The 57671-nt window shown below is 34.0% G+C and carries 39 protein-coding genes and 1 pseudogene (1 of these 40 running past the window's edge); 11 read left to right on the forward strand and 29 right to left on the reverse strand.

Going from position 1 to position 57671, the window contains the following annotated elements; translation table 11 throughout:
• From ABJF52_RS16470 to ABJF52_RS16505, 8 genes and pseudogenes are all read right to left on the reverse strand, one after another.
• Window positions 1-190: pseudogene (locus ABJF52_RS16470) on the reverse strand (carboxymuconolactone decarboxylase family protein); the annotation flags it as partial.
• A gap of 91 nt (window positions 191-281) precedes the next feature.
• Complete coding sequence (locus ABJF52_RS16475) at window positions 282-437, reverse strand: hypothetical protein (RefSeq protein WP_348152749.1); 156 nt, start codon at window positions 435-437, stop codon at window positions 282-284.
• Between the two features lie 97 nt (window positions 438-534).
• Window positions 535-1377: a helix-turn-helix domain-containing protein gene (locus tag ABJF52_RS16480; protein WP_348152752.1), complete on the reverse strand. Its 843-nt coding sequence runs from the start codon at window positions 1375-1377 to the stop codon at window positions 535-537.
• A gap of 141 nt (window positions 1378-1518) precedes the next feature.
• A complete protein-coding gene (pyk, locus tag ABJF52_RS16485) occupies window positions 1519-2961 on the reverse strand; it encodes a pyruvate kinase (protein ID WP_348152755.1) in 1443 nt (480 codons plus the stop codon).
• 2 nt (window positions 2962-2963) lie between these two features.
• Entirely contained in the window at window positions 2964-3419 is a 456-nt protein-coding gene (locus ABJF52_RS16490; RefSeq protein ID WP_348152756.1) for an IPExxxVDY family protein, read from the reverse strand.
• A gap of 116 nt (window positions 3420-3535) precedes the next feature.
• Window positions 3536-4273 carry a ribonuclease III gene (gene rnc / locus ABJF52_RS16495; RefSeq protein ID WP_348152759.1) on the reverse strand — a complete coding sequence of 246 codons (738 nt, stop codon included), beginning with the start codon at window positions 4271-4273 and terminating at the stop codon, window positions 3536-3538.
• Window positions 4274-4281: 8 nt separating this feature from the next.
• Window positions 4282-5532 carry a beta-ketoacyl-ACP synthase II gene (gene fabF, locus ABJF52_RS16500; protein WP_348152761.1) on the reverse strand — a complete coding sequence of 417 codons (1251 nt, stop codon included), beginning with the start codon at window positions 5530-5532 and terminating at the stop codon, window positions 4282-4284.
• Window positions 5533-5631: 99 nt separating this feature from the next.
• Window positions 5632-5865 (reverse strand): acyl carrier protein, encoded by a 234-nt coding sequence (locus ABJF52_RS16505; protein WP_153756429.1) that lies wholly within the window; start codon window positions 5863-5865, stop codon window positions 5632-5634.
• A 156-nt stretch (window positions 5866-6021) separates the two neighbouring features.
• Here ABJF52_RS16505 and ABJF52_RS16510 point away from each other — a divergent pair, with 156 nt between their 5' ends.
• The 4 genes from ABJF52_RS16510 to ABJF52_RS16525 all read left to right on the forward strand — a co-directional run bounded on the left by ABJF52_RS16510 (window position 6022) and on the right by ABJF52_RS16525 (window position 10187).
• Window positions 6022-6594 (forward strand): phosphoribosylglycinamide formyltransferase, encoded by a 573-nt coding sequence (locus ABJF52_RS16510; RefSeq protein ID WP_348152764.1) that lies wholly within the window; start codon window positions 6022-6024, stop codon window positions 6592-6594.
• Complete coding sequence (locus ABJF52_RS16515; RefSeq protein ID WP_348152767.1) at window positions 6594-7229, forward strand: ribonuclease H family protein; 636 nt, start codon at window positions 6594-6596, stop codon at window positions 7227-7229. The genes ABJF52_RS16510 and ABJF52_RS16515 overlap by 1 nt, the downstream gene beginning before the upstream one ends.
• A gap of 88 nt (window positions 7230-7317) precedes the next feature.
• The gene (locus ABJF52_RS16520; protein WP_348152770.1) at window positions 7318-8244 is read left to right on the forward strand and encodes a PfkB family carbohydrate kinase; all 927 of its coding nucleotides are present in this window, start codon (window positions 7318-7320) and stop codon (window positions 8242-8244) included.
• 44 nt (window positions 8245-8288) lie between these two features.
• Window positions 8289-10187, forward strand: coding sequence for an amidophosphoribosyltransferase (locus tag ABJF52_RS16525; RefSeq protein ID WP_348152772.1), 1899 nt, complete (start codon window positions 8289-8291; stop codon window positions 10185-10187).
• A gap of 1087 nt (window positions 10188-11274) precedes the next feature.
• Here the strand turns inward: ABJF52_RS16525 and ABJF52_RS16530 are convergent.
• Window positions 11275-11883 carry a superoxide dismutase gene (locus ABJF52_RS16530; protein WP_348152774.1) on the reverse strand — a complete coding sequence of 203 codons (609 nt, stop codon included), beginning with the start codon at window positions 11881-11883 and terminating at the stop codon, window positions 11275-11277.
• 118 nt (window positions 11884-12001) lie between these two features.
• Between ABJF52_RS16530 and ABJF52_RS16535 the strand changes: the two genes are divergently transcribed.
• The 3 genes from ABJF52_RS16535 (at window position 12002) to ABJF52_RS16545 (ending at window position 19630) form a co-directional block, all read left to right on the forward strand.
• Entirely contained in the window at window positions 12002-15094 is a 3093-nt protein-coding gene (locus ABJF52_RS16535; protein WP_348152776.1) for a UvrD-helicase domain-containing protein, read from the forward strand.
• Between the two features lie 455 nt (window positions 15095-15549).
• Window positions 15550-16809 carry an OmpA family protein gene (locus ABJF52_RS16540; protein ID WP_348152779.1) on the forward strand — a complete coding sequence of 420 codons (1260 nt, stop codon included), beginning with the start codon at window positions 15550-15552 and terminating at the stop codon, window positions 16807-16809.
• 76 nt (window positions 16810-16885) lie between these two features.
• On the forward strand, window positions 16886-19630 hold the full coding sequence (locus tag ABJF52_RS16545; RefSeq protein WP_348152781.1) for a PD-(D/E)XK nuclease family protein: 2745 nt from the start codon (window positions 16886-16888) through the stop codon (window positions 19628-19630).
• Window positions 19631-19637: 7 nt separating this feature from the next.
• Here ABJF52_RS16545 and ABJF52_RS16550 read toward each other — a convergent pair whose 3' ends face one another.
• A complete protein-coding gene (locus ABJF52_RS16550) occupies window positions 19638-20351 on the reverse strand; it encodes an SDR family oxidoreductase (protein WP_348152784.1) in 714 nt (237 codons plus the stop codon).
• A 127-nt stretch (window positions 20352-20478) separates the two neighbouring features.
• Here ABJF52_RS16550 and ABJF52_RS16555 point away from each other — a divergent pair, with 127 nt between their 5' ends.
• On the forward strand, window positions 20479-21357 hold the full coding sequence (locus ABJF52_RS16555) for a GNAT family N-acetyltransferase (RefSeq protein WP_348152787.1): 879 nt from the start codon (window positions 20479-20481) through the stop codon (window positions 21355-21357).
• Window positions 21358-21363: 6 nt separating this feature from the next.
• Here ABJF52_RS16555 and ABJF52_RS16560 read toward each other — a convergent pair whose 3' ends face one another.
• From ABJF52_RS16560 to ABJF52_RS16650, 19 genes are all read right to left on the reverse strand, one after another.
• Window positions 21364-24816, reverse strand: a complete 3453-nt coding sequence (locus ABJF52_RS16560) for a pyruvate carboxylase (RefSeq protein ID WP_348152790.1) — start codon at window positions 24814-24816, stop codon at window positions 21364-21366.
• A gap of 26 nt (window positions 24817-24842) precedes the next feature.
• The gene (locus tag ABJF52_RS16565) at window positions 24843-25997 is read right to left on the reverse strand and encodes an alpha-hydroxy acid oxidase (protein ID WP_348152792.1); all 1155 of its coding nucleotides are present in this window, start codon (window positions 25995-25997) and stop codon (window positions 24843-24845) included.
• 66 nt (window positions 25998-26063) lie between these two features.
• Entirely contained in the window at window positions 26064-27395 is a 1332-nt protein-coding gene (fucP, locus tag ABJF52_RS16570; protein ID WP_348152795.1) for an L-fucose:H+ symporter permease, read from the reverse strand.
• Between the two features lie 9 nt (window positions 27396-27404).
• Window positions 27405-28184, reverse strand: coding sequence for an SDR family oxidoreductase (locus ABJF52_RS16575; protein WP_348152798.1), 780 nt, complete (start codon window positions 28182-28184; stop codon window positions 27405-27407).
• Between the two features lie 16 nt (window positions 28185-28200).
• Entirely contained in the window at window positions 28201-29055 is an 855-nt protein-coding gene (locus ABJF52_RS16580) for a fumarylacetoacetate hydrolase family protein (RefSeq protein ID WP_348152801.1), read from the reverse strand.
• 47 nt (window positions 29056-29102) lie between these two features.
• Window positions 29103-29879, reverse strand: coding sequence for an SDR family oxidoreductase (locus ABJF52_RS16585; RefSeq protein WP_348152804.1), 777 nt, complete (start codon window positions 29877-29879; stop codon window positions 29103-29105).
• Entirely contained in the window at window positions 29869-31212 is a 1344-nt protein-coding gene (locus ABJF52_RS16590; RefSeq protein ID WP_348152807.1) for an L-fuconate dehydratase, read from the reverse strand. The genes ABJF52_RS16585 and ABJF52_RS16590 overlap by 11 nt, the downstream gene beginning before the upstream one ends.
• Window positions 31213-31370: 158 nt before the next feature.
• A complete protein-coding gene (locus ABJF52_RS16595) occupies window positions 31371-34670 on the reverse strand; it encodes a VCBS repeat-containing protein (RefSeq protein WP_348152809.1) in 3300 nt (1099 codons plus the stop codon).
• Between the two features lie 223 nt (window positions 34671-34893).
• Window positions 34894-36426, reverse strand: coding sequence for a RagB/SusD family nutrient uptake outer membrane protein (locus tag ABJF52_RS16600; RefSeq protein WP_348152812.1), 1533 nt, complete (start codon window positions 36424-36426; stop codon window positions 34894-34896).
• A 20-nt stretch (window positions 36427-36446) separates the two neighbouring features.
• The gene (locus ABJF52_RS16605; protein ID WP_348152815.1) at window positions 36447-39560 is read right to left on the reverse strand and encodes a TonB-dependent receptor; all 3114 of its coding nucleotides are present in this window, start codon (window positions 39558-39560) and stop codon (window positions 36447-36449) included.
• A 331-nt stretch (window positions 39561-39891) separates the two neighbouring features.
• A complete protein-coding gene (locus tag ABJF52_RS16610) occupies window positions 39892-41685 on the reverse strand; it encodes an arylsulfatase (protein WP_348152817.1) in 1794 nt (597 codons plus the stop codon).
• A 28-nt stretch (window positions 41686-41713) separates the two neighbouring features.
• Entirely contained in the window at window positions 41714-42580 is an 867-nt protein-coding gene (locus ABJF52_RS16615; RefSeq protein WP_348152820.1) for an AraC family transcriptional regulator, read from the reverse strand.
• 30 nt (window positions 42581-42610) lie between these two features.
• Window positions 42611-45430 (reverse strand): chitobiase/beta-hexosaminidase C-terminal domain-containing protein, encoded by a 2820-nt coding sequence (locus ABJF52_RS16620; RefSeq protein WP_348152823.1) that lies wholly within the window; start codon window positions 45428-45430, stop codon window positions 42611-42613.
• A gap of 16 nt (window positions 45431-45446) precedes the next feature.
• The gene (locus ABJF52_RS16625) at window positions 45447-46919 is read right to left on the reverse strand and encodes a sulfatase-like hydrolase/transferase (RefSeq protein WP_348152826.1); all 1473 of its coding nucleotides are present in this window, start codon (window positions 46917-46919) and stop codon (window positions 45447-45449) included.
• Between the two features lie 54 nt (window positions 46920-46973).
• Window positions 46974-48398 carry a sulfatase-like hydrolase/transferase gene (locus ABJF52_RS16630; protein WP_348152829.1) on the reverse strand — a complete coding sequence of 475 codons (1425 nt, stop codon included), beginning with the start codon at window positions 48396-48398 and terminating at the stop codon, window positions 46974-46976.
• 32 nt (window positions 48399-48430) lie between these two features.
• Complete coding sequence (locus ABJF52_RS16635; RefSeq protein ID WP_348152832.1) at window positions 48431-50221, reverse strand: alpha-L-fucosidase; 1791 nt, start codon at window positions 50219-50221, stop codon at window positions 48431-48433.
• Between the two features lie 336 nt (window positions 50222-50557).
• Window positions 50558-52039: a sialate O-acetylesterase gene (locus tag ABJF52_RS16640; protein WP_348152835.1), complete on the reverse strand. Its 1482-nt coding sequence runs from the start codon at window positions 52037-52039 to the stop codon at window positions 50558-50560.
• A 19-nt stretch (window positions 52040-52058) separates the two neighbouring features.
• A complete protein-coding gene (locus ABJF52_RS16645) occupies window positions 52059-53540 on the reverse strand; it encodes an arylsulfatase (RefSeq protein WP_348152838.1) in 1482 nt (493 codons plus the stop codon).
• A 163-nt stretch (window positions 53541-53703) separates the two neighbouring features.
• The gene (locus ABJF52_RS16650) at window positions 53704-54648 is read right to left on the reverse strand and encodes a hypothetical protein (protein WP_348152841.1); all 945 of its coding nucleotides are present in this window, start codon (window positions 54646-54648) and stop codon (window positions 53704-53706) included.
• Window positions 54649-54925: 277 nt separating this feature from the next.
• On the opposite strand from ABJF52_RS16650, the gene ABJF52_RS16655 reads away from it, so the two are divergent.
• The 3 genes from ABJF52_RS16655 to ABJF52_RS16665 all read left to right on the forward strand — a co-directional run.
• Entirely contained in the window at window positions 54926-55672 is a 747-nt protein-coding gene (locus ABJF52_RS16655; RefSeq protein ID WP_348152844.1) for an NAD(P)H-hydrate epimerase, read from the forward strand.
• Window positions 55673-55811: 139 nt separating this feature from the next.
• Complete coding sequence (locus ABJF52_RS16660) at window positions 55812-57428, forward strand: glutamate synthase-related protein (protein WP_348152847.1); 1617 nt, start codon at window positions 55812-55814, stop codon at window positions 57426-57428.
• An 18-nt stretch (window positions 57429-57446) separates the two neighbouring features.
• Window positions 57447-57671, forward strand: partial view of a hypothetical protein gene (locus ABJF52_RS16665; protein ID WP_348152850.1) — the 5' end (the start) only. It continues 522 nt past the right edge of the window; 225 of the gene's 747 nt are visible here — the first part of the coding sequence; it begins with the start codon at window positions 57447-57449; its stop codon lies beyond the right edge, outside the window.

Raw genomic sequence — 57671 nt, forward strand, 5'->3', positions numbered from 1 at the left:
CTTCTTTTTGCTTTGCGTTTAATGAAGTTTTAGCATTACTTAAGTTTAGGTAATTAGCCAAGGCATTCTCAGAATGCGCATAAGCGGCATAAAGGTTTGGCACAAAACCAACTGCTTTTTCTAAATTGTCGAAAATTGCTTGATTACTCGTACTTACTTCTTCTCTTTTTGGAACATTAATATTGCTCATAATAAATTCATTTAGTGGACATTTCTATAATTATAGAAATATCATGTTTATAAAATATTTAGTTGTGGACAGTATTTAAAAGCTGTCCGTTTTAAAATTGTAAAAATGATTTTTCGCCATCACAATAAAAATCATGATGATACATTTGATCACAATGAACTTCTACATTAATTGATTTTAATGGAGCTTTCTTACCTTTTCTGAAGATTTCAATTAAATTGAAAATGGATTTTATTGGTGTATTCATCTTGCTTTGTTTTTTATTACATTGCAAAGATGCGACTGAAATGGAGGTATTTTTTAGGAAGTATTGCCCGTTGGCATGTAGAAATTTCCCTTTATACTTATACAGTCTCTAATTCTCGGAATTGTGAAGGAGAATAACCCGTCATTTTTTTAAAAAAACGGCTAAAATGTGCAGGATCATTAAACCCTAATTCATGTGCTATTTCCTGATTTTGCTTATCTGAAAATGTTATGAGTCTCTTAGCTTCAAGCGCTATTCGATTCAAAATTATCTGTTGAGGCGAATTTTGATTATAAAGGGCAAAAAGGTTGGAAAGCGTTTTCGGGCTTTTAAAAAGTAAATCAGCATAATCGCTAACTTTCCTTTTAGTCTTAAAATGTGTGTCGACCAAAACATTAAATTTTCGAACAACATCTATTTGCTCATTATCTAGCGTTTTAACTATAAGCTGTTCTTTTGCTAATCTAGTACACATAATAATTAGGCGTTTTAATAGCATTTGCAACATATCGCCTTGAATTCTATCGGGTGTAGAAAATTCATCTAAAAACACTTCATAAAAAGTATTAAACTTTCGAAATTGGTTTTCAGGAATAGTAATAATTGGCAGGTCTTGAGTTCCAAAGAATAATATACCATTGCAAGAAACTTCAGCATCGTGATCATTAATACAGTAAAATTCTCTATTGAAAAGAAAAGCAGTTAAAGGTTGTTGTGTAGGTTTATACGAAACATGTTGTAAATAAGTAGTGGTTATTAATTGGTTTGGTAATAACTGAATTGATAAACCATCTATTTCAACGAATACCGTTTCTATATTTCTATTCCAAAGAATACTAATAGTACTAGAACGATTTGAGAAAAGATTCTCATTTTTTTTAATATCATCTGTAAATCCAAGAATAGATCCAATTTTGGCATCGTGAAATTCATATTTCATTTTTCTACAGGCTTATTAGTTGATTTTAAAGATAGCTTTAGTCTCAATTAAACCGCATAGCTTACAAATTATTCAAAAACCAAAAATCCTGATTTAAAAAAATCAGGATTCTCGAATTATTTAATTGATATGTATATTCTCTTAAAAACTACAACTTTCTATTTCTGTAACTCTTAGGGTATTTACCATACCCTTATCTTTAATAGGCATAGCTGCAAGACTAATTAGCATATCCCCAACATCTAAAAAGCCTTTCTTACAAGCAATAGCGTTAACATCCTCAATAGTTTCATCAGTAGAAACATATCTATCATAATAAAAAGCTTTTACTCCCCAAAGTAGATTTAATTGGGTTAAAATTCTTCTATTTGATGTAAAAACAAGAATATGGGCACTTGGTCTCCACGCAGAAATTTGAAAAGCAGTATATCCACTATTTGTTAATGTTGAAATAGCTTTAGCCTTAATTTCATTTGCCATAAAAGCAGCGTGATAACAAACTGATTTTGTTATATATCTTTTTGTTCTAATATGTGGAGGATCATGTGGCACATGAATTAAATCAGACCCTTCAACACTTTGTAAGATACTAGCCATTTTTTCAATTACTTGCACCGGATAATTACCTACAGAGGTTTCACCAGAAAGCATAACTGCATCAGCACCGTCCATAACTGAGTTAGCAACATCATTTACTTCTGCCCGTGTTGGAGTAAGGCTAGTAATCATAGTTTCCATCATTTGCGTAGCAATAATCACAGGTATTCTTGCTTTTTTAGCACGTAATACTAATTGCTTTTGAATTAATGGGACTTCTTGTGCAGGAACCTCAACACCTAAATCACCCCTTGCAACCATTAAACCATCGCAATGAGCAACAATCTTGTCTATATTCTCTACAGCTTCTGGTTTTTCAATTTTTGCGATAATTGGAATTTTATGATCAGAATGTTCCTCAATAATCTTTCTAAGGTCAATACAATCTTGTTCAAAGCGCACGAAAGATAATGCTATCCAATCTACCTGTTGTCCAATAGCAAATATGGCATCGTTCACGTCTTTCTCTGTAAGTGCAGGTAGCGATATATTAGTATTCGGAAGGTTTACACCCTTTTTAGATTTTAGCGGTCCACCTTGTATAACTTTTGCCTTAACAGTATCTGTTCCGTTCGTTTTTACTACCTCAAATATTAGCTTACCATCATCAAGTAAAACACGTTCACCTGCTTTCACATCTTTTGGAAAAGCGGCATAATTCATATAAACTCTTTCGGCAGTACCTTCGAATGGCGTACCAGTAACAAAATCGATTTCATCACCTGGTGCTACAACAATTTCGCCACCCATAACGCCAACTCGTAATTTAGGTCCTTGTAAATCTCCAAGAATAGAAACATTCGTACCTAGTTCTTCATTAAGTTCTCGGATTATCTTTATACGTTCTTTAACTCCATCGTAATCTGCATGTGAAAAATTAATACGAAAGACATCGGTACCGGCCAATATCATTTCTTTCAGCACCTCTTTCTTAGATGTTGCTGGCCCAAGGGTTGCAACTATTTTGGTTTTTTTCTGTACAGGCATTCCTAAAATATTAAATTGTTTTTTGAATTTAGTTTATCACAATCCACCATATATACGGCCATTATGCTTGGTATTTCTTGGATATTTTTCAACGAAATATCTCCTATTTCTTGGTCTATTTTAATAAAATAATCAACTTCTTTGTGCTCTGGCACTAAAAGATGTTTTGCAGTCGAAGGCATGTCTTTAAAAAGACCTGTCATATTTACGACACCTTGACTGTTAGAACTATTTGGAAAAAGCGACCAATAACTATCCGTTTTTTCATTGAACCACTCAAACATGGCAAATGAAAGATTTTGACCTAATTCTAAATCCTTTTTAGTTCTTTTAAATTGAGCTTTCAAAGTTGAGTTAAGGGCATATACCAAAGCATGATCATCTAAATTGCTATGAATGGCGATGAGCATGAACCATTCATCATAAAAATCTTCTAAGATCTTATGCTTTGTCCCCATAATGATGTAAAAGCGAAATGTAAATATAGGCTTATTACCTAAAACCACCATAAAATTTTACTACGCTATTTAAATATGTGCAAAGGATAACGTTATAGTAATATTCTAATACGGTTTTAAGACTTGTTCATCTTGTCCTGTAATGCAAAAAAAGCTCTTTTAGAAGCTCGTTCTTCTGCCTTTTTTTTAGAGGTTGCCCTTGCTTTAGCTATTACTTGATCATCAATGGATAGTTTTACAGCGAAATGCTTTAAAGCATCATTTCCACTATCTTCATAAACATTAAAATCAAAAGTTTTCTTTTGTTTTTGACACCATTCAATCACCAAACTCTTATAACTTATTACGCGGCCTTCTAATTGTTCTATATCTACATATGGATCTATTACTCGCTGATGAATAAATTTCTCGCAATAATTATAACCTCTATCCAAATAAATAGCACCCACCAAAGCTTCAAAGACGTTGCCATGTATATTATCACCAAAATGCGTTTTTGGAATCCTACTATGAACAAACTGTATTAAATTTAAGTCTTTCCCTAACTCATTTAAGTGCTTTCTACTAACTATTTTGGACCTCATTTTGGTTAAGTATCCTTCATCCCCTTCAGGAACTTCATCGTACAAATATTTTGAAATTATAGTACCCAACATAGAATCGCCTAAAAACTCTAGACGTTCATAATTCATAGGATTACCTTCTTCATCTTTTTTATTTGCAGATCGATGTAAAAAGGCTTTTTTATATATATCAAGCGACTTTGGCTTAAAACCAAGAATATTAGTCATTCCCAAAAAAAAATCCCCATCCTCTTTAGAATGGGAATTGAATAAATTGGAAGCAAAATTCATTTCTTAGCTTAACTTATTTTTTTAAAAACAACGCATGCATTGTGTCCACCAAAACCAAAAGTATTACTCATAGCAACATTTACCTCTCTTTCTTGAGCTTCGTTCAAGGTTAAATTTAGGTTTGGGTCAATATTTTCATCCACAGTTGTATGATTAATTGTCGGAGGAACTAAATTATGTTTCATAGCCAAAATTGATGCAATTGCCTCAATAGCACCTGCAGCACCAAGTAAATGCCCAGTCATCGATTTTGTTGAATTAATATTAATGTTAGCCGCATGTTTACCAAAAACTGTTGATATAGCTTTTAATTCGGCAACATCTCCTAAGGGAGTAGAAGTACCATGCGTATTTATGGCATCAACTTCATCGAGGCCAATTCCAGCATCCCTTAAGCAGTTCTCCATTACTTTAACCACTCCTATTCCATCAGGATGTGGAGCTGTCATATGGTACGCATCACTAGAAAGACCACCACCAGCTACTTCTGCATAAATTTTTGCACCTCTCGCTTTAGCGTGTTCGTATTCTTCTAATATTAGTGCGCCTGCACCTTCTCCTAAAACAAAACCATCTCTGGTAGCATCAAAAGGTCTGGATGCTGTTTCGGGACTTTCGTTTCTTTTAGACAAGGCATGCATTGCACTAAAACCACCCATACCAGCAATTGTAACGGCAGCTTCACTACCACCAGTAACAACTACATCGCAATGTCCAAGTCTAATATAATTTAGAGCATCTATCATTGCATTAGCCGCAGAAGCACAAGCCGAAACAGTTGTGTAATTTGGCCCCATAAAACCATGTTTAATAGAGATATGACCAGGTGCAATATCTGCAATCATTTTTGGTATAAAGAATGGATTAAAACGAGGTGTTCCATCTCCTTCTGCAAAGTTCATAACTTCATCTTGAAAGGTTTGAATTCCTCCAATACCCGCACCCCAGATTACACCAACACGAAATTTATCAACAGCTTCAAGATCCAAATTAGAATCTTTTATAGCCTCATCTGAAGATATTAGTGCAAATTGCGCAAATCTATCAAGCTTACGAGCTTCTTTTCTATCAAAATAATCCTCAGGATTATAATTTTTGATTTCACAAGCAAACTTTGTTTTGAACTTATCGGTTTCGAAATGGGTAACCGTGGCGGAACCACTTTTTCCGCTTTTTAAACCTTCCCAATATTCCTCTACGTTATTTCCTATAGGTGTTAAAGCACCCAATCCTGTAACTACAACTCTTTTTAATTGCATGAACCGCTTTTTTATTGAGCAAAGTGAAATTAAAAAAAAATATCCATGCAGCATCGTACCACATGGATAATTTTTAAATCTTATCAAGTAAGCATAAAATTATTTCGCTTCTTCTATATAACTGATGGCTTGACCTACAGTAGCGATATTTTCTGCTTGGTCATCCGGAATTTGAATATCGAATTCTTTTTCGAATTCCATGATCAACTCGACGGTGTCCAATGAATCGGCCCCTAGGTCGTTCGTAAAGCTAGCTTCTGATACTACTTCGTTTTCATCAACACCCAATTTATCAATGATGATAGCTTTTACTCTTGATGCAATGTCTGACATAATAATTTGGTTTTATAATTTTAACTGATGGCAAAAATAAAAAACTTTAGATTAATAACACTATTTACGGTTAAAATGTACTCTATTTTAAAAAATTTACCACAAGTGTGTTAATTTCGTCCTGTATTTATTTAAACAATAATCGATGTTTTACTCATGAAAAAAATAGTACTATTTGCCTCTGGTTCTGGATCTAATGTTGAAAACATCGTACGTTACTTTCAAGAGAATAACAGTTCAGTTATTGCCTCCGTCGTACTAACTAACAAAAGCGATGCCAAAGTTATTGATAGATGTAATAGATTAAATATCAGTTGTTTATACTTCAACAAAAATGCCTTCTATAAAACCAATGTCATTAGAGACCTTTTAATAAACACAAAACCAGACTTAATAATTCTCGCAGGGTTTCTTTGGAAAATGCCTGAAAATATTATTCAAGATTTTCCTACAAAAATTATAAACATTCATCCCGCTTTATTACCAAAATATGGCGGCAAAGGAATGTATGGAAATAATGTTCATAAAGCTGTAAAAGAGAATAATGAACCCGAAACTGGCATAACAATACATTATGTAAATGAAAATTATGATGAAGGTGCCATTATTTTTCAAGCCAAAACTCCGGTTTTTGAAAATGATAGTGTAGCTGAAATAGCAGTAAAGGTTCATAAATTAGAATATGAACATTTTCCACGTACAATTAAAAAATTATTATTTGACAACTAATGGCCAAAAAAAAGAAATTTTATGTGGTGTGGAAGGGCAAAAATACAGGCATTTTCGAGACTTGGAATGATTGCAAAGCTCAAATATCTGGTTACAAAGGCGCTCAATACAAGTCCTTTTCAACATTTACAGAGGCAAAAAAGGCATTTAACGGAAATTATAGCGATTACAGTAAAAAAAGCAAAGTACCCACTAAAATTTCACAAGAAGATTTATTAAAGTTTGGCACACCAAATTATCATTCTATTGCTGTTGACGCAGCATCTAGTGGTAATCCAGGTATAATGGAGTACCAAGGCGTAGACACCAAAACCAAAAAACTATTATTTAAACAAGGTCCTTTTAAACAAGGAACTAATAATATAGGTGAATTTTTAGCCTTAGTACATGGATTAGCTTATTTAAAAGAACGCAAGAGTAACCGCATACTTTACACTGATTCCAGAATAGCAATGAGTTGGATTCGCAAAAAAACCTGCAATACCAAGCTTGAAGAAACTGCTAAAAACAAAGAACTTTTCAATTTAATAAGAAGAGCCCTTAAATGGCTTAAAGAAAATGATTATAATACGCCAATAGTAAAATGGGAAACCAAAGTTTGGGGGGAAATTCCTGCAGATTTTGGCCGTAAATAAATCGGTTACAAATATTGATAACTTGATTTCTTCTAATCTCATTTTTAGCAATACAAAACGTATATTTGCAGCTTAATTTTTTACATAAATGAGCAAACTTCTGATTGTAGGCACGGTAGCTTTTGACGAAATTGAAACTCCTTTCGGAAAGACTGATAAAATATTAGGAGGTGCAGGCACTTTTATTGGTTTGTCAGCTTCTCAGTTTGAGGTGTCTTCAGCAATAGTTTCGGTAGTTGGCGAAGATTTACCTCAAGAATATCTCGATTTACTTAAGAGTAAGAACATTGATATTTCAGGAATTGAAATTGTAAAAGGAGGAAAAACTTTTTATTGGAAAGGAAAATACCACAACGATTTAAATTCTCGTGACACTTTAGTTACGGAATTAAATACATTGGCTGATTTTAATCCAATTGTTCCTGAAAATTTCAAGAATGCAGAAGTAGTTATGTTAGGCAATCTTCATCCAAGCATTCAAATGGATGTAATAAATCAAATGACTGAACGACCAAAACTCATCATATTAGATACGATGAATTTTTGGATGGATAATGCACTTGACGAATTATTAGCTGTAATTAAAAAGGTAGACGTTATAACCATTAACGACGAGGAAGCACGACAACTTACCAATGAGTATTCTCTTATTAAGGCGGCCAAAGCGATTCATAAAATGGGTCCAAAATATGTGGTTATCAAAAAAGGTGAGCACGGAGCATTATTATTTAATAATGGCAATATATTCTTTGCCCCCGCACTACCTTTAGAAGAGGTATTTGACCCAACAGGAGCAGGAGATACTTTTGCAGGTGGTTTTTCTGGTTACTTAGCAGCTACAGAAGACACTAGTTTTGAAAATTTAAAAAAGGCAGTTATCCATGGTTCTAATCTGGCATCGTTTTGCGTTGAACGATTCGGTACAGAACGTATGGAAAACTTAAAACGCGACGAAGTAAGTAAAAGGCTTCATCAGTTTAAGGCCCTTACACAATTTGACATAGAAATAGAATAAATACATGCCCTGAAAAAACAGGGCTTTTTTAATACCTATATATAATGAGCGATGCTATAAAGCACGAATGCGGAATTTCCCTGATACGCCTTTTAAAGCCATTGGAGTATTACAAAGAAAAGTATGGTTCAGCCTTTTATGGCGTGAACAAGATGTACTTAATGATGGAAAAACAACACAACCGTGGCCAAGATGGTGCAGGTTTTGCCAGTATTAAACTCGATGTACCCGTAGGCTCTCGCTTTATGAGTAGAGTGCGTTCCATAGAACAACGACCTATACAAGATATCTTTGACAAGATAAATCATAGAATAAATACGGAGCTTTTAGAGCATCCGGAGTATAAAGAAGATGTAGCACTTCAAAAGGCAAACATACCTTATATCGGAGAATTACTTTTAGGCCATGTTCGGTATGGTACGTTTGGTCGTAATAGTATGGAAAGCGTACATCCATTTTTACGTCAAAACAACTGGATGCACAGAAATCTGATTGTTGCGGGTAATTTTAATATGACCAATGTTCATGAGTTATTTGACAATTTAGTCCAATTAGGGCAACACCCAAAAGACATGGTAGACACAGTTACGGTTATGGAAAAAATCGGACATTTCTTAGATGATGCTGTGGCTAAATTATACAAGCAAATTAAAAAAGAAGGATATACAAAACGAGAAGCATCAGCACTGATAGCAGATCGTTTGAAAGTATCCAAAATATTAAAAAGAGCAGCTAAAAATTTTGATGGTGGTTTTACTATGGCCGGACTATTAGGCCATGGCGATGCATTTGTGCTAAGAGATCCAGGCGGAATACGGCCAGCGTATTATTATCAAGATGACGAGGTTGTAGTGGTAGCATCAGAAAGGCCAGCTATACAAACCGTTTTTAATGTTAATTATGATGAGGTAAAAGAGCTCGACCCTGGACATGCAATTATCATTAAAAAAAGTGGTCGCGTAGCCATAAACCAAATTCTTGAACCTAAAGAAAGATTAGCCTGTTCTTTTGAACGAATATATTTTTCTAGAGGTAGTGATAAAGAAATATATCAGGAAAGAAAAGAGTTAGGAAAACTACTATTCCCTCAGATTTTAAAATCGATAAATAACGATATTAAGAATACTGTTTTCTCTTACATTCCCAACACCGCAGAAACATCTTTCTATGGTATGGTGAAAGAGGCTCAAAATTATTTAAACAAAAATAAAGAAGAGGAAATCTTAGCGATAGGACCTTCAATTTCAAGAGAAAAATTACACGACATACTTAAAGTAAGACCACGTATTGAAAAGGTCGCCATTAAAGATGCCAAACTAAGAACCTTTATTACACAAGATAGTAGTAGAGATGATTTAGTAACGCATGTTTATGATATTACCTATGGTTCAGTTAAAAAGAACGACAACCTGGTTATTATTGACGATAGTATTGTTCGTGGTACAACTTTAAAGAAAAGTATAATTCGAATATTGGATAGATTGTCTCCTAAAAAAATAATTGTAGTTTCATCTGCTCCTCAAATAAGATTCCCAGATTGTTATGGTATTGATATGGCTAAGTTAGAAGACTTTATTGCATTTAGGGCTGCCTTAGCTTTGCATAAAGAACGCAATACCATGCACCTCGTAGATGATATCTATAAAAAGTCTATTCAACAAGTGAATGAAAAGGATAAAAACATTGTAAACTATGTAAAGGAATTCTACGAACCTTTTACGCCTGATGATATATCAGTAAAAATTGGAGAGTTATTGACTTCTGAAAATATAAAAGCCGAAGTTGAGATAATTTATCAAACTATAGATAACCTACATATCGCATGTCCGAAAAATCTTGGGGACTGGTATTTTACCGGTAATTATCCTACACATGGTGGTAACAGAGTAGTAAATAGAGCTTTTATAAATTTCTACGAAGGCAAAAACCAAAGAGCTTATTAACTTAATCCAGATTAGACCCTTATCGATGAAATACATCAAAAAGTGTATTTCATCGATAATTCAGGTCATTAGTCGGGTTTATAACAATTTTGACATATAGCAAAGCTATTTTTAGACTTGCCATAGCATAAGTAGGTTAAGTTCATGGTAAGATTTGGGGCAAAAAGGTGGAGTTCTCTCCACCTTTTTATTTGCATAATATTTACACATTACATTTACGAAAAGACTAATACTTGTTATAAGAATTATCTTATGATTCACTAACTATCCAATTGTTATTCTCACTACTTCATATTTCCTTTAGATTTTATATACTTTTTAGTTTCGAAAATACAGTTTAACAGAAAAGTGGGGAGTTCAACAAAGATGTTTTAATACAGCAAAGTCACGCTATATATTTGAAGAACCATAGCATAAGTAGGTTAAGTTCATGGTAAGATTTGGGGAAAAAGGCGGAACATTGTTCCGCCTTTTTATTTTTATTAGTCACCTTCATTTGCATTATCCCTTCACTTTAATTTCAGCAAATTATTAGCTTTCTAAGTAGTCCTATAAAATGATATTCTGGAATTAAAAGGTGAACTCGAAAAACTTCAAAAAAATCCTTTTATCACAAAATTTTGTATTCCTTTTCTTCTAAAAAAATAAGACAAAAACCAAATTTTCACCTTTTAACCAAACAACTCACCATTCATCTAAAACCTTTTATTATCGAGTTTATTCACTCTATTTTTGGAGAACCATAGCATAAGTAGGTTAAGTTCATGGTAAGATTTGGGGAAAAAGGCGGAACATTGTTCCGCCTTTTTATTTGTCATAAACCTACTAATTGGCAAGGTTATAGCAAATATTAGCAACTTTTTCTTCCAAAATTTGTAATTTAAATAACTTAAAAAGTCGTAAAATTCCTTTTTTATTTCCCCCAATACCAGTAATTTAGTTTCGCCATAGCATAAGTAGGTTAAGTTTATGGTAAGATTTGGGACGAAAAGGGTAGAGATTTCTCTACCCTTTTCTATTTAAAAAAAGACATAAAAAAAGCTTCTAAGAAACTAATCTTAGAAGCTTTTATTTACTTAGCGTATTTCTATTTGTTTGCAGCGTATAACTCAGCTACTTTGTCCCAATTAATTACATTAAAAAATGCACCTACATAATCAGGTCTTCTATTTTGGTAATTTAAGTAATAAGCGTGTTCCCAAACATCTAGTCCTAGAACTGGGTAACCTCCACATCCAGTATTTGGCATTAAAGGATTGTCTTGATTTGGTGTAGAACAAACTTCTACTTTACCTCCTGGCTGTACGCATAACCATGCCCAACCTGACCCAAATCTAGTTCCTGCGGCAGCACTAAATTTTTCTTTAAAAGATTCAAAAGAACCAAAAGCGTCATTAATTGCATCCGCTAATTCACCAGAAGGTTCTCCACCTCCATCAGGTGACATTACACTCCAAAACACTGAGTGATTAAAAAAACCACCTCCATTATTTCGAACTGCCGAATTCGACATATCTAAATTTGTTAAAATATCTTCTATAGATTTTCCTTCTAGATCTGTTCCTTCAATAGCAGCATTCAATTTTGTTGTATAGCCATTATGATGTTTTGTATGGTGAATTTCCATAGTACGTGCATCAATATGTGGTTCTAATGCATCATATGCATAAGGCAATTTAGGTAGTTCAAAAGCCATTTTATATTGTTTTTAAATTAATATTCATTTCCGTCAAATTTACATTTTTTAACAAACATAATGCACTAATAATTTGTTAAGAACTCTTTTAGAATTAGTAATTTGCATTAAAAAGCACTTGCAAACAACTAGTTTTAAAATTTACAATGCTTCTGCCGGTTCTGGCAAAACCCATACTTTAGTTAAAGAGTATTTAAAAATTGCCTTAAGCGAAAACAATAGTTTTAAAAACATACTAGCCATAACATTTACAAACAAGGCGGTAAATGAAATGAAAGAGCGCGTTTTATCCAGCTTGTTCGATTTTAGTCTTCAAGAGCTCCCTGATAAAAGCAAAAGTCTATTTTTAGATGTAATGAAAGAATTAGATGTTTCTGCAGAACAGCTAAGAAAAAAAAGTGATTATACTTTAAAATATATACTTCACAACTACGCTTTTTTTGATGTTTCTACAATAGATAAGTTTACACATCGTGTTATTCGAACTTTTGCCAAGGATTTAAAACTACCTCAGAATTTCGAACCTATTGTGGAAACAGATTTATTACTTGACGAAGCAATATCTAGAGTGGTTCAAAAAGCTGGTAGCGATAAACAGTTAACAAGAACTCTTATTGAGTTTGCTTTGGAAAAAATTGATGATAATCGAAGTTGGGATATATCATTCGATTTAAATAAAATCGGTCAATTAATATTTCAAGAAAACCATGCTAATCATTTAGAAAAATTGGCATTAAAAAAGATGCCAGATTTTATTCAATTAAAAAAAATAATCACGCAAAGAATAAATGATTTAGAAAATGAATTAATAGGGTTAGCCACAGATAGTTTAGAGGAAATAACCAAAAGTGGTCTACAATTGGAAGATTTCCCGAGACAAACCCTACCAAATCATTTCAAAAAGTTTCTAAGTAAAGAATTTAATCCTTCAACCTTATATAATAATAAATTACAAGAGAATTTAGAAAAAGGAACTATCTTAAAAAAAGGTGTAGAACCGCCGTCAAATGAGTTTCTTGAAACGATGCTCAATAATTACATTAAATTAAAGGCTACGGTTTACAATCGTTCTTTCCTAAACAATATATATAGAAACCTCGTTCCTTTAACTGTGTTAAGTGTAATTCAGCAAGAAGTAATTGCGATTGAAAAAGAACGCGATCAGATTCCAATTTTCAAATTCAATCAAATAATCTCTAAAGAAATTAAGAATCAGCCAGCACCATTTATTTATGAGCGGCTAGGAGAAAAATACCGACACTACTTCATTGATGAATTTCAGGACACATCAGCTGCTCAATGGGGTAATCTTGTACCGTTAATTGATAATGCATTGGCTAGCGAAGGTGGATCCCTATTTTTAGTGGGTGATGCCAAACAAGCAATTTATAGGTGGCGAGGTGGCAAAGCAGAACAATTTATTGACTTAGCTGGTGATTTTAAAAATCCGTTTGTAATTCAGCCAGAAGTAAATAATCTACCTGTTAACTATAGAAGTTTTGATGAAGTTATACAGTTTAATAATGATTTTTTCTCCTGGTCGAGTGATTTTTTAAACAAAAAAACCTATCAAAGTTTATTTGTAGAGGGTAACCAACAACAAACCAATGCTAAAAAGGGTGGCTATGTTAAATTAGACTTTATTTCAAAAGAAACAGAGGTAGACACAACCGAAAGCTATTGCCAACAAGTTCTGTCTACTATAAATGAAATAAAAGAAAAGAATTATCCTTATAAAGACATAACCATTTTAGTTAGAAGTAATACTAAAGGTGCCGTATTAGCCGATTATCTATCCGAAAATGATATACCTATAATATCATCAGATAGTCTTTTACTTAAAAGTAGTTCAAAAGTTCGTTTTTTAATAAATCTATTAAGTTATGCAACCGGATTTCAAGAAAGAGCTTTAGCCTATGATATTTTAGAATTTTTAGCTCCGACAAATAGTTTAAAACATGAGTTCATTTATATGCACTTAGAAAAACTAGATAGCTTCCTTAATACGGAATATAATTTTTTATTATCTAGAACTGAAAGACTATCGGCCTTCGATAGTTTGGAATATGCTATTAGACAATTTAATCTTGCACCAACTTCAGATGCATATCTTATCTTTTTAATGGATACATTATTGGATATTGAAAAACGAGATGGGGGAAGTATCCAGTATTTTTTAAACTATTGGGAAAAGAAGAAAGACAAATTGGCAATCGCGAGTCCAGAAAATCTTGATGCGATTCGTATTATGACAATTCACAAATCAAAAGGTTTAGAGTTTCCAATAGTTATTTTTCCATTTGCTGATGCAAATATCTACAATAGAACAAATAAAATGCTCTGGTCACCTACTGATCCAAAATTATTTAATGGTTTTGATGAAATGCTTTTAACTGAAAAAAGTGAATTGGAAGACTATCCAAATGAAGCAGCTACACTTTTTGAAGACGAAGAACAGATGATGGAATTAGATGCCATGAATGTACTTTACGTTGCACAAACTAGAGCAGAGAAAGCACTCTATATTATTAGCGAAAAAAAGTCCACTAAATCAAAAAACAATAAAACAGGTAGTTATTCAGAAATGTACATGAATTACTTAATCACCAAAAATCTTTGGCAAGATGATTTATTTAGTTATGAATTTGGTAGTTTAGAAAAGTCTGAAAACAATACATCAAGCATGGAAGTTTCAGAAACACTCCCTTATCAATATTCTTTTAGAGATCGGCCAGATTTCAATATTGTTACTTCAGGAGGCATGTTGTGGAACACAAATAGAGAAGAAGCACTTTCTCATGGCACATTAATACATCATATATTAGGATTAATAGAAACTGAAAATAATTTAGAAAAAGCATTAGAGGCTGTTCTTAAAAATGGTGATATAACTAAGGATGAAATTGTATCTATTACAAACATTTTAAAAAAAATAGTAGAACACGATAAGCTTAAGGAGTACTTTTCAGATAAATACACTATTTTAAATGAACGTGATATATTAACCGCGGAAGGCAAACTACTACGTCCCGACCGTATCGCTATATTTAACAACGAAGCCACAGTTATCGATTATAAAACTGGAATGAAAAACCCAAAACACAAAGAGCAAATCTATTCTTATGCTGATGCCCTATTAGAAATTGGTTATGTTGTTAAGAACAAAATTATTGTTTATATAAATACGGATATAAGATTAGATTTTGTGTAAGTAGAACCAACACGTCATTTTTTCTCTTAACACTACATTTAACTTGCAAGATTCTAGTTAAAGTCGCTTAAAACCTTCAATTTGTAACTAATACAAGTAATTTTCAACCGCAATAAAGGATATTAATCACCAATAATACGTTAAAATTAGGACCGAAATCAATTTTTAAAAAACCAAAAGATTAATAAAAAGAAGAATAATTCATATAAGTTTTTTCTTTCTTATAATACTGAAAGGTATGTCAGGCAGTAAAGTAATTAGCCCATAAACCCATATAGCAGAGACTCTAGAACGAAACCAACCATTAAATTTTACCGTTAGGAGGGCCATTAATATCGTTTAAATGCATCATTCTACAAAAAAAATGCATTAAAAAAATAAGAAATTGATTTTGTTAATAATATTTAACAACTTACATTTGCGGCTAATAAACACTTAAACTTAAAAATTTGAACATGAAACATCTTAGCAAATTATTAGTTGTTGCTCTACTTGTTGTAGGTTTTAACAACATACAAGCGCAAGACGAGAACAATCCTTGGGCAGTGAGCTTTGGGGTAAATGCCATTGACGTATACCCAACTAGTGACGTTAGTTCTTTTGGTAATGAGTTCTTTAATGCGACAGACCACTGGAATATTCTTCCTTCAATATCAACTGTTGCGGTATCGAAGTCAATAGGCGATGGATTTTCTATTGGAGCTAGAGGTTCATTAAATAAAATAAGTAAATGGGGAGATGAAGACGTAGCTGATCTTTCTTATTACGGTCTTGATGGTACCATCAAGTATAATTTCTTAAAAGAAACAGTAATCGATCCTTTCGTTGAAGTTGGTGGTGGTTATACTTGGATTGATGAAGTTGGTGCTGGTACAGTTAACGGATCTATTGGTCTTAACTTTTGGTTTACTGACAATATTGGTCTTTCTGTACAAACAGTTTACAAACATGCATTTGAAGATTATTTATCTACTCATTTTCAGCATTTAGCTGGTATCAAAGTTAAATTTGGTGGTACTGATACTGATGGTGACGGTATATATGACAAAGATGATGCTTGTCCAGAGGTTGCTGGTTTAGAAGCATTCAATGGTTGTCCAGATGCTGACGGTGATGGTATTGAAGATAGCAAAGATAGCTGTCCTAATGAAGCTGGTTCTAAAGAAATGAACGGTTGTCCTGATGCTGATGGTGATGGTGTTGCTGATAAGGATGATGAGTGTCCTAATGAAGCAGGTCCTGCTGAAAACAAAGGATGTCCTTGGGCTGATAAAGATGGTGATAGCGTATTAGATAAAGATGATCAATGTCCAGATGTTGCTGGTACAGTTGCTAACGCTGGTTGTCCTGAAGTTACTGAAGAAGTTCAGAAACAATTAAATGACTATGCTAAAACAATCTTATTTGCTACAGGTAAATCAAGCTTGAGTCCAGAAACTACTTCTGTATTTGTTGATATCATCAGAATCTTAGGTGAATATCCAAATTCTAAATTTACAGTTGAAGGTCACACTGATAGTGTAGGTGGTGAAAAAACTAACCAAGCTTTATCTGAAAAACGTGCTAATGCAGTAAGAGATTTCTTAATCGCTGAAGGTATAGCATCAGATAGATTAACTGCAATTGGTTATGGTGAGTCTAAGCCAATCGCTTCTAACAACACAAGAAGCGGAAGAAAAGAAAACAGAAGAACAGAAATCAACTTAGTAAAATAAGACTTTAGGTTTCCGTTTAAGTAAATATTTATATGAAAGCCCTGACTTAATTGTCAGGGCTTTTTTATTTTAGCATATGCAAAGTTTTCTAGAAGAGGTCGCTGAAAAGGTATGTCAAGAATACGACAAACTAGAAAACGTCATTTTTATTCTACCCAGTAAACGTAGTGGTACATTTTTGCGCAAAGCACTAGCAAAAGCTTCAAAAAAAACTCTTTTTGCCCCCCAAATAGTCAGTATAGAAAACTTTGTAGAAAACATTTCTAAGTTAACTACTGCAACCCATACACAACAATTATTTGAACTATATAAAATCCATCTAATTAATTCAAATGATGATAAAACGGATTTTTATTCTTTTTCGAAATGGGCCAGCACATTATTACAAGATTTCAATGAAATCGACCGCTATTTAGTTGATGCGAACAAATTATTTTCGAACCTAACTGATATTCAAGAAATTTCACATTGGTCGCCAGATTTCGAAAAAACAAAAATGATGGAAGACTATTTTCAATTCTGGAAACAGTTAAAACCATTATATCATGCATTTAATAAAAGCTTAACCAGTCAAAATATTGGTCATCAAGGTTTAATTTATAGAAAAGCTTATGAAAAATTAGATGATTACATACAAGAAACAATTGACAAGACTCATATATTCATTGGTTTTAATGCACTAAATAAATCTGAAACTTTAATTATTCAAAAATTAATAGCTAATCCTAAAAACAAAATATTTTGGGATATAGATCAATACTTTTTAGACGACCCAGTACATGACGCAAGTTTTTTCTTAAGAGGGTATCTTAAAACTTGGGATTATTTCGAAAACTCAGAAATGATTGGTATCAGCAATCATTATCAATCATCTAAGAATATTGATATTATAGGCTTACCTAAAAATGTTTCTCAGGCTAAATATGTTGGTAATTTACTTAGCGCTCAAGTAAGTAATAATCTTAAAAATACTGCCGTAATTTTAGGAGATGAAACTATTTTAAATCCAGTACTTAATTCTATACCAAATGAAATAAATAGTATTAATATTACTATGGGATACCCGTTAAGCGGAACCCCAGTAGCTAGTCTTTTTGAACAATTAATGCAATTGTATATAAATAAAGAAAGTAAAGGTTGGTATCATCGTACAATTCAAGATTTTTTGTCTCACCCATACCTTCAAATATTATTAAGCGATAAAGAAACAAATTATGCGCATTTAATATCGAAGAAAATAGCAGAACAAAACTGGTCATTTATACAAAATGCACAACTTATAAAAACTTGCCCTCAACAAATACAGATTTTAAAATTACTATTTACCAATGATGTTCCTGATACAAAAACATTCTTAGAAAATTGTTTAAACATTATTGATTCAATTCGAATAAAACTTTTAACAGGAACTAATAATCTTGAACTAGAATATCTTTATCGGTTTCACAAATTATTCAATCAACTACACGACTTAATCGAAAAATACCCTTTTGTTAATGACTTAAAATCACTCAATAGTTTATACAAAGAATTATTATCAAAAGAAACTCTAGATTTTCAAGGAGAACCACTCCAAGGACTTCAGGTTATGGGAATGCTTGAAAGTAGAAATCTAGATTTTGAAACAATCATAATTACTTCGGTAAACGAGGGTATATTACCATCAGGGAAAACAAACAATTCATTTATTCCGATGGATCTAAAGCATAGTTTTGGCTTACCCTCATATAAAGAAAAAGATGCGGTTTACACATACCATTTCTATCGTATTCTCCAACGTGCAAAAAACATATTTCTACTATATAATACGGATTCTGACGTATTAGAAGGAGGCGAAAAAAGTAGGTTGCTATTACAACTATTAACAGATAAAAATAAGAAAAGTGATATACGAGAAGCTATTGTTTCTCCAGAAATTACGCCTATTAAAAATGAACTAATAACTATAACTAAAGATATAAGCCTAATCGAATTAATTAAAAAACATGCGGCTTCTGGTTTCTCACCTACTTCTTTAAGTAATTATATTCGAAATCCTATAGATTTCTATAAACGTAACCTCTTAAAAATTGAGGATCTAACAGAAGTTGAAGAGACTGTAGCTGCTAATACATTTGGAACAATTGTACACGATACACTTGAAATAATGTATACCGAGTTTTTAGGAAAAGAATTAGAGACAAAAACTCTTATATCACTAAAATCTAAAATCCCTGAACTGGTCAACTTTCAATTTGAAAAAACCTATGCCGGAGGAGATTTTAGTACTGGTAAAAACTTAATCGCATTTAATGTAATCGTAAAGTATATTGAGAATTATATTGACAATGAAATTGAAGAGGTAAAACAACATAACATTAAAATAATAGGACTTGAACAACAGTTTAAAATTACCTTAGCTATTCCAGAACTTGATTTTCCAGTGGTTTTAAAAGGTAAACTAGACCGAATAGATGAGAAAGATGGTATAATTCGAATAATTGATTATAAAACCGGAAAAGTAGAATCTAAAAATGTAGAAATTGTGGATTGGCAGGAAATTACTGCTGATTATGATTACAGTAAAGCCTTTCAATTATTATGTTATTCATTAATGTTTAATAAACAAAAATTTATTGAAAATTTTGAATCCGGTATTGTTTCATTTAAAAACCTACCGGCAGGAGTTTTAAAATTTGCCCTTAAAGATAAAAGAACTAGAGGAGCAAAAAAGATTACTATGATAACAGAAGACACTCTCGTAGATTTCCAAAATCAACTAAAAAAATTAATTTTAGAAATCTGCGACCCTAAAACACCTATAATTGAAAAAGAAGTTTAACAAAGCTCTATTTTTTATCAGGTCTTGTAGGCCTAACTTCAATTTTACTAGGCAAAGTTCTTGGATGCATTTTTAATAAATCTAATACCAATTTTCCTATATCTTCAGGCTGAATTTTCCAAGCATCTTTTTCATCAGGTTCGTTATTGTTAAAATTGGAAGCTACAGAGCCTGGCATAATTGTGGAGACCTTTATATCATATTTTCTAAGATCAAGCATTACTGCTTGTGTAAAACCTACTACTCCAAACTTAGTTGCATTGTAGCCTGCACCGGCTGCAAAGAAATTAGTTCCAGCCAAACTAGCTAAAGTCATATAATACCCTTTAGAATGTTTTAATGCCTCAACAGAGGCTTTTAAGGTGTAAAATACCCCGGTTAAGTTTGTATCAATCATATTGTTCCAAAACTCTATAGACATCTCGTCTACAGGCATAAAATGACCCACACCGGCATTTGCAAGAACAACATCAAGCTGACCCCATTTCTCAATTATGGCAGCAACAGCAGTCTTTTCATCATCAAGATTACTAACATCGGAAGCTAGTGCTAAAACAGTATCAGAATCACCAAGGTAATCAGCCGCCTGTTGTACTGTTTTTAAGGTACGTCCACTAATAGCCACCTTCATTCCGGCAGCAATTAATTTTTGTGCTACTCCGTATCCTATTCCTTTAGAACCTCCTGTTATATAAGCTACTTTATTCTTTAAATCCTGCATAACATATTTTTTTTACAAATTACCACTACAATTACACTTGCTAAAATCGCTGTCGTTATTTTTTTCTTAAAAGCCAAATATCTAACTAATCCTAATCTTTATAATAAATGGTATTTTAGTCTTCTATATGTCAAATTCTTTACAAAAAAATGAGATTACTATACGACCAATGCTCATTGAGGATATGGACAGCATCATGCAATTAAAAAATGCCGAACAGTGGAATCAAACTGAATTGGATTGGAGCTTATTGATTAATCTAAATCCTAAACATTGCTTTGTTGCCTGCTACAAAAATAAAATCCTAGGCACAGTAACCGCAATGATATATGGGAATAAGTTAGCTTGGATAGGCATGATGCTTGTTTCAAAAGACTATCGCGGTTTAGGCATAGGTAAGTTATTGATGAATACGATTATTGAAAGTCTGAAATCTATTACATCTATAAAACTTGACGCCACTCTAGCCGGAATACCCGTTTATAAAAAATTAGGTTTTAAAACAACACAAGAGGTTTTAAGAATGACATCAACTTTGTTATTAAGTTTAAAAGAAGCTCCATTATACGACACCACACTACAACCAATTACAAAAAATAACATAAACGAGATAGCTGAATTTGACAAAAAAGCTTACGGTGTAAACCGCCTTGCCCTATTCATGCAATTATTAAAACAAGAAAACACTAACAATTGGTGTCTGAGAAAAAAAGGTGAAATTACAGGTTTTATTTTAGGTCGCAACGGAAGCAAATATTATCAAATTGGTCCATTAATCGCCCAATCTACATCTGACAGTAAAATTTTACTTGGTAAAACACTAATCAATCTTTCAGGAAAACCAATTTTAGTAGATGTGTTTCAGGAAGAAACCGAATTTGTAGAATGGCTCATAACTATTGGTTTTGAAATACAACGGAGCTTTACGAGAATGTATTTAAAAAGCAACATAAATCACACTTCTCAAAAAACACAGTACTTAATTGCTGGTCCCGAATTAAGTTAATCTAACTTATCTCAACACCACAACTAAATCTTCAGAATTTACTAATGAGCCTCCTTCCAATAATACCTTATCTACAATACCATCAGTAATAGCTACAACCGTACTTTCCATTTTCATAGCTTCTATTACAAACAATGGCTGATTCTTTTTAACCTCCTGTCCTTTCTTTACTAACACATTAGACAACAAACCTTGTAACGGTGAACCAACATGTTTTGTATTAGAACTATCAGCTTTTTGATTCTCTACTTTGCTCACTTTTACAGTAGTATCTTTAATAAGCACATTTCTTATTTGCCCATTAATTTTAAAGAAGATACTCACGTTTCCATCAAGGTCAGGCTCACCTCTTTGCATTAAAGAAATCAAAACATTTTTACCACGATCTAATTCTACCATTATTTCTTCACCTACTTCCATTCCATAAAAGAAATTCTTGGTAGGAATATTCATCACATTACCATACTTAACGTGGTTGTTATAAGCATTCGTGAAGACCTTTGGATACAACTTATAAGATAAAAAATCTGTTATCTCTAAATCACGACCCATTCCTTTTTTAAATTTTCTTTTAAAAGCTTTAAACTCCTTATCAAAATCTATTGAATCAAGATGAGCGTTTGGCCTATTCGTAAAAGGCTTTTCACCTTTTAAAACTAACTTCTGAATCTTTTTCGGAAAGCCTCCAACAGGCTGACCTAATTCACCTCTAAAAAAACTTTTAACAGATTCTGGAAATGAAATTTCATCACCACGCTCCATTACTTCTTCAATAGTTAGGTCATTACTAATCATATATTGAGCCATATCACCAACCACTTTTGAACTTGGTGTAACTTTTACAATATCGCCAAACAGTTTATTGACCTCACCATACATTTTAGTAACCTGGTTAAACTTATCTTCTAAGCCAAGTGCAATAGCCTGACCTTTTAAATTAGAATATTGTCCGCCAGGTATTTCATGATTATATACATCACCTGTACCTGATTTTAATCCAGATTCAAAAGTGTAATAATATTTACGAACAGTTTCCCAGTAGTTAGAATATTCTGCCAACTTTTCCGTATTCATTTCATTTTCACGCTTATGAAAGCGTAACATTTCGAGTACAGAATTAAAATTAGGTTGTGATGTAAGGCCAGAAAGTCCACCCAATGCAACATCAACCACATCTACTCCCGCATCAATTGCTCTTAAATATGTTGCAGTTTGTACGGAAGAAGTATCATGTGTATGTAAATGAATAGGAATATTAATTTCAGATTTCAACTCTTTAATTAAAGTAAAGGCAGCATCAGGTTTAAGTAGGCCTGCCATATCTTTAACACCCAAAATATGCGCTCCAGCATTTTCAATGTCTTTAGCTAACTGCATATAATATTTTAAATCATATTTAGTCTTAGAAGGATTTAAAATATCTCCAGTATAGCAAATAGAACCTTCTGCTAAACCACCTGTTCTTTTTCTAACATGCTCTATACACGGAGCAATAGACTTCATCCAATTTAAAGAATCGAAAATTCGAAAAACATCAACACCAGTATTCCATGATTCTTCTACAAATTTTTCAATTAGATTATCAGGATATGCTGTATAACCAACACCATTTGAACCTCTAATTAACATCTGCAATAGTACATTTGGCATGGCTTTTCGCAATAAAGCTAAGCGCTCCCAAGGATTTTCTTGTAAAAATCGGAGACAAACATCAAAAGTTGCACCGCCCCAAACTTCCATAGAAAAAATCTCAGGATGATTTTTACTGTAGCCTTCAGCCACTTTTAGCATATCATTCGTTCGCATTCTTGTTGCCAAAAGGCTCTGATGCGCATCGCGCATAGTGGTGTCTGTGAAATGAATCTTTTTCTCTTTCTTCAACCATTGCGAAAATTTATCTGGTCCAAGTTCCGTTAACAAATCCTTGGTACCTTTTGGGTAATTATCCATTTTTGGAACTGAAGGAACTATAGGTTTAGAAAATACAAGTGTTGGGTCTATTTTCTTTACATCTGGGTTTCCATTAACAATCGTATCTCCTAAAAATTGAATTAATTTATTTGCTCTATTTCTTGGTTCTACAAATTCAAAAAGTTTAGGCTCATTTTTTATAAAATTCACGGTCACCTTACCTTCTCTAAAAGTAGGATGTTTTAATATATTATCTAAAAAGGCCATGTTTGTATTCACACCACGAATACGAAATTCTGCCAAAGCCCTACGCATTTTTCTACAAGACCCATCTAATGTTCGGCTTCTTGCCGACACCTTTACTAGCATAGAATCGAAGAATGGAGAAATCGAAACACCCTGGTATATACTACCTGCATCCAAGCGTATTCCAAAGCCCGAGGCACTTCTATAGGTAGTTACTACACCATAATCTGGTTTAAAATCATTTGCAGGGTCTTCAGTTGTAATTCTACACTGCAATGCTAAACCAGTAATTTGAACAGCATCTTGGTTGGCTATTTTAATTTGCTGATCCGATAATTTATAACCACCAGCAATAAATAACTGCGCTTTTATCAAATCTATATTAGTAATCATTTCGGTAACCGTATGTTCAACTTGAACACGTGGATTCACCTCTATGAAATAAATACTGCCGTCATCATCAACCAAAAATTCAACCGTACCAATATTATTATAGTTAACCGCTTTACAAATGGCTATAGCATATTGGTAGAGCTTATCTTTAGTTTCTTGGGGCAAACCCAATGAAGGCGCAAATTCAATTACTTTTTGATATCGGCGTTGTACCGAACAATCCCTTTCATACAAATGCACCATGTTGCCATGGGTATCTGCCATAATTTGTATCTCAATATGTTTGGGATTTTCAACGAATTTTTCAAGGAATACAGTGTCATCACCAAAAGCATTTAAAGATTCTCTTCTAGCTTCAGGAAATCCTTTTCGCAACTCTTCCTCAGTTCGTATAACACGCATTCCACGTCCACCTCCACCAGAAGCTGCTTTTAGCATTACAGGATATCCTATTTTTTTTGCTTCGGATACAGCAATTTTAATATTTACTAAATCTTTATCACTACTTAAAATAACTGGAATATCGTTGGCAACAGCAACTTCTTTAGCGGTTATTTTATCTCCCAAGGCCTTAAGCACAGAAACCTTAGGGCCGACAAAAATTATTCCGTTTGCTTCACATTCCGCAGCAAACTTTGCATTTTCAGATAGAAAACCGTACCCGGGATGTATGGCATCCACGTTATTTTCTTTTGCTACTTTTATAATAGCGTCAATATCTAAATATGGTTTTAAGGGCTCGTTATCTGCTCCTATTTGATAGCATTCATCGGCTTTATATCTATGTAAAGAATATCGATCTTCATATGTATATATACCAACTGTTCTTACCCCAATTTCAACACAAGCTCTAAATATTCGTATGGCAATTTCTCCTCTATTCGCTACAAGAACTTTTTTAATTTCCATACTTCTATTTCTGTTTAGATATTATTTTATTTAATCAAATGATGCGGAAAATCTTTAACTTCTTCGCAACATATTTGCTCCATTACTTGTTGAAGTTCAGTTTTTAATAGTGAAATAGTATGGTTTCCGCCTTCATTTCCTAATGCGGCAACCCCGTACATAAATGATCTTCCCATAAACGTAAACTTTGCTCCACTCGCTAAAGTACGTGCAACATCCGGACCTGATCTTAGACCACTATCCATCATTACGGTCATTTTATCCCCATATTTCTCAGCAATTCTAGTTAAAGGTTTTATGGTTGATTCTCCAGCATCGAGTTGTCTACCTCCATGGTTAGAAACAATTACACCATCAATTCCTAAATTTAATGCTTTTTCTGCATCTGCCTCATTAGCAACTCCTTTCAAAACCAATTTACCTTTCCACATATCGCGAATTGGCTTAATTTTTTCTTCATTCAATCTTCCGGAAAAGGTGGCATCCATAAATTTACCCAATTGTTTAAGATCTAAACCTTTTGGCATGTATGGTTTTAGGGTTTCAAAATTTGGCTGCCCATGAATAAGTGTTTTCATCGCCCATTCAGGTTTTCCTAAAATTTGAAGAATATTTTTTACAGACATTTTAGGTGGCATCGCTAAGCCATTTCTAATATCTCTTGGTCTAAATCCAAAAGTCGGTACATCACACAAGATAACCAATACTGGACATTCAGCAGCTGCAGCTCGCTTTATAATATCATCTCGTAATCTATTCTCTGTAGGATGATATAATTGAAACCATGCCTGCCCTTCTGTAAGTTCTGAAATACGTTCAATACTACTTGTAGAAACTGTACTTAGCACAAATGGAATATTATGATTGAAAGCCGCTTTCGCTAATATTTCAGGTGCATTTGGCCACATTAATCCTTGTAATCCAACTGGGGCAATGCCGAATGGGGCGTCGTAGGTATGTCCAAATAATTCTGTTTTAAGTTCAGAACCAGTATGCTTACTTAAGTAATAAGGTAACAATTCTACTTCTCGTATTTCAGAAGTGTTCTTATGCAAGTTTACATCTTCATTACAACCACCGTCTAAATATTCAAAGGCAAACTTTGGAATCTTACGTTTAGCTTTATTTCGTAAATCTGTAACTGACGGATAGCTGTTGTTTATTTTTATTCCTTCTGGCATGGTAATTCAATTAGTAACTAATGATGATATTTTATTGATATGAATATTTAAAACTAGAAAGTATAGCTACTCAATTTTAAAGACTTTGTAAGCACGGTAACCATAAAAGGCAACAACCATAAAACAAACAAGCGGAAGTATAAATGAAAAATTTACTTCTGGTACGCCCATAATTTTCACGTCATCATAAGCACTTCCTCCAATATCCATAATTAAACCTTGTAAAACAGGCATAAAAGCCCCCCCAACAATGGCCATTACTAAAAATGCAGATGCAGGTTTTGCATCGTCTCCTAAACCGGTTAATGCTATTCCGTAAATAGTTGGAAACATTAAGGACATACAAAATGAAACCATTACCAAAGAATACAAACCACCGATACCTTGAATAAAAATAGTACCCAAACAGAAGATAACAGCTAACATTGCTAAAAGCATTAATAATTTACCGGATTGAATAAATTTCATTAAATAAGTAAACAAGAATCTACTTACTAAAAATATTACTAGGGCTGCATAAGCATAGTTTACGGCTTCTTGATTACTAATTCCTAAATTCTCAGCATACTGATAAATATAAGTCCAACACATTATTTGCGCGCCTACGTAAAATAATTGAGCGATTACACCTCCTACAAAACGCTCTTTTTTGAAGATTCTCTGTATAGCATCCCACATACTAGAATTTGGCTCTTCTAAATCTTCTTTTTTAACCTCGGGCATTTTCACAAAAGCAATCACGATGAACATGAAAATTACAAATAGGCCCAAGGCAACATATGGGTTCCGAATAACCAAAAGATCGGAAGTTTTAATTGCCGCTTTAGCTGTCTCAGATAAAGTATCATAAACACTATTTCCAGCTGCATCTAAATCGTCTGATTGTAGAGCTCCTAAAATAAAAACTTGTGCAACAAACAAACCAGACAATGCACCTAAAGGATTAAAAGCTTGAGCAAGATTCAGTCTTTGAGTAGCAGTTTCTTTAGCACCCATTGACAAAATAAAAGGGTTTGCTGTGGTTTCTAAAAAAGCTAGGCCAAATGTTAGAATATAAAGCGCCAATAAAAAGAATAGGTAATTTTCCATTGCTGCTGCTGGGTAAAATAACAGGGCACCTACCGCATACAAAACAAGACCTACTAAAATACCTACTTTATAGGAATACTTTTTCACAACAAAAGCAGCTGGCAAAGCCATAGTAAAATAACCACCATAAAAAGCAGCTTGCACCCAGGACGCTTGAGTATTATTTAATTCTAGTATTTTTTTAAAAGCGGATACCATTGGATTGGTTATATCATTAGCAAAACCCCAAAGGGCAAACAATGAAGTTATCAACACAAAGGGCACTAATAGTTTTTTAGAAACTATAGGAATTCTTTCAGCGTTTTTCATTTTTAAATTTTAAAGTGCTCTATCTAAATGTGTATATCCACCATCAACATAAACTAATTGACCAGTGGTGTGACTTGAAGCTTCTGACAATAAAAAGGCAACAGAATTTCCTATTTCACGTGCAGTCGTCATTCTGTTTTCTAATGGAATTTTTTCGGTTATACCTTTTAACTTTTTCTCAGGTTCGTCAAAAGTTTTAATCCATCTTTCATATAGCGGCGTAAAACATTCGGCAACCATTACGGCGTTTACACGAATACTATATGGAAGTAACTCCACCGCCCATTCTCTTGTTAAAGCATTTCGCCCACCGTTAGCGGCAGCATATCCTGAAGTTCCACCTTGACCGGTAACTGACGTTTTGGAACCAATATTTACGATAGCACCTTTACTTTTTTTAAGTTCGGGTAAGGCATGATGCGCCATTAAATAATAGTGAACTAAGTTTTTTTGAAGAGAAGACATAAAATCTTCATAATTACCATTTTCTAAACTAACCCCATCATTTACTCCTGCATTATTTACAAGTCCGTCTATTTTACCAAAACGCTCAACGGCACTTTTAATAGCATTTTCACATTGTTTGGGATCCGTGAGCTCAGCAAAAGCAAAAGCCACTGTTGCACCAGATGCTTCTAGGTCTTCGGCAGCTTTAATAATAGTTGGTTGATTTCTGCCTATGATAAAGATAATTGCTCCTTCCGCAGCAAGTACCTCACAAATACCGAAACCAATGCCTTTTGACCCTCCAGTAACAACAATGACCTTATCCTTTAACTTTAAATCCATTTATTTTTTTCTAATTTTATTGGTAAGCTTTAATATCTTGTTTTGAACTACCTAATCCTTCGATTCCCAATTCTACAACATCGCCAGCCTTTAAATATTTATTTGGGCTAAAACCAAAACCAACTCCAGAAGGCGTACCTGTTGAAATAATATCACCTGGTAATAAAGTCATATACTGACTAATATAACTCACTACTTGTTCTATATTAAAAATAAAATCAGAGGTGTTACTATCTTGAAGTTTCTCACCGTTTAATGATAGCCAAAGATCCAAATTGTTTGGGTCTTTAATTTCATCAGATGTAGCTATAAAAGGCCCTAATGGAGCGAAAGTATCACAACCTTTCCCCTTACACCATTGACCTTCCTTTTCAATTTGAAAAGCACGCTCGCTATAATCGTTATGTAAAACATATCCTGCAATATGGTCATAGGCATCTGCTTCTGATACATAAGATGCTTTTTTACCGATTACAATGGCTAGTTCCACTTCCCAGTCAGTTTTTTCACTATTCTTTGGAATGATTACATCATCATTTGGACCAACAATTGCAGAAGTAGCTTTAAAGAATAATACGGGTTCTTTAGGAATTGTCATACCACTTTCTGCAGCATGTTTAGCATAATTTAACCCAACACATACTATTTTCGAAGGTCTCACCAAAGGCGACCCTAATCTTTCGCCTTCAGCAACTACAGGGCAACTATCTAGGTTACTTTGCAACCATTTCTCTAACCGCTCTATTCCATCTCCACCAAAGAAGTTTTCATCAAAATCTTGACCAAATGCTGAAACATCTATACGTGATCCGTTATCTAATTGAACTCCTGGTTTTTCACCACCTACTTTACCAAATCTTATTAATTTCATTTAATCTTACTTAATATATTATAAATTTAATTTTATCACCTTTTAACCTATGAGCCGTTGAGGGTTGTAAAACCTCCATCTATTGAAAAATTAGTTCCTGTGATAAATGAGGCTTCATCGGAACATAAATATAAGGCCATATTTGCAATCTCCTCTGGTTTTCCCATACGACCTATAGGTTGAGTTTTCGAAAGCTTTTCGAACATCTCTTTTTCTTTTCCAGGATAATTCTTTTTAATAAAGCCATCTACAAACGGTGTGTGAACTCTACCAGGAGAAATACAATTACAGCGAATACCATAATTCAAATAATCTTTTGCTACTGAGTAGGTCATTGTTAATACTGCTCCCTTTGTCATAGAATAAGCAAATCGGTCATTTATTCCAACAGAAGAAGCTATTGATGCCATGTTTATTATAACACCACCTTTATCTTTTAAACTACTAATACCAGCATGCATACAATTATAAACACCCTTAATATTTACCTCGTATAAACGATCTAAATCTTCTTCATTAGTATTTTCCAAATTGCCAATATGTGCTATTCCGGCGTTGTTTATTAGAATATCTATTGGGCCTTCAACCATAATAGACTCAAAGGCTTTTTTTACCTCGCCACCCTTGGCAACATTACAACTATAGACATTGGCTTTACCACCAATGTTCTCAATAGACTTTATTGTATCTACCGCACTAGAAGCCTGTAACTCAAGAATATGTACGATAGCGCCTTGCGCTGCAAGTGCTATACAGATTGCTTGACCAATACCACTACCTCCACCTGTTACTACAGCACTTTTATTTTCTAAACTAAATTTCATTTGCAACTGAATTCATTATGTTTAATTCTTCTTTCCAAAAACTCCCATTAGGAAACCTAAATTCTGCAATAGATTCTGGCTTCATAGTTATACTATAACCCGCCATTTCTGGTGGCGTATATGCTCCATTTTTTATAACTACCGGGTCATAAAAATGTTCATGTAAATGATCTACAAATTCAATAATTCTATTTTCAAGTGAACCGCTTATTGCAATATAATCAATCATAGAGAGATGTTGCACATATTCACAAAGTCCAACTCCACCGGCATGTGGACATACAGGAATTTTAAATTTAGCTGCCATTAATAAAATGGCCAAAATTTCATTTACACCACCTACTCTACAACTATCAATTTGGCAAATTCCAATAGCTTCCGCTTGCAACAACTGCTTGAACATCACCCTATTTTGACAATGCTCACCAGTAGCCACTTTAATTGGGGAAACTGCCTTTGCTATTTTAGCATGACCTAAAATATCATCGGGACTAGTTGGTTCTTCTATCCAATATGGATTGAACTTTTTAAGTTCAGCCATATTATCGATAGCCTCATCAACATCCCATTTTTGGTTAGCATCCATCATAAGTCTTAAATCTGGACCTATTTCTTCACGAATGATAGCAGCTCTTCGCATATCATCTTTTAAATCTGAACCTACTTTAATTTTCATATGATCAAAACCAGCAGCTTTTGCTTCTTGACATAAGCGTCTCATTTTCTCATCAGAATATCCTAACCAACCTGCAGAAGTTGTATAAGCAGGATATCCATTTTCTATTAAATGATTAACTCTATCTTGTTTAGTAGCTGCTTTTCCCTTAAGCATTTCGAGCGCTTCATCAGGAGTAATAGCATCTGTTATATAGGTGAAATCAACACATTTTACCAGATCTTCAGGTGACATGTCTGCCAGTAATTTCCATAAAGGTTTACCTTCAGCTTTAGCATATAAATCCCATACTGCATTCACCACCGCCCCAGTCGCTAAATGAATTACACCTTTTTCGGGGCCCAACCAACGTAACTGGCTATCACCAGTAATCATTTTCCAAAAAGCACCCATATTCGTTGTAAAACTTTCAAGCGTTTTACCCACGATTAATGGAGCTAATGAATTTATTGCTGCTGCACATAATTCATTTCCTCTTCCAATTGTAAATGTAAGCCCATGCCCTTCTATGCCTGCTTCTGAATCTGTTTTAAGAATAACATAAGCAGCAGAATAATCTGGATCGGGGTTCATAGCATCTGAGCCATCCAAAGATTTGCTGGTCGGAAAACGCACATCTTCTATTACTACTTCTGTTATTGTAATTGGTTTTGTCATGAATTTAGTTTTAAAGCAAACGTAATATTTCAAACTAGGGCTAACCACTATTTTAGTTGCAGCATTTGATACTTTTTTTGCTATATTTTGTATTTTATTATTCTTTATTTACATTTTACCATTAACATTGTCTACCCTACTCAACTATTAGACAGTTATTATTTAAATTCAACAAATTGAATACTGTCATTATTTACAGCAAACAGAAACCCTTTTTTCTCTGTTCGTTCTCTTATAATTGGCACTATACTTTTAACTTCCTTATCCATTAAAAGTCCACTCTCAGTCATAGGAATTGAAGTAAAACTTTTGTCTTTATTATTTTTAAGTACTAGTCCAATTCCGGCATCAGACCTCGGTGTTTCGACTTCCGCATCATATAGGTTCCCAGCAATTAATAGATCTTGAAAACCGTCCTGGTTATAATCGAAAACGGCGATGTCGTTTATAGACGAAATTTGTGCTTCAATAGGGAGTTCATGAGTTTGAAATTCCCCATTTCCTTTATTTTCAAACCATTGATGTGCAAAGGTATTTATAGTTTTATGCATTGAATTCTCCAACATTTTTTCACCATAAATATCATCTAGTTTGGCAGATGCAAAAGAAGCATAGGTCTCAAAATTCTTTTTTATCATAGGTATTTGTTGGGAAGAACATTCTCTACCTCTCACAGGAAGTTTAACTCCTTTTTTGGTAACACTTAATACAATGTCTTGCCTATTATTTTCGTCGAAATCATTCACATAAATCTCAAAAGGTGACTTCTCTGAACTTTTATACTTACTATTCAATCCTAGGTTTCCTGCAAAAATATCGAGATCACCATCATTATCTAGATCTGCTGTTTCAATAGTATTCCACCAACCAACAGTATTCTGAAAATTTAATTCCTCCGTTACATTCTTCAACTGATTACCTTCATTTTTAAAAAAAGTAATTGGCATCCACTCGCCACTAACAATAAGATCATTTCTCCCATCATTATTATAGTCGAACCATAAAGCATCAGTAATCATTCCTAAATTTCGTAGTTCTGGAGCAACTTTTTCAATTACATTTTCAAATTTTAAGGCCCCATCTTTCCCACCTTTATTTTCTAACAAATAACTAACCGGAGGTTGTAGGTAATAACCTGGAACAATTCTCCCACCCACAAAAATATCGAGGTCTCCATCACCGTCGAAATCTAATGGCAAGACCTTAAGACCACTTGAATTAATTTTAGGCAAAGCACTTACCGATTTAACAAATCCATTCGCAGTATTAATATAAATTCGATCTTGGTATTCTTCTTTGTTCAGTGCTACATTATTACCACCACTTACAACATATAAATCTTGATCACCATCATTATCAAAATCTGAAAAAACTGCACCAACATCTTCAAAGCCATAATCATTAACCCATGGGCCATTTATCTCAGTAAATTTTCCTTTATCATCTTGAGTAAATAATGCGCCTTTTTTGTTCTTAGCATTACCAATAAAAAAATCATCAAGACCATCATTATTTACATCGCCAACAGCTAAAGCTGGTCCTAATTGAGAATTCTGGTGTGGCAATAATGGTTCAACTAAAAAATCATCGTAATAATCTTCTTGGTGTTTAAAAATTATTTTCGACTCTTTGGTTATATTGGTAAAATGTTTTTGATTGATACTATTATCCTTCTTGTTTAAAAAGGCATTGTCGTAATCGATATTCAATATCTGATTCGCCTTTATATTAGTAAGTAATTGTTTTTTATTATTTGGCCAGAAAACTTCAACTTCATCAACAGTTTCCGATTGGCCCAAACCAAAATGTAGGATTGGCTCAACACTAGATTGAAAACCTCTAGTTGGGCTTTGTTCCATCCATTGTGTTACTCCTTGAGTTACAATTTTTAATTTAGCCCCTAAACCCATAGGGTTTTGCTTAGATCCTTTTAACGTAAATCTTAAAAAATTAGCAGCATCATTTTTGTTCTCTAATAAAGTAGCTTGAGCATCAATATTATTTAGAACCATATCTAAATCACCATCATTATCAAGATCACCATAAGCAACTCCATTGGAAAAACCTTTTACATTTCCTTGCCATTCTTTAGACACGTCTTCAAATTTATAGTTCCCTTTATTCTGAAATATATAATTCTCAATAGGTGTGGACGGTGCTTTTTGCATGTCTATTTTATCAGCCACCAATTTAGTTTGCTTATCACTATTCTGTAAGTCATTATTATTTACATCTAATCGCATGCCATTAGTAATGATGATATCTTTTAAACCATCATTATCAAAATCAGCAAAAAGTGGAGCCCAACTCCAATCTGTTGTAGCGATACCCGTGAGCCTAGCTACATTACTTAGAATTGGCAATCCATCTTCATCAACACCATTATTTACTTGTAGGCTATTCTGCATGTACTGATAATGAAAGCCTAAATCAACCATGGAATAAAAAGATGCAGGGTTCATACTCGCCATATTCGTTTTTGAACGAAAATGATCATTTGGTGTCATATCGACTTGAACCAAATCCATAAAACCATCATTGTTAAAATCTGCTGCATCTACACCCATTCCAAACATAGAGGTTTGACGTGTAGTTTGTTTTAGCTTTTCCGAAAAAGTACCATCACCATTGTTTATATAGAAATAATCCGGCACGTTAAAATCATTAGAAACATATAAATCTTGCCATCCATCATTATTAAAATCTGAAGCAACAACTCCAAGGGAAAGACCAAAATTCAACAAGTTAGATTCTTCAGTTACATCTTCAAACTTTCCATCTCCATTATTTCGGTACAAATGCCCTGATTCTTCATAATTTCTTCTTTGCATTTTATTATAATAATATTCATTGGGCATAGTCAATGGTATTATCGGATAATTTGCTACATATAAATCTAAGTCATCGTCATTATCATAGTCAAAAAAAGTAGCTTGAATAGAATTGCTAGCATCCCCAATACCATAATCATCAGCCATTTCTGTAAAGGTTAAATCGCCATTATTAATAAGTAGCTGGTTTTCTGTTTTATTTCCTAAACCAGAAACGCTTAAATAAATATCTAACCAACCATCTGCATTTATATCTACCATGGTCACGCCAGTATACCATCTGGAGTCACCAGCCACAGGATTATTTACACTAATATCCTCAAATTTCATTTTACCATTATTAAGATAAAGTTTATTTGAAGCCATATTACCAGTTAAATAAACATCGGTTAGGCCATCATTATTTATATCACCCATAGCAACACCGCCACCCATGTAGATATATGGAAAAGTGTTATAATTTAATGTATCGGTAATTTTAATCGTATTACTAAAATCAATGCCAGATTGGTTTGAATTGACAACTTCAAAACCTTGTGATTTTAATTCTTTTTCTTCATTTTTATTCACACAACTTATGGCAAGGCTAGAAAGAAAAAGAACCACTATTTTGACTTTTTTTAGCATGTACTTCATAAGATTCTTAACAGAATAATGAGCTATGAATATTTTATAAAATGAGAATTAACACTAATCTGTATAGCGTAAAATTAATTCCTACAATGTAAGACAATTCTAAAATTTCTTAAAACAAATAACTCAATTTTAATAGTTGAAAAAACAAGATAATCCCCAGCGCTAACTGAGGACTATCTTCAACTCAAAACTAATTCAATAAACTAATAAAATATTACCATCCCGGATTTTGGTTTAGGTTGGGATTTGCTTCTACATCTTGTGCCGGGATTGGTAAATATTCATGTCTTCCTCTAATAAAGGTTCCTAGACTATTGGATCTAAATTCTGGATTTTGCTCGAATCTGTCAGCAGCAATTCCCCATCTATTTAAATCAAACATTCTATTGCCTTCAATAGCTAATTCTTTTACTCTTTCATCTCTAATAGCTTCTCTAAGGTCGGCTTGGTTAAGCCCACTAATAACAGGCATGTTTACTCTATCTCTAACTTCTTTAAGAGCATCTAAAGCATTTTGAGAACCACCATTAACTTCATTTTCCGCCTCAGCATACATTAAAAGCACATCTGCATATCTGAAAATTTTCCAGTTGTTCGTTGCACCCTGCCATGAACCTGGTGTTAATGCATTTTCTCTTCTGAAGTTTAAATATTTTCGATTCCACACTCTATTCAAATCATCGCCAAGCATTGTCTCTGTAAAAACATCTTGGTAAATCATAGCACCAGGATAATTCCATAGTAAAGTTGCCTTTGCTCTTGGGTCTTCTTCAGCATCAACTGTTTGTTCATTTAAGAACAAATCCAATACCCATTGGTTTACGCTAAAACTTTGCTGACTACTATAGTTACGAGGTGCAACATCTGCTTCCCAAGCTTGTGCTCTATACACATTACCACCTGCACCACCCCAAGCACCTGTTTCATTACCATCATATTGAATTTCAAATAACGATTCTTTCGTGTTCTTTAATTCTTCGGTGAAATTGTCATTATAGTTTTCATTAAGCTCATAAAAACCAGAATCTATTACTTTCTTAAGCTCAATAGCAGCATTAGTATAGTCATGCGTATATAAATAACTTCTACCTAAAAAAGCAGTTGCCGCACCCCAAGTAGCTCTGCCTACTTCCCCTTTTGGCGGTTGACCATCCTGTGGCAAATTAGCCTGTGCTATAGTAAAATCGCTAATGACTGAGGCATAGGTTGCTTCGATTGTTGAATTTGGTAAGAATAAATCATCTAAACCACTAGCTTCCTCCAGACTTAATGGAGAAGTAGCCCATAAGTTTACGATATAGAAATAAGCTAATCCTCTCAAGAAATGAGCCTCGCCTAATATTTCACTTTTTCTTGCCTCATCCATTTCAATTTCTGGCACTCTATTTATAACTTGGTTAGCTCTTGAAACCATATTATAAAACTCAGTATAAATCTCTCTATTTCTAGGGTTTTCAGGTCGTATAGATAATGCGCCTGCATCATTCACATTTGACTGTGGAAATGGATTAGCAATATCTGATCTATGAATAAGATGTATTCCTGTTAATATTCTACCAAATAATGGAATAGTTGGTAGTGGTGCATAAACAGCTGTTAAGCCACCTTCTGCATGTTCTTCATTTTGCCAAAAACTCTCGGGAGTTGGACTATTCGGATTTGTAATATCTAATTCATTGGAGCAACTATTGAAGGAAAACAGACCTACAATCACCAATGCCAGATATATTTTTATATTATTTTTCATTTTATATTTTTTTTAATTTTCTAAAAACCAACCTGAACTCCAAATAGGATGTTTTTGTTATTAGGATAAGCACGTCTATCAACACCTCCGTCAAACAAACTTCCATCACCATCCAAAGGTCTACCCAATTCTGGATCGTAACCTTTATAGTCTGTAAAAGTCAGCAAGTTTTGACCTGTAACATAAAATCTTAAATTAGAAACGAAAAACTGTTCCGTAAAATCTGAAGGCAAAGTATACCCTAGCTGAAATGTTTTAAGTCTTAAATACGAACCATCTTCAACTAAATAATCAGAAGGTCTTTTATTTAGTGCCAAATCTCTAATAGTAGCTCGTGGTACAGTTGTATTGGTATTTGTAGGCGTCCAAGCATTTAAAGCTTCTGTAGATTTTATACCTCTAGTACCATCTAATACATAATGGTACCTTTTACCATTCCATAATTCATTTCCTTGAACTCCTTGTATAAATAATGACAAATCAAAATTCTTATAGTCCATATTAAGTGCAAGACTATATTCAAAATCGGGAATTGCACTCCCTAAATAAGTTTGATCATCATCATTAATTACACCGTTACCGTCTAAATCGACAAAGTTCATATCACCTAATACAGCATTTGCTCTACCATCGGCATCAATTTCAGCTTGTGTTTGATAAACCCCTTCAGTCAATAGCCCATAAAAACTAGCAACCGGCTCACCAACATCTGTTCTTGTTGCTTGATATCCACCTTGGGTGTATCCACCACCTGTAATTGCATTTACTCCATCACCTAAGGCAATTACTTCATTATCCAGAGTATTAAAATTTAATGTTACATCAAAATTCACACCATCCTCCACTGAAAAGTGTCGGTAAGTCCCTCCAAATTCGAAACCTTTGTTATCGATTGTAGCAGCATTACTCGGCAATGAAGTTCCTGTACCCCCACTAAGTGGAATAGGAACACTAACAAGAATGTCTTCAGACCTTTTACTAAAATATTCCGCAGAGAAACTAACCTTACCATCTAAAAACTCAGCATCGAAACCATAATTCTGTATCGTTGTAGTTTCCCATTTTAAATCAGGGTTTGCTAATTGTGTAACAATAGAACCACCATAAACTGTACCTCCTAGATTATAAAAATTACTAGTATTTAATGCACTTGAAGTTACGTAATTGCCAACATTTTGAGAACCTAACAAACCATAGCTACCTCTAAGTTTCAAATTACTTACGAAGCCATCTTGCGGAAAGAAATTTTCTTTACTAATTCTCCATCCTAATGAACCCGAAGGAAAAACACCCCATCTATTATCTTCCTTAAATCGTGAAGAACCATCGCGACGAATAGTTGCGCTTACAATATATTTTCCGTCATAATCATAATCAAGACGACCTAAATAAGAAGTTAGCGCATATTCTTGTAAATTTCCAGTTGTATTGTCTGTATTATCATCAGCAGCATCTAACACACGAAATTCATTGAAGATGAAATTTGTCCCTATACCTCCGGCAGATCTAGCTGTAACGGACTGTGTAGTATAGCCTCCTAAAAGGGTTACTCCATGCTTACCAAAAGTATTACTGTATTCTATGGTATTTTCCATTAAAGAACTCAACGAACGAATATAGTTTTCGGTTAATCTCGCAATTGTTTCCGATGCTTCTTGCGATGTACTTTGAAAGAAAGTAGGCTGAAAAGCATAATTATGAGTTAAGGAATAATCGATACCCAAATTCATTTTATACTTAAGATTCTTTGTTAATTGAAGTTGTGGTTGAACAGATCCAACAAGTCTATCTGTAGTAATTAAATTATCATGTAAAATGGCTCTACCATACCAGTTAATACCTCTAGCAAGACCATGTAAATTTGGATCTAAACCAGCAAATCCACCTTCATTATTCTCATCATAGACAGGAATCGTGGGTGGTACAGCACCTTCTCTATTAAAAAAGTTGTTCTCATTTTGCTCCGATCTAGATAGTAATAGACTTTGAGATAATGAAAAAATACCTTTTTTAAAACTTGTATTTGCCGTAACATTATACCTCTTAAAATCTGAATCTACTACTACACCATCTTGATCCAACACTTGACCGGAAACATAAAAACGTGCATTTTCAGAACCTCCTGATACATTTAAATTGTACTCCTTATACATGGCTGGGTTAAGTGATAAATCTTGCCAATCTGTATCTATACTTGGATCAAAACCTGTATCGTTTGGTATTGCTCGTGCATCACCATCATTATCTCTTGCCATATTATGCCAATCTGCATATTCCCGAGCATTCAATAAATCTAAATATTTAGTTGGTGATTGATATCCAATTTTTGTTTCAAAATTAATTTTAACATCACCAATAGTACCTTTTTTTGTGGTTATCAAAACCACCCCATTTGAAGCACGGCTACCATAAATAGCTGCTGATGAAGCATCTTTTAACACACTAATTGATTCAATATCGTTGGGATTTATAAAAGACATTGATTCTACAATGTTACCATCAACTACATATAATGGCTGATCATTTCCGAAAGAACCAGTACCTCTTATTACTACGTTAACACCGGCACCTGGAGCACCACCATTTGCTTCTACTTTTACACCTGGCACACGACCTTGTAAAACACCAGCACTATTTGCATAAGTTACTTTTTTAACTTCGTCGCTTTTTATAATACCAACCGAACCAGTTAATAAAGCTTCCTTTTGAGTACCATAACCAATTACTACAACTTCTTCCAAACTCGCAGCATCAACAACCATATCAATGTTAATAGTTGTTTCATTTGCCACGGTTATTGATTGAGATTTCATACCTATATAAGAAAACATAAGTACATCGCCGGTATCAGCATTAATAGCGTAATTACCATCGAAATCTGTTTGAGTACCTCTTGTTGTACCCTGTACAATTACGTTTACACCTGGTAACGGAACACCAGTATCGTCCAACACTGTTCCAGAAATTTGCTGCTGCACAATTGTTTCTGTAAACAAGTTAGAATTCTTCTCAGAAAACGCCCATGCATTAATTTGAGCTAAAAAAGTAATTATTGCAAATAATGCAACCCACTTTTTCTGCTTCGGCCTTTGGAACGAGCTTATTCCATAGCAGGCAGAATTTGATTTTTTCATTTTTAATTGATTTAAGTTAGTTAGGTTGTTAATACAATTAAGATTTTTTGATTTTATATATTCTCAAAAAAATCAGCAAAAAACAATAGTATTAGTAAAATGAGAGACGAAATTATATGAATTTAACACCTATAACCACCAAAAAATAAACCAATAGTGATACTATTTGTGCAGACAGCCGCTAATTTTAAGACTTTTTTCTTCCTTTTTAACTTTTAAATGAAAATCATTTTTTGGCATAATTTGACACTAATATCCCATAAATAAGAATATGCTATAGGACAATCTTTCGATTAAAATTAAGGTTAAACCTATAATCTATAAGTGTTACCTATAGTTTTTCAATGTAGACATAATAGGCAGGATGCACTTTATTAGCAGCATCAATTAACTGTGCTTCCATATCATATTTTCCCGCCGATATTTTTGTAGTAAAAGACACTTCTTTTTGATCTTTTTCAATTTTAACGGTTTTCTCTAAGTCAGCAACGTAGATATATGCAGTTTCAAAGTCAGATTTAGTACTTGCAGGCATAATTTGTTCCAATTCCACTCTTTTTTTCTGTTCTGGAAAAGTTTCATTTATTGCAAATCCACTTTCTCTAGGAAAACGACATAAACTAATTTTATAATCTCCATCTTCAACAACTTCAATTTTCCATCTACCAGTAGCTTGTAAAGATCTCGTGGCACCATGTTGATGCCATACACCGTTAAATTTACCTGTCATTAAATCATGAGAAGATATTCTACTAGGGTTTTCTTGTGGGGAACCAACTTTTATAAATGCAAACCGTTCATCAGCACCTTCATCCAAAATAGATTGCCACCATTTTTCATAACCTAATGCTAACTTTTCAACCACCTCTGGATGCTGATCAAAAACGTCAGTTGTTTGACTACGGTCAAGATTTATATTGTATAATTCGTTTCCGTTTACCAATCTCCAGTCGTTATCCATTACTGAATACTTTCTGTATTTGACTAAATTTTGTAGGCGTTGTGTATCCATATATAAAATACGATTTGGCCATTTACTAGCTTCTTGATAAAGCAGTGGTTTTAAACTTTTCCCATCCAAAGGCTTAACGGCGTTATGGTCTAAGTCCAATAAATCTACAAACGTTGGTAACAAGTCGTAATGTGCCACCAATTTATCAATATCCTTACCACCAGTAAGCTTCCCATTAGGCCAACGAATAAATAAAGGAACCCGATGACCCCCTTCATACTCACTTCCCTTTTGACCTCTTAATCCAGCATCAAACACCTTATTACCACCTGCTGTACCATTATCGGTAGTGAAGATTAAAATGGTATTATCTGCAATATCCAAAGCATCTAACTTTTCTTCAAGTAGTTTAAAATTATCATCGATATTGGTAATCATCCCATAAAAACGCTGATAACGTTCTTCAAGACCTTTAACTCCTTTATATAGATTCATATACTTCTCAGGTACATTTAGTGGCCCATGTGGTGCATTAGTTGCGATGTAACAGAAAAATGGTTTGTCCTTATTTGATTCAATAAAATTTAAAGCTTCAGAAAAGAATACATCAGTACAGTATCCCTTATATTCTTCAGTTTCACCATTATGCCAATAGGTATCGTCAAAATAATCATTCCCCCAAAAATCTGGTCCTTGGGTTATACCGCCACCTCCATGTCTTACTACTTCATGAAAACCTCTATCTTCTGGTCTAAAAGGATAATTATCACCCAAATGCCATTTACCAAACATTCCATTGGTATAACCATTTTGTGCAAATATCTGTGGTAATAAAACTTCATCAGCTAATAAAAGAGAGCGTCCTGCGATGGTGTGAAAAACATTTAATCTGTTAGTATGTCGGCCGGTCATGATAGCACCTCTGCTCGGCGCACAAGTTGTTGATACATGATAATTGGTAAACCGAACAGCATCTTTATAAAAATTATCTATGTTAGGTGTTTTTATAATCGGATTACCATAACAACCCAAATCACCCATACCTTGATCATCCGTAATAACTACAATTATATTTGGTTTAGTTTTAGAGGTTTTTTGCGCATAGCCTATGGTAATAAAAACAGATAAAAAGAATAAAAGGAAATACTTTTTAAAAATAATGTTGGTTGACATTTTGATGGATTTTAACTTATTACAGACTTTATTTTGATCTATGATTCTTTAAATATGAAGAAGGTGATGCCCCATGTATGGTTTTAAATTGTCTATTAAAATTTGAGATATTATTGAATCCGCACATGTATGCAATCGTTGTAATACTTTCTTTATTCTCTAATAGCAATTTACACGCGTAACCCACTCTAATTTCATTTAAGTAGGTTGTAAATGATTTTCTATGTGTCTTCTTAAAAAACCGGCTAAAAGCGGACTTATTCATATCAGCTATTTCAGCGACATCACTAGAACTAATTGGGCTATTGAAATTTTCAAAAACAAACTCATAAATTTTGTCTAATCTTCTATTTTCGGTTTTATGAAAAGCACTTACAAAACTACTACTCGATAAAAACTCATATTCCGAATGCTTTGATAGTAGAAACAAAATTTCAATTAGCTTAAAAACTCTGGTTGTGGAATTATGCCCTACTAAATTAATAATCTCATTAAGTATTGAAGCATCAATATTTGTAAACTTTATTCCGCGACTTGCTTGATTTAAGAAATTAGCGATTATTTTCATCTCAGGTATGTCAAAAAAATCTTTCCCTAAAAAATCTTCTTTAAAATGAATTGCAATTGCTTCGGCTTGCATTTCACTATTTTCTTCAAAATACACTTCATCATTCAACCACATATGTGGAACATCTTTTCCAATAAGAACTAATTCTCCTTCTTTAAACTTTGTAATACTATCTCCAACAAATCGAGTTCCAGTACTTTGTAAAATTAAAACAAGTTCAAATTCCGGATGATAATGCCATACTCGCAAAAAGTTTGCAAATCGATTATGTGAAACGCGAAACGATTCGTTAACAATGCTTGATCTATTTAATAAATGAAGTTTCATACACAAATATTTAAATTCGTATTCCCTATTCTATTGTACAGCTATAGCAAGTCTAAATACTTTTTCCTGGTAATTACGAACTGCTCGTATTTTCACTGTACTCCCTTTATATTTATTTAATTGACTTATTAAACTAGTAGTATCGGCAACCTTTTCATCATTTACCGCTTGAATAACCCATCCGTTTACCAATCCAGAATTCACCCAATTAACACCAAATTTTGGATCTATTGATTTAATAAAACATCCTGTATTATATCCTCCCGAAGCATCAATTAAATCAGGGTCATCTGCAATATTAATTATAGAAGCACCATACACTTCAACCACATTAATAGGCTTCTTATCAATAATTTCCTTTAGGCCTTCATATTTCCCTGAAAGCAAAGTTCCTAACCAGCTAGGATACGATTTCTTGCTAACCTTTTTATATTCTTGAGAATTTACAAACCCTATTGCACTTCCATCTGTATTGAAATTACGAAATTTTAGTATCACCGACTTTTGGAACTTTAACGGGTGCGAGTAAATTCTTGATTTAATTGTAGGTTCCGAGCCATCGGTGGTATATCGAATACTGCCGTTCTCTCCTAATCTACTATCTGATATAAGTTTAATTTCTATTTCATTTTCAAATTCGCTTCCAAATGGAATGGCTCTCGTCATTTGATGACCAAAATTATCCATTGCAAAATTTTTAAACCCCAACTGTAGCGCTGGTGAATTATCTGCAACACTATAATCACCATTTTCAGGGTTTACGAACAAGGGGTTATCAATTTTAGAATTTAAATCATATCCTGAAGCTTTCCATTGTTCAAAATTATTTTCATTACTTATCTGGTTATTCTCAGGGTAGTTTACATTCCAGTATAAATTATAATCATAATTATTGCTCCAATTCGATTGGTCTGTCATTGAAATAGGCCGTATAAAAATGTTAGTTGGTGCTTCTTCACCTGGCACCTTACCTGTTATAACAAAAATATTTTGAAACACCTCATCTTCTGATGCCTTTGGCCAAACATGCCATCCTAAAGGAACCGCACTTACCGTAATATTATTAAACACTTTACGATACATACCATCTCTCAATTTTATAGAAGAACCAAGATTTAAATTATTATAAATTTCATAATTGCTTGATCCATCGTCTAAATCAATTGTCCAATTTCCTGCACTTATAGACTGTCTATGATTAGCAATCCTATTATTCCTAATAATTACAGGGTCAATAGCATCTAACTTTACATATTTTTTAATAAAATCTGTATCAGCATTACCTCCAGCACCTAACCATTGTCGTTCGCGACCCCAGGAATTAAAAGGACCATGCTCACCAGTTTCGCGTACTGTTTCCCAGATATCATTATATTCTATAATATGCCCGCCCCATGTTCCATCATTAATACATATAGCAGCTCTTGGGCAATTATATATTGTATTATGTGCTACTGTGATTTTATGACTCATGGAAATATAAACTCCAGCTACTTGTTTACCATAATCACCAAAATCGTACATAATATTATTTTCAATTACACAAGATTTTGGATAATTTGGAGATTTTGGACCTGGCTTTAAGTCCATATTTTTTCTCATTTCTAACCAGTCCTTTCCAAGAATTTCTTTATCATCCCAAGTTTGATAAAAACGAACTGCATCTGGTGAACCAACAAGAGCTACTGCACTTTCGCCAATATGATAAAAGCGAGAATTAGATACAGAATTATTACGATTATAAGAACTCATGAACACCCCATTGCCTCCCAAATATTCAAAATTAGCATCAGTTATAATACAATCTTCGGCACCTTCTAAATAAATTGCTCCACCTCGATGAATAGCCCAATCGCCACGAGCTACCGGCTCATAAGTTTCCATAAAGGTAGCAGCACTTTGTGTAAAATCAATTCCTTTAATTGTAATATGCTTTACTGGATTTTTTTGACTACCCTTTATTTGGATTAAATCTTTTAGCACCGGAACTTCCACTAAAGCAGTACTCAAATCGACACCATTTTCTGGATTATAATAAAGTAATTGTTCCTTTTCATCTAAGAACCACTCACCAGCAACCGTTAATTCTTCAAAAATATTCTCAATGAAGAACCATGACGCATGTACTCCTTTTCCACCTACACCATATGCCCGCTGTAATTGCCAACCACCTTGACCTAAATATATTTTATTATCTAATGCATTATAGTCTTTTATTCGGTATTGCATATTACCCCAATTATGACTTTGAAAAGCATGAAGAATACCAGTTTCAGGATGCTTCCAATCTTTATTTTTAATATCCTCCTCTTTTATGGTAATCCATTTATCGTATCTACGATTTGTGCCATCCGCAACTTGTAAATAACCCCTACCACCACGCAATGGGTTTTCGTAATCATAATCTGGAAAACGCGCACGCACCTGTCTTTTTCCATTAATAAAAAGTTGATCAAAACTTAAATTAGTTGGAACTTTAGTAACATAAATGTGTTCGTTATACTTTTTCCATCGTAATTTTTCTAAAAGCTTAGAACCTTTTATGATTACTTCGGCACCGGCCATATTAGAAAAAACTATTGGATATTTTTCAGTACCCGACACACTGGAATCCAAAAGAATAGTCTCATCTAAATAATAAGTGCCTTCAGTAAACCACACGGTAACCGCTTCGTTACCAGCATATTTTACCAACTCCTTTACAGCTCTATCAAAAGAAGCAAACGGAGCAGATTTAGTGCCATTATTCTTATCATTTCCTAAAACAGAAATAAAAATGTCTTCCGCACCATATATTGATGTAGAAAAAACAAATAACAGCGGTAAACACAATTTGCATATAAGTCTCATATTCTTAAAAATTGATTTATTTCGATTGATTCCAAAGTCGATAAGGGTCGTCATGCGATTCCATTTCCGATAATAATAATGCTTCCATTTCGGCCAGTTTCTCGCCAAATTTTGGATTGTTAGCTAAATTAGTTTGCAACTCCGATTCTTTTTGATGTTCTTTTACATACTCGTGAGGATTTTCTGCCAAGTTAAAAAGTTGTGTTTCACGAACAGCACCGTCCATCATATCATATTTAATAAGTTTCCAATCTCCTTTTTTAACCGTACGCATTCCAGGTTTTGTGCCGCCACAATAGACGCCGTACATAACCTCTCGAATTTCATCTTTCTCCCCATCAATAATAGGTTTAAAACTAGTTCCTTCAACAGTATTCGGCAATTCAATATCAGCCAAATCAACAAGTGTTGGTAAAATATCTAGCAAATAAATATTACCCTCCACTCTTTTGCCAGCTTCAATACCAGGTCCATTAATTATAAATGGAACACGCCAAGTATGCTCATACAAATTTTGTTTCCCCATTAAACCATGTCTACCAATAGACATTCCATGATCAGCAGTATAAATAATATAAGTGTTGTCTAACTCACCCATGGCTTCTAATTTTTTAAGAACCTTGCCCAACTGAATATCTATATTTTCTGAACAAGCATACTCTCTACCTAACTCATTTCGTACAGTTTGTTCGTCTCTATTTTTCCATACGCCACTTACCCTTTCTTCATCTCGTAAGGTAGGATGCCCATGAAAAAAAGGATGTGCCTCTAAATAATTTTCTTGTAGTGGAGGTTGTTTATCATTTGCAGGAGGAAGACTTAAAGTATCTGTATGATTGGTGGCCCCGTACTTTGCTAAAAGTTCAGGCGTACCATCTCTTACATCGTGTGGATGCGAAAAACCAAAATAAATTAGAAACGGATTTTCATCTGCCTTGCTTTCTCGTTCATCGAGGTAAGTCAAAACTTGTTTGCCATGCCAAGCACTACCTGTTTCGGCTGTACCTCCTCTTTTTGTAGCATCATGTACAATTGTAAATTGTTCATTAGCGGCCGGATATGAATTTCCTTTTTTACAAGTGCGCATGGTACTATAACCTGCATTATTAAATACTGCACCCATTGATTGTTTTTCGAGTCCAACTGGTTCGTTCGGATTCACAAAATCTCCTCGTGAAGGTAAATGCCAGAGTGTACGACCTGTCATAATCATATGTCTTGAAGGAGTGCAAACTGCACCTAACCACGACCCCATATGTCGCGCACTTTCAAAGACCATACCTTCGTTTGCAAGTTTAGAAATATTGGGGGTTTCTAATATCGATTTAGGGTCATACGTTTTTAAATCGAATGGTGATTGATCATCAACCAAAACAAACAAGAAATTTGGTCTTTTTTTCTGAACAACCTTTTCTTCTTTGTTTTTACAAGATGAAACTATAAACAATACTAATACTATATAAATAAAATGTTTGAAGTGCATTTTCATAATGTTCTATTTTCCTCTTGGCTTACTTAAATTCTGTTGTGATAATTAACAATATCATGGCTTGAGATTATTTCTCATTTCTGAAAAACTATTCGCTGGTGGATTTTCAGGTAATGTTTTTTGAAATTCTTTAATTTTATTTAAAAGTTCAGCTACTTTTTCCGGATTCTCTTTTGTTATATCGTATTCTTCAGCCCAATCTATGGATAGGTTGTACAATTCAGTTCTACCCATTTCACTATTGGTTAGAAGTTTCCAATTGTTTTCTTGAACCGCGGCGCTAGGCCAAAAATTTGGTAGGCTACTAGAAAAACGCCAATCCCAAAAAATAGGTTTATTTCTATCCATTTCATTTCCTAAAATGGCTGACACAATGCTCATTCCATCCGATTTATAGTCCCGAGGTAAATTGGTTTGAGCAAGCTCTAAAAATGTAGGTAATAAATCTACAGCAGCAAGTTCAGTTGTTTTATTCACTACTCCCATTGGTGTTTTACCTGGCCATCGCACTAAAAAAGGGATGCGCACACCTCCAGCAAAAAGAGAACGTTTACGTCCTTTTAATCCATTAGCCTCGCCAACTGAATAGTACGTTCCCATACCAGGGCCCGTTGAGTTATCTTCTGTAATTTTTGCTTTTCCAGTAATTTCTGGTCCATTATCAGATGAAAAAACAACTAACGTATTTTCATCAATACCCAGATCTTTTAAAGTTTTAAACAATTCTCCAATACGTGCGTCATACTCCGCAATAACTGCTGCATATACTTGTTGTTGCTCGTTTAAATGTGAAAACTGCTTTAGATACTTTTCTTTAGGATAATGTGGTGTATGTGTTGCATGAATCCATGCATTTACAAAAAATGGCTTTTCTTTATTTTTCTTTACAAACTCAATAGTTTTATACAAGGTAGAATCGGCTTGCGTTTGATGTAAACTACTTGGTAGATTAAACGCACCATAATCGTCATATCCATATGCTAAAGGAGAAGGTCCATCTTTAACATGTGTATTAGACAAATGCCATTTACCATAATGTGCAGTTGAGTATCCGGCTTCTTTCAACATTCTAGGAAGCATAGGTGCTTGTGGATTTAACCAGTCTGGCATATTTCTTTTTACATGCGACTCAACTGAAGCAAAATGACCATGTACACTATGGCGAGCTGGAAATTGACCGGTTATAACTGCTACTCTACTTGGAGAACACACCGGATTTACAACAGAGAAATTTTGAAAATCTATACCCTCAGCCGCCATTTGATCAAGGTTAGGCGTTTTACAAAAGGTACTACCGTGAATTCCTAAATCTGTATAACCCCAATCATCTGCGAAAATAAATATAATATTAGGTAAAACTTTTTCAGCTACTTCATCACTTGTCGGTGCTAATTTTGTTTGTTTTTCCCGGCAAGAAACTAACAGCAAAAGAATCGCTATTGGAAATAAGAATCTGTTTTTTACACTACTAATTTTCATAATGGTATTAATAAGCAATAATGAAACTCAACCTACTCCATACTAATTTCGGGGGTAAGTCTTAATTCTTTTAGACTTGCACTTTTGCTATTTCCATTTACAAGAGTTATTGTTAAAGAGTGATTTCCTGACTTCTTAAATTTAAGAAGGCCCATTTCGTAATATTGGTAAACACTTGATGAATTTTGTTCATTTTGCACGACTTCACCTTCATCCGATTTAATATTCCATACCAATCGACCTTCACCAGTATAATTTAAATCTATTTGATAACTTCCTGAATCTTTTATTTCTATATCCCAGGTGACTTCGCTTTTGTTTGTCCAATTTTGAGCTTGCTCTATATGTTTCCATTCTCCAAATTTTTCCATCCATTTTTTTTCAGCAATAGTGCATTCTTTTGCACTTGCAAAATCTACTGCTAATGCTGTAGAAAATACTGGATCTATATAATTTGAAGGTGAAACATCTAATACGCCATCAACAGTAACCTCAATAACTGAAACCGATTGTTCTGGTCTTTTTACTGGCAAACTTATACTTACCCAATTACTATTATCAGTCTCTAATTTCAATTTATCACCATTAACTATCAAATTAGCAGTAGTGATATTATTTTTTAACCCTGGCAACCATAATTTACCATCCAATGGCCATTTATAAACACATAAATTTAATTTATCATCTTTCGAAATCGTCACATCACCCCATGGCAGAGCATGCCCCCATGGTGAAGCACCTGCATTATATATTACCTGTGGATATCTGTTAATCCATTCTCCAGTAGCTTCAAGAGATTTCACTGCTTCATTGGGTACAGTACCATTTGGTGCTGGACCTACATTTAACATATACGTACCACCACGAGCTACCGTAGAAATAACACTTTTCAATATCCGTTTTGGGCTTTTCCAATTTTGATCATACCAGGCATAACCCCAAGAATCGTTAGTAACATCTACAGTTTCCCATAATCCATCAATATTTTTAAGAGGTATATTCATATCTCCTAATGACTGATAATCACCCAAACCATGACCAGCACGACCTGAGATCATAGCATTTGGTTGATGTTTACGTACTACCTGCACCAATTCTTCTACATACTTTTTTTCCATATCACCAGGAGTGTCGAACCACACCATTGCAATATCTCCGTATTCTGTAACAATTTCTTTCACTTGAGGTAAGCATTTCTTTTTGAAGTAATAGTCAAAACCTACTTCTTTTCCTTTTTCATTTATTTTAGGCCCTCCATTTCCTCCAGGGAATGTCCAATCTTGATTGTGGGAATAATAAAACCCAAACCCCAAACCTAAATCTTTACAGGCTTTTGCCAATTCCTTCATGGGATCCCTAGTAAAAAGGGTTGCTTTTACGATATTAAAATCGTTGCTTTTTGAGTTGTACATAGCAAAACCGTCATGATGTTTACTTGTAATCACAATGTATTTCATGCCAGCATTTTTTGCTAATTGCGCAATTGCTTTGGCGTCAAAGTTTACAGGGTCAAAATTCTTAGCTTCTGCCTTATATTCTTTAACTGGAATTCCTGCTCTCCTTGGGTTCATTATCCATTCACTTATTCCATAATAAGTAGAGTCTTTCCATTTATTTCCAATATTAGAATACAACCCCCAATGAATAAACATGGCATAATTTCCATTATCAAAAAGTGCTGTTCGAGATTCAGGAGCACTTGTCCCTTGCTTTTTTTGATTACCCCACATTTCATCCATGCCTTTAGGCTCATCATCTTGTGCCTTTAGAAAAGCAGCTAGCATAATAAATGTAAATACGAGTATCTTTTTTAACATTCTCATTATCAAAATTTGGTGTATTGATTCAATAATTTCTATGTGCAGTTTCCTTACTAATATTCACCTTCACCATTTCAGCTATAGGAGGCGAATACTAAGTTTAAATATAGAAGTACTAAACAAGTATTTATTAAAACTGCTAATGATTAATGAATCAATTCTACAACAAACAAATCTATATTATCGAAAAGATGAATGCCACCTATTAATAAACCAAATGTGATACTATTTTTGCATCAATTGAGAATTTAAATGATTTTAGGTGTAAAAAGCAGGTAGAATTTTATTGATTCGTAATTTAAGTGTGTAAAAAATAAATTTTTCAGAAATTTTATTATTTCAAGGCACTGGTTTAAAACTATCCGTTCTAAATGGTTGAGCAGGCAAATCCGCTTCATTTACCAAATTAACTTCTGGTTTTGCCGAAAAAGCATATCTAACATATAGTGGATGTTTTACTTTTGAGCTAGTTAATACTATCGTTTCTCCATTAATCTTGGCATCAGCTTTATGCCACTCTTTTGTATCGTTTGCTAACCAAAAAGCCAAGGGGGAATTTCCATCATTAGTTTTTAAACCTTTAGCATTTTCATACATTATCGTAATAGATTTACTAGAAATAATTACATCATTTAATTTAGGTCCCTCAGCAGTAATATCTTTATTAATAAACGTCTTTTCAGCCATAAGCGCTAATCTTTTTCCGATAGGCAATTTATCCTTAGGATGAATATCATGAGCTTCACCCAAATCTATTGTTGTAATCATTTCGGCATTCGAAAGCTCCAAAAGTTTATATTGCGATTCTCGAAACCAGGCCCAAGAAAGGTCATCCGGTTTTTCAGCACTTGGGTTATTTTTATTCTTCTTATTCCCTACAAAACCAGGCAATGTAATTCCCATAATTTGTAACTCCTTATTCTCCCATAATTTTCGAAGATGTTTCACCCAAAGTGGAAGTGATTCTCCATATTGCAACATTGCTTCAATTGATTTGGTATTGGCTTCCCCCTGATACCAAACTAACCCTCGACAAGAAATTGGGATTAATGGATTTAGCATACTATTGAAGATAATATTTGGTTGCGTACGTAAAAAAATATCTTCTTTAGTTGTCCTTTCTTTTCCTTTAGCTAATATTTCTACTATTCTTTTTTGCTTTGCTGTGTCTGCATCAAAATCGTTCATTATTGAATTGAAGTGCGGCAATTGTTTCGTCATTGCCCTTGGCATCCAACCTTCAATGGACGAACTACCCCAAGAGGTTAAAATTATACCGACAGGAACATCAGCAGACTCCTGTAAAAAATGAGCAAAAGAAAAGGCTACTGCGCTAGCGGGATTTTCAATTTTCCACTCCCCGTTTACATACTTTTGTTCATCAAAAGATACTGTTCGCTCAACCTGTAAAGTTCGAATATTCTTAGCTACTGCTTCTAATGCTTTGATATCTGGAATATTATTATAGCCCATTTGCATATTAGATTGCCCAAAACATATCCAAACTTCGCCAACCATCACATCATTAAATACTATAGAATCAGTTTCGGATTCAACCTTAAAAGAATAAGGTCCACCTGCTTTTTGTGACGGAATTACAACTTGCCATTCTCCTTTAGAATTAGTTTGAGTTTTTACTGAAACACCGTCTATAAAAACCGAAATCATCGCATCAGGTTTAGCTTCACCCCAAATATTCAAAGGCATATCCCGTTGCAGAACCATGTGTTCTTGAAATGGAGAACCTAGTTTTAATTCTTGAGCAAAAAAAGTAGTGACCGATAATAGAAAGAATACAATTTGTAAGCTATATGTTCTCATTAATTAATTTTGGTTGAGATTATTTGGCTAAATAGGTTCCTTGATCAAAAGTAAACACATCCGATTGCGTTCTCGCTTCTTGTAAAATAGATGCCATTTCACTAACGATATCTGGATTTTCATTAGCTAAATTATTAGTTTCACCAATATCACTCAAAAGGTCATAGAGCTCTATTTTAGAATTTTCTTTGTCAAAAACATTATATTTAACCGCTTTCCAATTTCCTTTTCTTATTGCTTGTCTACCTCCTCTTTCATGAAACTCCCAGTACAAATACGCATGTTTTTTCTGATTTTTATCATCACCGAGTAATGTTGGTAAAAATGAAATTCCATCTAAATTATCTGGTGTTTCTAGACCAGCTATTTCAGAAAAAGTTGGAAAAACATCCCAAAAAGCTGAGGCATGACTAGATGTAGTCTTTGGTTTAATTTTTCCGGGCCAACTAACAATCATTGGCACACGTATTCCACCTTCATATAAATCCCTTTTTACACCCTTAAGTGGACCATTACTATCAAAAAAATCAGGGTCAGCACCACCTTCTTCATGGGGTCCATTATCTGATGTAAAAATTATTATAGTATTTTCAGCCAATCCTAACGCCTCAACTTTGGCTACTATTTCTCCTACTTGCTTGTCCAATAAATCAACCATGGCAGCGAAAGTAGCATGCGTTTCTTTTTGTGATCGATATGGCCCTAAATTAAATTCAGGCCCATCATCTTCTCCTTCATACATTTTGTCAGGTGAAAACTTAGCTCTGTATTTAGCGATATATTCTTCAGGAGCTGCCAATTCTGCATGAGGAATAATCGATGGAACATATAAAAAGAAGGGGGTATTCTTATTTTTATCAATAAACTTTAGTACTTCTTCATGTATAAGTTCTGGAGCATACTGTCCATCATTTTTATCAAAATTTTCTGAAAGTACTATCGAATCATTATTAGACCATAAATGATATGGATAATAATTATGACCTAAACGTTGACAATTATATCCGTAAAAAGTATCAAAACCCTGCTTCATCGGGTCACCTTCTGACCCAGGGAAACCCAAGCCCCATTTTCCAAAAGCACCTGTTGCATATCCAGCTTTTTTCATAGCCTCTGCCATAGTATAAGTGTTATCTGGAATAGGGTATTGCCCTTCGGGTTGTATTTCTTTATTACCTCTAACTACAGTATGCCCAGTATGCATGCCCGTTAACAATGCAGACCGCGATGGCGCACATACAGTGCTACCTGAATAGTGTTGAGTAAATAACATTCCTGAATTGGCAAGCCTATCAATGTTAGGTGTACTAAACTTTTTTTGACCGTAGATACTTAAATCGCCATAACCGAGGTCATCTGCAAGAATATAAATGATATTTGGCTTAGTATAGTTATTTCCTTCAGCAACCGTCTCTTTTTGCTGTTCCTTATTTTCTCTGCAAGAATTCACAAAGGCAACTAAACTTAAAATTACTGCTAACACAAAGGTGGTTTTCTTCATAGCAACAATTTAATAAACATAAACTAATTACCCATGTACTGCAACTACAAATAACCTTTTATTTAGTTTATTAAAAGGGATAAGCAACAAAAAAATATCTCACCGATGTTTTGAAATAAAAAAAGGCAGGCCGAAAAATTGGGATATTCTCCAAACTAATAACCTATTCGGGAATTGACTCTCCAAATTTATATTTAATTCTATGAATACCATCTTCTACTTCACTAGAATATATTATCCCATTAAAGTAATCTATTCTAATATCTGTATCAGCATTAAAAAATATGGTTTCTATTTCATTTGATTCAAACTCCTCTGAAAGTGCTAATAAGTCAGAATCAGCGTCAAAAGTAAAAGACACCTTACTACCATCTTCTTTGATTCCATTTAAACTAACATTTCTTGCTCCATTTCGGACTAAGTACCTTAAATGTAAGAGCATTCGATAATCAACGAATTTATACATAGGAATATTAGTTTCTTCATCATATGAGAATATATCATCTTCTGTATAGTAAATATTACCTGTTAAAGATGAATTCAAATCCAGTCCATTATCGCCAGTTCTGAATAATCCTGCTGATGAAAACGCAAAACCTGAAATATACCTATTGCCAAATGGATAACTCTCTATTTTGTATTTTTCATCTTGGGATATAAACAAAGTTCCTCCTCCTTTTTTAGTGATATTATAATCAGTATTTACCAATACGGCATCTAAGACATCATATTGCCATCCCTTTTTATAGTTAATAGAAGAATATTTTTTCAAATTTTCATCTATCGATTTTTTTCGTGCAATTTCCATCCTCAAAATATGTATTTCAGCGTCAGCATCGCTCGCTCCTAGCTCTCCAAATAATTGCGAGTCACCAGATATTCCAAGGGCAAGATTAACATTGGGATATGCTTCATCATTCCATTGAAAACCCATACAAGAATTATGAGGCGACATCGAGCGTATTGTATTTAACTCTACCAATTGAGCAGTTTCTTCGATATTCAAAGGTGTTTCCAATTCTGTGTCATCATCTTTTGAGCAAAGTGAGAGAGGAAGAACGGTAAAGACTAATATTAAAAATTTGGCGCTGAATATAAATGCTTTCATATAGTAGAAAAAATATTTCGGCTAATCTAATAAAAATTCTAAATACGAAGTTTCATTTTAAATAGGAAACCACATCTCCTGGGCCCATTTTTTATGGAATTCTACTACAAGCAATTTTATTCAAAATGTAATGGATAGGCATTCACTTTTTCGCTTCAGAATTTAGGCCTTAATACCCGAATCACTAAAGTAGAATTCAATTCTAATTAAGGAATCTCTGTTCTTACGACTAAACTCGTGTTATTTAAAATAACAAAACCATCATAAACCATTTACAATGAGTAGCTATATCAAAAAAATTCACAGTGATTATTTAAATATAAGCACTTCTCAAATGATTGAAGTGGACCGGTTGATGATAGAAGAGTACCACATTGAATTAATTCAAATGATGGAAAACGCCGGACGCTGTTTAGCAATCCTCGCAAAAGAGCGATTCTTCAATGGAGATGTAGAAGGAAAGAATATTGTAGTATTGGCCGGAACCGGCGGTAATGGTGGAGGTGCATTAGTGGCAGCACGACGATTACATAATTGGGGAGCAAATGTAAAGGTGTTAGTTACAGCTGAAGAAGAAAAATTCACCCCTATTCCATTTCATCAATATAAAATTTTAAAACGGATGGGCGTTTCAATTCAATTAGCGGATAAAATTAAAACAATTGACACTCCTGATGTTGTACTTGACGGAATCATCGGTTACAGTTTAAAGGGAAATCCGCGAGGTTTAGCCGCTGAGATGATACATTGGGCAAACACACAAAAAGTTCCGATAGTAGCTCTAGACACTCCTACTGGATTAGATTTGACTAGTGGAACGCGCTATGATACAATTATAAAGGCAAACGCAACCCTGACTTTGGCAATGCCAAAAAAGGGACTTTTTGTTGAGGATTTCAAAACCATAGTCGGCGAATTATACGTTGGTGATATTAGCGTACCGAATGAACTTTACAGAGAAAAAAGCCTCGGATTAATTCCAGATAATATGTTTAGATATTCTGATATCATACGATTGTATTAACAACGTGAATTTGACTTAAACCTAAATCGAAACTTATAAAAATTGAATTTCTCATTTCTAATTAGCACATAATCAATTAAAGAATTTTCTTATGTTAAAAAGATACTCTAATAACTCAATATCAACCAAATAAGATTACATGAAAAAACCAATAGAAATAACAAAACTTAATACACTAGAAAATAAAAAACCTGCCCACGCTTTAGTCAATGGGTTAGATCTGGTCATTGTTAAATTTGATGAAGACATATCTGTGCTATATGGTAGATGTCTTCACCGAGGTGCCTTGATGTCAGACGGACATATCGACGGACACAATCTTATTTGTGGTGTGCACGGTTGGGATTATCGCTATGATACGGGTGTCTCAGAATATAATAACAACGAGGTACTTCATAAATTTACGACCAAAATTGAAGGTGATGCTTTGTTAGTAGATGAAGCGGAAATAGATGCCTATTTAACAGATAATGCACAACCTTTTAATCGGGACGAATATCTGGGTGCATATGCAGATACGCATCCTGAAGATACTGAACCATATACAGGTTACATCAAGGAACTGGCAAAAAACGGACTCAAGAACATAGGCCATCATGGATTTTCTTCGTCTATGGGAGTAGACCGAAATACGTTGCCAAAATGGAGTGATATTCAATTTTTACCAGCACAATTAGCAAGCAGGCCACTTTTAGACGAGGATGAGGTAGCCACAAAAATTGTGATAGGTCCGAATGCTAAAAAGCCATTAACTCTTGATATTCCTTTATTTGTAAGTGATATGAGTTTTGGCGCCCTATCCCGTGAAGCAAAAATTGCATTATCAAAAGGAGCTGAACTTGCTGGAACTGGTATCTGTTCCGGTGAAGGCGGAATGCTTCCTCAAGAACAAGAAAGTAACAGTAAATACTTTTACGAACTTGCCTCGGCTCAGTTTGGTTTTTCATGGGATAAATTAGATAAGGTTCAAGCCTTTCATTTTAAAGGTGGCCAAGGTGCAAAAACAGGAACTGGCGGGCATTTACCTGGCGCTAAAGTAAGTAAAGAAATCGCTGAAGTTAGAGGATTAAAAGAAGGTGAAACTGCTATTTCACCAGCAGCAAACCCGAACTTTCATACCGCTAAAGATTTTAAAGTATTCGCTGATAAGGTACGAGAACGTACAGGTGGAATTCCTATCGGATTTAAAATTGCAGCTAGTCATATTGAAAAGGATATTCAATTTGCATTGGATGTTGGTGTAGATTATATCATTCTTGATGGCAGAGGTGGTGGAACAGGTTCTGCACCAACCATTTTAAGGGATAACATTAATGTTCCCACTATTCCGGCCTTAGCAAGAGCACGTAAATATTTAGATAAAGTTGGCGCAACAGATGTAACCCTTGTAATTACAGGCGGACTTCGTATCGCTGAGGATTTTGGAAAAGCATTAATGCTTGGCGCAGATGCTATTGCAGTTTCAAATTCGGCGCTACAAGCCATTGGCTGTTTAGGAATGCGTGCCTGTGGAAGTAACAATTGTCCTGTTGGTATTGCTACACAAAAAGAATCATTGAGAAGCAGATTAATAATTGATTCTTCAGCCAAACAATTACATAACTATTTCGACGCCACAAACAACCTTATCAAAGTAATTGCAAGAGCTTGCGGTCACGACAATATATCTAAATTCAATTTTGACGACCTGTCTACATTTGACCATAATACACACAGACTTACTGGAATAAATTATGCAGGAATTAACCCAAATTAAAATTAAATAATGACTAAAATGATACACTTAGCTGCCCAATATTTGGCCGCTGCAGGAATTAGTTTTTTGGATGAAAAAGATGACGACAGTCATACCAATTTGGGATTCGATACTAAAAATGGATTTTTAGAAACCTGGCCCTTAAATGAAAAGGGCGGTAAATTAGCACTGGATTACCAACTCTTTTCGTTGCATTGGATAAACAAACAGACTATCGAGACGACCTTAAATCTCGATGGAAAA

The sequence above is a fragment of the Aurantibacter sp. genome (assembly GCF_039941195.1).
Classification (GTDB): Bacteria; Bacteroidota; Bacteroidia; order Flavobacteriales; family Flavobacteriaceae; genus Aurantibacter_A.

Excerpts from the sequence above, each read along its gene's own strand:
- rnc (WP_348152759.1), bottom strand. The coding sequence starts at position 4,273 with ATGAATTTTGCTTCCAATTTATTCAATTCCCATTCTAAAGAGGATGGG.
- ABJF52_RS16635 (WP_348152832.1), bottom strand. The coding sequence starts at position 50,221 with ATGAGAATGTTAAAAAAGATACTCGTATTTACATTTATTATGCTAGCT.
- pyk (WP_348152755.1), bottom strand. The coding sequence starts at position 2,961 with ATGCCTGTACAGAAAAAAACCAAAATAGTTGCAACCCTTGGGCCAGCA.
- ABJF52_RS16605 (WP_348152815.1), bottom strand. The coding sequence starts at position 39,560 with ATGAAAAAATCAAATTCTGCCTGCTATGGAATAAGCTCGTTCCAAAGG.
- ABJF52_RS16595 (WP_348152809.1), bottom strand. The coding sequence starts at position 34,670 with ATGCTAAAAAAAGTCAAAATAGTGGTTCTTTTTCTTTCTAGCCTTGCC.
- ABJF52_RS16490 (WP_348152756.1), bottom strand. The coding sequence starts at position 3,419 with ATGGGGACAAAGCATAAGATCTTAGAAGATTTTTATGATGAATGGTTC.
- ABJF52_RS16550 (WP_348152784.1), bottom strand. The coding sequence starts at position 20,351 with ATGCAGGATTTAAAGAATAAAGTAGCTTATATAACAGGAGGTTCTAAA.
- ABJF52_RS16610 (WP_348152817.1), bottom strand. The coding sequence starts at position 41,685 with ATGTCAACCAACATTATTTTTAAAAAGTATTTCCTTTTATTCTTTTTA.
- ABJF52_RS16590 (WP_348152807.1), bottom strand. The coding sequence starts at position 31,212 with ATGACAAAACCAATTACAATAACAGAAGTAGTAATAGAAGATGTGCGT.
- ABJF52_RS16515 (WP_348152767.1), top strand. The coding sequence starts at position 6,594 with ATGGCCAAAAAAAAGAAATTTTATGTGGTGTGGAAGGGCAAAAATACA.
- ABJF52_RS16640 (WP_348152835.1), bottom strand. The coding sequence starts at position 52,039 with ATGAGAACATATAGCTTACAAATTGTATTCTTTCTATTATCGGTCACT.
- ABJF52_RS16510 (WP_348152764.1), top strand. The coding sequence starts at position 6,022 with ATGAAAAAAATAGTACTATTTGCCTCTGGTTCTGGATCTAATGTTGAA.
- ABJF52_RS16575 (WP_348152798.1), bottom strand. The coding sequence starts at position 28,184 with ATGGATTTAAAGTTAAAGGATAAGGTCATTGTTGTTACTGGAGGGTCA.
- ABJF52_RS16555 (WP_348152787.1), top strand. The coding sequence starts at position 20,479 with ATGTCAAATTCTTTACAAAAAAATGAGATTACTATACGACCAATGCTC.
- ABJF52_RS16655 (WP_348152844.1), top strand. The coding sequence starts at position 54,926 with ATGAGTAGCTATATCAAAAAAATTCACAGTGATTATTTAAATATAAGC.
- ABJF52_RS16540 (WP_348152779.1), top strand. The coding sequence starts at position 15,550 with ATGAAACATCTTAGCAAATTATTAGTTGTTGCTCTACTTGTTGTAGGT.
- ABJF52_RS16645 (WP_348152838.1), bottom strand. The coding sequence starts at position 53,540 with ATGAAGAAAACCACCTTTGTGTTAGCAGTAATTTTAAGTTTAGTTGCC.
- ABJF52_RS16530 (WP_348152774.1), bottom strand. The coding sequence starts at position 11,883 with ATGGCTTTTGAACTACCTAAATTGCCTTATGCATATGATGCATTAGAA.
- ABJF52_RS16560 (WP_348152790.1), bottom strand. The coding sequence starts at position 24,816 with ATGGAAATTAAAAAAGTTCTTGTAGCGAATAGAGGAGAAATTGCCATA.
- ABJF52_RS16565 (WP_348152792.1), bottom strand. The coding sequence starts at position 25,997 with ATGCCAGAAGGAATAAAAATAAACAACAGCTATCCGTCAGTTACAGAT.
- ABJF52_RS16480 (WP_348152752.1), bottom strand. The coding sequence starts at position 1,377 with ATGAAATATGAATTTCACGATGCCAAAATTGGATCTATTCTTGGATTT.
- ABJF52_RS16625 (WP_348152826.1), bottom strand. The coding sequence starts at position 46,919 with ATGAAAATGCACTTCAAACATTTTATTTATATAGTATTAGTATTGTTT.
- ABJF52_RS16505 (WP_153756429.1), bottom strand. The coding sequence starts at position 5,865 with ATGTCAGACATTGCATCAAGAGTAAAAGCTATCATCATTGATAAATTG.
- ABJF52_RS16620 (WP_348152823.1), bottom strand. The coding sequence starts at position 45,430 with ATGAGACTTATATGCAAATTGTGTTTACCGCTGTTATTTGTTTTTTCT.
- ABJF52_RS16475 (WP_348152749.1), bottom strand. The coding sequence starts at position 437 with ATGAATACACCAATAAAATCCATTTTCAATTTAATTGAAATCTTCAGA.
- ABJF52_RS16660 (WP_348152847.1), top strand. The coding sequence starts at position 55,812 with ATGAAAAAACCAATAGAAATAACAAAACTTAATACACTAGAAAATAAA.
- ABJF52_RS16650 (WP_348152841.1), bottom strand. The coding sequence starts at position 54,648 with ATGAAAGCATTTATATTCAGCGCCAAATTTTTAATATTAGTCTTTACC.
- ABJF52_RS16525 (WP_348152772.1), top strand. The coding sequence starts at position 8,289 with ATGAGCGATGCTATAAAGCACGAATGCGGAATTTCCCTGATACGCCTT.
- ABJF52_RS16615 (WP_348152820.1), bottom strand. The coding sequence starts at position 42,580 with ATGAAACTTCATTTATTAAATAGATCAAGCATTGTTAACGAATCGTTT.
- ABJF52_RS16630 (WP_348152829.1), bottom strand. The coding sequence starts at position 48,398 with ATGAAAATTAGTAGTGTAAAAAACAGATTCTTATTTCCAATAGCGATT.
- ABJF52_RS16545 (WP_348152781.1), top strand. The coding sequence starts at position 16,886 with ATGCAAAGTTTTCTAGAAGAGGTCGCTGAAAAGGTATGTCAAGAATAC.
- fabF (WP_348152761.1), bottom strand. The coding sequence starts at position 5,532 with ATGCAATTAAAAAGAGTTGTAGTTACAGGATTGGGTGCTTTAACACCT.
- ABJF52_RS16600 (WP_348152812.1), bottom strand. The coding sequence starts at position 36,426 with ATGAAAAATAATATAAAAATATATCTGGCATTGGTGATTGTAGGTCTG.
- ABJF52_RS16580 (WP_348152801.1), bottom strand. The coding sequence starts at position 29,055 with ATGAAATTAATAAGATTTGGTAAAGTAGGTGGTGAAAAACCAGGAGTT.
- ABJF52_RS16585 (WP_348152804.1), bottom strand. The coding sequence starts at position 29,879 with ATGAAATTTAGTTTAGAAAATAAAAGTGCTGTAGTAACAGGTGGAGGT.
- fucP (WP_348152795.1), bottom strand. The coding sequence starts at position 27,395 with ATGAAAAACGCTGAAAGAATTCCTATAGTTTCTAAAAAACTATTAGTG.
- ABJF52_RS16520 (WP_348152770.1), top strand. The coding sequence starts at position 7,318 with ATGAGCAAACTTCTGATTGTAGGCACGGTAGCTTTTGACGAAATTGAA.